This is a genomic window from Rubrivivax gelatinosus, from assembly GCF_016583785.1.
In the GTDB taxonomy this organism is placed as follows: Bacteria; Pseudomonadota; Gammaproteobacteria; order Burkholderiales; family Burkholderiaceae_C; genus Rubrivivax; species Rubrivivax gelatinosus_B.
Genome location: NZ_NRRU01000030.1, coordinates 1 through 51,840, shown reverse-complemented (window position 1 = coordinate 51,840; position 51,840 = coordinate 1). Strand labels below are relative to the sequence as shown.

Below are 51,840 nucleotides of genomic sequence, written 5' to 3'. Positions count from 1 at the left end.
CGCAGCACCCGCCCTGCCCGCCCGCGGCGGCCGGCACGGGGCGCGGCTTGAACCCGACGATGGACATCGAAGAAGCCAAGCGCCGCGCCCGCTCGGGGCCGCTGCTGCTGCTCGCGCGGCGCGCGGCGGCGCTGGTGGTCACCTTCGTCTCGACGATCACCGTGGCGCGGCTGCTGTCCCCGCACGAGTTCGGGCTGGCGACGATGTCGACGGTGATCCTGTCCTTCGCGGCGATCTTCCGCGACTTCGGCCTGACGAACGCGGTGCTGCGCAAGGGCGTGATCTCGCAGGCCGAGCTCTCGCTGATCTTCTGGTTCAACGCCGGCATGACGATCCTGCTGTCGCTGCTGATCGCGGCCACCGCGCCGCTGGCGGCGCGTTTCTTCGGCGAACCGGCGGTGCTGGGCGTGATCCTGGTGTCGCTGATCGCGTTCCTGCTCAGCGGGCTGTGCGCGCAGCATCAGGCGCTGGTCAACCGCGAACTGCGTTTCGCGGTGGTCGCGGTCGCCGACATCGTCGCCGTCGTCGCCGGCTTCGCGACCACGCTGGCGGTGGCGCTGGTCACGCGCGACGTCTGGGCCATCGTCTACGGCAACCTGGTGCAGACGGTGTGCAGCGCGGCGATCTACGTCGGCGCCAGCCGCTGGGTGCCGGGGCGGCCGCGCCGGCACGAGGAGCTGGGCGACCTGCTGCGCTTCGGCGCCAACTCGTCGGTCTACTCGATCTCGGTCTTCGTCTCGAACAACGCGGCGGCGGTGCTGATCGGCCACTACCTCGGCAGCAACACGCTGGGCCAGTACAACCGTGCGCAGGCGCTGTACTCGCTGCCGCACGCCAACCTGATCCAGCCGATCACGCAGGCGGTGATGCCGCTGCTGACGCGGCTGCGGCCGCACCCGCAGGAATACCGCGAGGCCTATCTCGGCCTGGTGCGCAAGCTCTGCGTCTTCCTGATGCCCTTGTCGGTGGTGCTCAGCTTCGCCGCGGTGCCGCTGGTCGAGACGCTGCTCGGCCCCGGCTGGCATACCGCCGGGCTGGTGTTCGCCGCACTCGCGCCGGCGATGTTCGCGGTGGGCTTTTCGTACGCCGTCGGCGACCTGTTCGTCACCCAGAACCGCTCGGCCGAACTGCGCCGGCAGGGGCTCGTCGACCTGGTGCTGCGCGTCAGCTGCATCGCCGTCGGCGTGCGCTACGGCGTCATCGGCGCGGCGCTGGGCTTCACCGTCTCGAGCGTGCTCGTCGGCGTGCTGCGCGTGTGGGTGGCGGGCCGCTCGGGGCCGGTCGGTACCGCCGACCAGTTCCGCGCCGCCACCGCCGGCCTGCCGCTGGCCGCCGGCAGCGGCCTGGGCTGCGGCGCCCTCTGGGCGCTGATGCCGACGCTGGACGGCGCCGTCGGCGCGGCGCTGCTGCTGTCGGTCGGCTCGCTGTCGGCGCTGCTCGCGGGGCTCGCCGTGCCCAGCTCGCGCCAGGCGCTGCACGAACTGGCCGAGCTGTTCGGCCTGGCCCGGCTGCTGGCCCGCGTGCGCCGGCGCCGCTGAGCGCGCCGGCCGCGCCACGATCAGGCCGCCAGGAACTCCTGCTGCAGCGCGGCGTCCAGCCGCCGCAGCCGGCTGATGCGGCGCACACCGTCCCAGGGGTGCCGCAGCAACTGCCCCGGCGACAGGTGCTGGCGCAGCCCCGCGCTGCCCGACGAAGCCTGGGCGTGGCCCACCCGGTACATCGCGCCGGGATACGGCAGCGGAATCAACGGGTCGCCCTGCTCGCGCAATATCTTCTTGATGAACTTGTGGCTGCCGTGAATGTGCCGGACAAAATGCCGTTCGTCGGCGCCGGCCCCCGGATAAAAATGGCGGGCGTGCACGATGAGCGAGGTGCCGCAGAGTTCGTCGAACTGCCGGCGTTTCATCACGATATCGGAGCCGTCATACAAATAACCGTCGGCGACGTACCAGCCGGCGGCATCCGGCGCGGCGGCGGCGGTTGCCGCCAGGCGCCGGCTGACGAAATCGTCGTAATCGACCACCATGACGTGGCCGCGGGGTTCGACGGTCTTCAGCCCGGCCCAGACCCGGCCGCCCTTGTCGTCGCGGATCGCGTTGTAGAGCTCCTCTTTCGGCCGGTCGGCGCCGGGCAGCACGGGGCACGGGAACTCGACCCGCAGCTCGGTGAAACGATCCGGCAGCGGCGGCAGCGCGGCACCCCGGTTGGCGACCACGACCGCGCGCCAGTCGGGATGGATCTGCGCCGCGATGGACGCGAACGTGGCCCGCAGGTAAGCGTTGACCTTGCCCCAGTCCGAAACCGAGTCCTGATGCCGGACCGGCACTACGAAGGTGAGCATGAAACCTCCCGCCGGATTTTGAATAGGCCGATCACCGAGATCGGCGGCCTACGATAGCGCGGCGCCGCCCATTCAGAATCAGCCGATCACCTTTCCTTGCAGGGGATACAGCCGGGGGCGGATTCGGCCGGCGGGGCCGTCAATGCTGCCGGGCAAAATAATGGCCAACGGCTCGACGACGCAAAACCGCGAGCATCCGTCGGCACGAATACCTGGCGCCGGCCTGAAGTCCTGCTGCTGCCGGCCACGCCCCTCAGGCAGCCGCAGCCGTGCCGGCGACCAGCGTGCTGCCGCTGCGCAGCATCTGCTCGAAGGCCGCACGCGGCACCGGCGGCGAGAAGAAGAAACCCTGCTGCAGCACGCAGCCGCGGCTGATCAGAAAACTCGACTGCGCCACGGTCTCGACGCCTTCGGCGACGACCTGCAGCCCCAGTTCGCTGCCCAGCGTGATGACGGCGGCGGCCAGCGCGCTGTCGCGGCCGCCGTGTTCGACGTCGGTGATGAAGCTGCGGTCTATCTTCAGCTCGCTCATCGGCAGCCGCTTCAGGTAGCCGAGCGAGGAGTAGCCGGTGCCGAAGTCATCCAGCGACAGACCGAAGCCTTTGGCGCGCAGCCGGCCCAGCACCTCGACGGCCGCGTCCACGTCCTGCATCAGCATGGTCTCGGTCAGCTCCAGCACCAGGCTGGCCGGGTGCAGCCGGTGGTGGCGCATCAGCTCCTCCAGCCGGTCCGGCAGCCGGCCGTCGGCCAGGGCGGACGCCGGCAGGTTGACCGACAGTGGCAGCGCGCGCAGCCCGGCGTCGGCCCAGCCGCGCAGGCTGCGACAGGCGGCGTCCAGCACCCAGTCGCTCAGCGGCGCGATCAGGCCGCTCTGCTCGGCCAGCTCGATGAAGCGTCCCGGCGGCAGCAGGCCGTGCACGGGGTGCTGCCAGCGCACCAGGGCTTCGGCGCCGACCAGCTGGGCGCTGCGTGCGTCCACCTTGGGCTGGTAGTGCAGGCACAGCTGGCCGGCCTGGATCGCCTGGCGCAGCTCGGCCGTGAGCACGACGTCGGCACGCACGCGGGCATTCAGCGCCTCGTCGAAGAACTTGTGCTGGCCACCGCCGGCGTCGCCGGCGGCGCGCGCCGCCTGTTCGGCGCAGCGGGCCAGGCCCAGCAGGTCCGGCGCGTCGCCGGGGAACATCGCGATGCCGATGCTCGCCGACAGCACCAGCACCTGCCCCTCGACGACGACCGGCTGCGCCACCGCCGCCAGCAGGCGCTGCGCGACCAGCGACGCACGCTCCTGGCCGCCCAGGTCGGACAACAGCATCGTGAAGGCGTTGTCGCCCTGGCGCGCCACCATGCCCGCCTCGTCGACCGGGTGGTGGATGGCGACCTGGTCGCCGCTGCGCAGGCAGGCGCGCAGGCGCTGCGCGATCGCGGCCAGCACCGCGTCGCCCTGGCCGCGGCCGTAGACCTCGTTGACGCCGTCCAGGCCATCGATCTCGGCGTGCAGCACCGCGCAGACGTCGCCGCCGCGGCGCGAACGCTCCAGCGCCGGTGCGGCCAGCGCGGCAAACAGGCGCCGGTTCGGCAGCCCGGTGACCTCGTCGTAATGCGCCAGCCGCAGCGCCCGCTGCTCGGCGGCGACACGCGAGTCCTCGAGCGCGGTGCGCGCGCTGAACTCCTGGCGCAGCACGTACTCGCGCCACCAGCCGATGCCGGCCGCCAGGATGAACAGCGTCAGCAGGTGATACGCGTCATAGGCCGCCTGTGGCCCCGACAGGCCGGCGTGCACCGCCAGCTCGAACAGGAAGGCGGCCAGGATCACCAGGCCCGAGACCAGCGCGTGGCGGAACTGCACGCCCAGCACGACGAAACAATAGAACTCGAGGAAGGTGAGGTTGAGCACGCCGACCCAGGACTGCAGCCCGGCGCCGCCTTCGGCGTCGATGCGCGTCAGGATATGGAACAGGCAGACGGCCACCGTGACGATGAAGCCCGCCATCACCGGCTGCCAGTGCCGGCGCGCACGCGGCAGCAGCGAATAGGCGAGCGCGCCCAGCAGCACCGGCACCGCCAGCGTCAGCCGCAGGTGGTTGGCCGTCGAGTGGCCGGCGATGGCGTGGTCGATCAGGAAGTCGCCGACGATCAGCAGCACGCCCAGCACCAGGCTCGCCTGGGCGTAGCGGAAGTAGAAGGCGACGTAATGCCGGATGAAACGCCGCTCGTAGCCGGCGTCGGCAAAACGCAGCAGCAGGCGCAGCGGCAGCACCGGGGCGGTGGCCGCGCCGCGCCGGTCCTCGGTTTCGGGTTCTGGCATGGCTGGACTGGAATCACGGCACTCGCGGGCGCGGCACCCGCGAACAGCCACTGGTCGCCATCATCTCGTCGCGCCGGCCATCGCCTTGAGCACCATCAATGGCGAATGCGGGCAAGCAGTGAACTACGACACGCCGGGGCCCGCCAGCTGGTGCCGCCGCCGACGCCAGCGCCTCAGGCGGGCCCGGTCTGCAGCTGCCTCACCGGCCGCACCTCGACGCTGCCGTGTTTCGCCGGCGGGATGCCGGCGGCGATCTGGATCGCCTCGTTCAGGTCCTTGGCGTCGACCAGGTAGAAGCCGGCCAGCATCTCGCGGGTCTCGGCGAACGGCCCGTCGAACAGTGTCAGCTCGCCGTTGCGCACGCGCACCGTGGTCGCGGTATGGGTGGCGTGCAGCGGCTCGGCGGCCAGCATGCGGCCGCTGTCCGCCAGCTGCCGGGCGTAGTCGGCGCACGCCGGGTCGGGGCAGGCGCTCCAGTGCTCGGCGTCCAGGTAGACCAGGCAGAGGTACTTCATCGCCCGGCCCTCACAGCGTCGCCGCCAGCGCCGCGAGCTGGTCGGTGGCGATGCCCCAGCCTTCGTGGAAGCCCATCTTCAGGTGCGTGTCGCGGTCTTCGGCGCTCCAGTGGCGCGCGACGGCGGTGTAGCGCGTGCGGCCGTCGCCCAGGTCGTCGAAGCTGAGGATCAGCGTCATGAAGGGTTTGGCCGCCGGCTCCCAGGCGCGCACGTAGGCGTCGGTGGCGACGATGCGGCGGTCGGGCACGACTTCCAGGTAGACGCCCGGGTTGGGCACCTCCTGGCCTTCGGGCCCGCGCATCACGACCAGGCTGGCGCCGCCGGGGCGCGGGTCAGTCTCGACATGGCTGACCGTCCACGGCGGCGGGCAGAACCAGCGCGGGATCAGCGCCGCGTCGGTCCAGCAGCGGAACAGCGCCGCCGGGCTGGCGGCGATGTCGCGCGTGATCACGAGGTCGCGTTCGGTGGCCGCGGCGGCGGCAGAGGGGTCGTTCATCGTTCGTCTCCTGTCGCGCGTTCAGCCCATCGGGATCGGCTCGCCGTTGACGGCCCAGCTGAGGCCGTGGCGGTCGGTCAGCATGCCGAAGCTGCGGGCCCAGAAGGCGGGCGCCAGCGGCATCGTGACGCTGCCGCCGTCGGCCAGCGCGGCGAAGGCCTTCTCGGCCTCGGCGACGCTGTCGTACTGCAGCGCCAGCATCACGCCCTTGACGCCGTCGAAAGGCATGTCGGGCGGCGCGTCGCCGGCCATCAGGCGCGCGCCGCCGGGCAGCAGCAGGCAGGCGTGCATGATCGCGTCGGCCGGCGGCGGCGCGAAACCGCAGCCTTCGGGCGGCGGCTGGTCGGCCGGCGGCGGCGGTATCTCGCCGTGCGTCAGCATCGCCTCGATCGTGCCGCCGAGCGCCTGGGCGTAGAAGGCGAAAACCTCGCGGGTGTTGCCTGGGAAGCTGAGGTAGGGCGTGAGGGTGGTGGCCATGAGTCTCCTGTCGCGTTCGGGGGTGTGGGTCCGGCGAGCCGGTCTTCACTGGTCGAACGGGCGGGGGCGGTTTCGACCGTCCCCAACACCTTGTTTCAACCGCCGAGGGCGGCCAGTTGTATTGCCAGGTGGCGGCGTTCGGGGGATTGGCGGGCCAAGGCGACGGCGGCGCGGTAGTGCTGGCGGGCTTCGTCGAGGTGGCCGGCGCGGCGGCAGAGGTCGGCCGCTGCGGCGGGTGCGGCGGGATAGCCGGCGAGCTGGGGCAGCAACGGGCGCAGCAGCGCCAGGCCGGCTTCGGGGCCGTCGCGCATCGCCACCGCGACGGCGCGGTTCAGCGCCACCACCGGCGTCGGCTCCAGCCGCAGCAGCACGTCGTACAGGCCGACGATCTGCGGCCAGTCGGTGGCTTCGGCGCTGCCGGCCTCGGCGTGCACCGCGGCGATCGCCGCCTGCAGTGCAAACGGGCCGAAGCCGCGCTGGCGCAGCGCCGCCTCGGCCAGCGTGCAGCCTTCGGCGATCAGCGCCGCGTCCCACCGGCGGCGGTCCTGCTGCTCCAGCGGCACCAGCGCGCCGTCGGCACCGCGGCGCGCGGCGCGGCGGGCGTCGCTCAGCAGCAGCAGCGCCAGCAGGCCACGCGCCTCGGCCGGCGGCTCGGGCTGCATCAGCTGCAGCAGCAGCCGCGCCAGGCGGATCGCTTCGTCGGCCAGGGCGCCGTCCAGCGCGGCGTGGCCTTCGTTGAACACCAGGTAGACGACCCGCAGCACGCTCGCCAGCCGCTGCGGCAGCTCGCTGGGGCCGGGCACCTCGTAGGGGATGCGTGCCGCGGCGATCTTGGCCTTGGCGCGCACGATGCGCTGCGCCAGCGTCGGCGTCGGCAACAGGAAGGCCGCGGCGATGGCCTCGGTGCCCAGGCCGCAGACCTCGCGCAGCGTCAGCGCGATGCGCGCCGCTTCCGACAGGCTGGGGTGGCAGCAGGTGAAGACCAGGCGCAGCCGGTCGTCGGGGATCTCGTGCTGCGCCTCGGCCAGCTGCTCGGGCCCGGGTGCGGGGTCGGCCAGGGTCTCGGCCAGCGTGTCGTCCCAGGCGGCGAAGCGGCGCTCGCGGCGCAGGCGGTCGATCGCACGGAAACGCCCGGCCGACACCAGCCAGGCCACCGGGTTGGCCGGCAGGCCCTGCGCCGGCCACTGCTCGGCGGCGGCCAGGAAGGCGTCGTGCAGCGCTTCTTCGGCCAGCTCGAAGCTGCCGAGCAGGCGCACCAGCGTCGAGAACACGCGGCGCGCGTGCTGGCGGTAGACGGTGTCGATCTCGGCCCGCATGCGCCTGAGCTTAGCCGCGCGCCAGTGCCCCGGCGCGCGGTGCCGGTGTTCAGCCGCCCGGCTCGCCCGCCGCGGCCTGCAGCAAGGCTTCGATGCGCTGGCGCGGATAAGGCGCGCTGCGTCGTTCGCCGTGCAGCTGGGCGTAGAAGTCGTTGACGGCCGCGGCCACCGGCGCGTGGCGGCGGATGATCTCGGCGGCGACCCCCGGCAGGCCCGGGACGAGCTGCTGCGGCGCCTGCCCCTGCGCGACGGCCTGCACCCGCTCCATGCAGTCCTGTGGCGTACTGGCCGCGGGCGACCAGGACTTGATCAGCCAGTTGACCCATTTGGCCAGCACGTAGGCGCGGTCGAGGCTGGCGTGCTGCTCCAGATAGTCCCGCTCGTCGGCCGAGAGCACGAAGCGGCCGGACGTCGCCAGGCCGAGGTCGGCGAAATACAGGCGCTCGCCGTCGGTCAGGACGTTGCGGTGGTGGGCGTCGCCATGCAGCAGCCCGAGCCGGTTCATCTTGGGCACGTCGACCGTCAGCCCGTGTTCGACCAGCGCACACGCCGCCTCCAGCGCCTGCGGCCCCGCGGCCCGCTGCTGCTCCAGCCAGTCCGACAGGTTCCAGGGCAGGTGTTCGAGGAAGATCACGATGCTGGCGCTGGCCTCGGCGAGCGCGCGCAGGCGCAGGTCCATCGCCTCGCAGCCTTCCCAGTAGGCGGCCATGTCGGCGATGTCCGCCGGATCGTCGAGCAAAGCCGCTGCCCCCGGCGCGGCCGCGCCGTCCAGCACGCGCCAGTGGTACATCAGCGGGAAACTCTCCAGCTGCCGCGACAGCACCCAGCCGGTCGTCATCACGTTGGCCGCCAGCTCGCGCCAGGCGCCGAAACCGACCGAGCCGACGTTGCGCTGGCAGAACGTGGGCAGGCCGAACAGGTTCGCAGTCGACATCCGGTTCTCCGGGCGGCGCTCCAGGTCGGTCAGCCGCACCCGCTTGGCGAACACCCGGCAACCTTCGATCTCGAACGCCAGCGTCGTGCCGCCGATGCCGGTGGCCAGCTGCTCGGCCTGGTCGACGACGCGGCCCAGCTGCCGGTCGCCGAGCAGCGCCAGTGCCGCCGAGATGCGTGCAAACCGCGCGATGCGCTCGTCGTGCGTCATGTAAACAGTACCCGGGCACCCGCGAGGGGGCGATGGGCCGCCAGCCTACCCGAGGTCCGCCGGCACCGGCCGGCGCGACCTAAGCGCCACACCGGCAAGGTGCTTGGCCGCCGGCGCACAGACAGCGTCACGCAGCACGCCCATACTCCGGCGAACGCCGGCCTTGTCGCCACCGTCGTGGCGCACCGTGCGGGAACGACGAACATGGCCCGAGACCCCAAGACTCCCCAGGACGACGGCACCCGCGCGGCGGCCGGGGACGTCGCCACCGCCGAGAGCGGCGCGCCAGCGGCGCGTTCGCCCGCAAGCCACGGCGTGGCGCCGCCCGCGCCGCCGCCGCGGGACGGCGAAGAAGCAGCCGCCGCGCCGGCCGATGCGGCCGTGGCGCCGGGCTTCGTGCGCCGGTTCCGCCGCGGGCGCTGGACGGTGACGGAGGCCCCGCGCTGAGAAGGCCTGTGCGGCGACGCTATCGTGGGTCGATTTGCCGATGATCCGACTGCAACTCTCCATCGAGCTGAACTACGAGGTCGCCGACCCGGCCGGCGCCGACATGGTGTTCAACATCCATGCGGCCCGGACGGCGTGCCAGACGGTCGAGTCCGAGCGCCTGGTGCTGAGCCAGCCGATCACGCCGGACGTCGCCACCGACCCCGCCACCGCCTCGCGCTTCATGCGCGTGCACGCCGAACCCGGCCCGCTGCACGTGAACTACGACGCCGTGGTCTGCATCCGGCACCACCTGGCCGAGCCCGACACGCTGCAGGAGGTGCCGGTGCGCTGCCTGCCGCTGGACGTGATGCCCTACGTCTACCCCAGCCGCTACTGCCAGTCCGACCGGCTGCTGCGGCTGGCGGCGGAAGAGTTCGGCGGCTTCTATCCCGGCTACAGCCGGGTGCTGGCCGTCCAGCACTGGGTGCAGAAGCAGATCAGCTTCCAGTCCAACACCAGCGACTCGACGACCTCGGCGGTGGACACGCTGATCGGCCGCGTCGGCGTCTGCCGCGACTTCGCGCACCTGATGATCGCGCTGTGCCGGGCGCTGAACATCCCGGCGCGTATCGTCTCGGGCACCGACTACGGCGCCGACCCGGCGCTGGGCCCGCCCGACTTCCACGCCTATGCCGAGGTCTACCTGGGCGAGCGCTGGTATCTGTTCGACCCGTCCGGCACCGCCGTGCCGATGGGCCTGGTACGGCTGGGCACCGGGCGCGACGCCGCCGACGTGGCTTTCGCGACGCTGTTCGGCCGCCTGACCGCGGCGCCGCCGCGCATCCTGGCCACGGCGCTGGAAGGCGACGGTGCCGAACTGCCGCGCCACTGCCGCGAGGCGCTGTCGACGGCCGCTGGCCCGGGGCTGGCGGCCGACGGCAGCGCGCCCTTTGGCGCCAGCGGCACGACGGCGCAGCCGATCCCGCTGCCGCCGCACTGAAGCGCGGCGCCGATACCGCCTCGGCCTAGCTCGGGCCCGGCGCGCCGGCATCCGCCGCCGGCGTGCCCAGCGCGAGCAGGACCTGCTGGTACAGGCGATCGGGCATCACCGGCTTGCCGATGAACCCGGTCATGCCGGCGTGCCGGCAGCGCTCCTGGTCCTCGACGAAGACGTTGGCGGTCATCGCGACGATAGGCGTGCTGCGGTGCAAGGGCAGCTGCCGGATGCGCCGGGTGGCGTCCAGGCCGTCCAGGCCGGGCATCTGCATGTCCATCAGGATCAGCCGGTAGCGCTGGCGGCTGGCCATGTCCACGGCCTCGACGCCGTCGCAGGCCAGGTCCACGACCAGGCCGGCTTCTTCGAGCATCAGGCTCGCGAACTCGCGGTTGATCGGTTCGTCCTCGGCCAGCAGCACCCGGGCGCCGCCGTGTTCGCGCCGCAACCGGTCTTCGGCCTGCAGCAGCGTCGCATCCGGCTCGGGTTCGACGGCCTCGCCGTGTCTGGCCAGGCGCACCTCGAACCAGAAGCTGCTGCCGCGCCCCGGCACCGACTCGGCGCCGGCGTCGCCGTCCATCAGCTGCGCGATGCGCCGGGTGATGGCCAGCCCCAGGCCGGTGCCGCCGTAGCGGCGCGAGGTGGTGTTGTCGGCCTGCTCGAAGCTGCCGAACAGGCGCCGCAGCGCATCCGGCGGGATGCCGACGCCGGTGTCGCGGACCTCGAAACGCAGCCACGCGTGCTGCGCGGCGTCTTCCCGCACCAGCACCTTGATGCTCACCTGTCCGGCATCGGTGAACTTGATCGCGTTGCTGACGTAGTTCGCCAGCGCCTGCTGCAGGCGGTTGGCGTCGCCGACCAGCCCGCACGGCGTGGCCGCCACCTCGCTCAGCAGCTCCAGCCCCTTGCCGCGGGCGCGTTCGGACAGCATCGAGACCACGTTGCCGACGACCGCATCGATGCGCAGCGGGGCCTCTTCCAGCTTCAGCTTGCCGGCCTCGATCTTCGACAGGTCGAGGATGTTGTCGACGATGCCCAGCAGGTGCTGGCCGGCGGAGGCGATCTTGTCGAGCTTGTCGCTGAGCTCGGGCGCGACGGACTTGCGCTGCAGCAGCGTGGTCAGGCCCAGGATCGCGTTGATCGGCGTGCGGATCTCGTGGCTCATGTTGGCCAGGAAGGTGCTCTTGGACAGCGTGGCGGCCTCGGCCGCTTCGAGCGCGCTGCGCAGCTCCTGCTCGATGCGCTTGCGCGCCGTCAGGTCGATGTGCGTGCCCACGACGCGCAGCGGGCGGCCCTGATCGTCGCGCTCGACGGCCTTGCCGCGGCTCAGCACCCACTTGTAGCTGCCGTCCTTGCAGCGCAGCCGGTACTCGAGTTCGTAGAAGCCGGGGTCTTGCAGCCTGTGTTCGATCTCCGCGAGCACGCCCTCGCGTTCGTCCGGGTGCAGCAGAGCGAAAAAGTGCGGACGTTTGTCGAGCTCGCCGGGCGCATACCCGAGCATCGAGGCGTAGGCCGGGTTTAGCCAGCAGCTGCCGTCGCGCAGGCTGCGGTCCCAGATGCCGTCGCGCGTGGCCTCGAGCGCGTACTGGAAACGCTGCTCGCTGCGCTGCACCCGGTCCATCGCCTGCGCCAGCGCCCGCGTGCGCTCCTCAACCAGTTCCTCCAGGTGCAGGCGGTGGCGTTCCAGTTCGGCTTCGGCCTGCTTGCGCGCCCGCAGGTCGATGTCCAGGCAGAACATCTCGGGGCCCTCGCGGCCCATCTGCAGGGCGTGGCTGGAGAACACCGGAACCGCGGACCCGTCCTTGGTGCGCAGCGTCAGTTCGCTGGCGGGGATCGCGCAGCCGTCCTGCATCCAGGCCCGTATCGCGGCGACCACGCCTTCGCGCATCGGGTCGGGGATGATCAGGTCCTCGAGCTGTCGGCCCAGGGCCTCTTCGGCGCGGTAACCGTAGAGCTGCTCGCTGGCCTGGTTCCAGAAGATCACGCGGCGCTGCGCGTCGTAGCCCTGCACGGCGATGCTGGGCGTGTGCTGCAGCAGCAGCCTGAAACGCTGCTCGCTGTCGCGCAGGTCCTGCTCCAGGCGCTTGCGCTCGGTGACGTCCTCGAACACGGTGACGAACTGAAGCCGCTCGGGCGAGAACACGCTGACCAGCAAGTGTTTGCCCAGCAGCTCGAAGAACAGGTCGAAGACCTGCGGCTTGCCGGTCAGCGCGACCTGGGCATACAGGTCCAGGAACGGCGCCTGCGCCACGCCGTAGGCCTGGCTGGCCAGCTGGCCGACGATGGCCCGGCGCCGCAGCCCCGTGTGGCGCTCGAACGCCGGGTTGGCGTCCAGGGTGCGGTAGTCCAGCGGCCGCCCCTGCTCGTCGAGCACCAGCTGGTGCACGGCCATGCCCTCGATCATCGACGCGTAGAGCGAGCGGTAGCGCTTCTCGCTGTCGCGCATCGCGTCCTGCGCCCGCATCGGCTCGGTGACGTCGCGCGCGACGCCGTAGAGGCCGACGATGTCGCCGCCGGCGTCGTGGATGGGATAGGCGCGGTGGTCGATCCAGCCCTTGCGGCCGTCGCGGGCGGGCGTCTGCTGCAGTTCGTGCGCCACCGGCCGCCCGGCGAGCACCTGCTGGTCCAGCCGGTAACAGCCGTCGGCAAAACCCTCGGCGAAGACCTCGTAGTCGGTGCGTCCCGCAAGCCCGGCCCGGCCCGCGGCCGGGTCGCACAGGTTCAGCGCGGCCCGGCTGGCAGCAGTGAAGACGTGGTGGCGGTCCTTGAAGTAGATGTAGTCGTCGGCGTTCTCGAGCATCGCGCGCAGGCCCACACCGGGCGCGGCGTCGTCCAGGGTGCGCGGCAGGCCTGCGGCATCAAGCAGCCGCAGCTCCAGCAGCAGTGCCGCGCCAGGCCCGGCGGGCGTCTTGCGGTACTCGCACAGCACGCAGCGGATGCGGCCGTCGGCATGACGCAGGCGCAGGTCGACGGCCTGTACAGCGGCCGTCGCGCACGGCGCCAGCACGGCGTCTGCCAGATCCTGGTCATGCGGGTGGAGGCGCTGCAGCAGGCCGACCGTGCCGGCAACGAAATCGGCGGCACTGAAACCCAGCAGCTCGCTCACGCCATCGCCGACCGACACGATCCGCGGCGCCGGGTTCAGCTCGATGCAAAAGCGGGCTTCCATGCGAAGGATGCTCGGTTCACGGCCTCCAGGGCCGCCGGTCACATGGCGACAGGCCCTGATTCATGATGCAAGCAAATCAAGCAGCTGTAGCAGGCTGGGCCATCAGATCTTGATGCAAAACAGTCACTGTCGGACATGGGAAAGCCCGATGCGGGCGACTCCCGCGCCGGCCTGCCGTCAGTAGCGCGTGTTGTCGGCCGCCGCCTGGGCCGGTACGCCGCCGAGCCAGCGCAGCAGCGTGCGGAACAGCCGCTGCGGGTCGACCGGCTTGGGCAGGTGGTCGTTCATGCCGGCCTCGATGCAGGCCGCCCGGTCTTCGGCAAAGGCATTGGCGGTCATCGCGACGATGGGAACGCCGTCGCCCAGGCGCTGGCGGATCTCGCGCGCGGCGGCCAGGCCGTCCAGCACCGGCATCTGCACGTCCATCAGGATCAGCGCGTAGTCGCCGGCCAGCGCCATGTCGACGGCCTGGCGGCCGTCGTCGGCGGTGTCCACCAGCAGCCCGGACTCGCGCAACAGCTCGACCACCACCTCCTGATTGACCGGGTTGTCCTCGGCCAGCAGGATGCGCCGGCCGCGGAAGCGCTCGGGCACCTGCCACGCCGCCTCCTGCGGCAGCAGCGGCCCCTCGTGCGCGGCCTGCGGGTGCAGCACGGCGTTCACGCAGTCCAGCAGCGTCGAGTCGGTGAAGGGCTTGAGCAGCACACCGCCGACCCCGGCCTCGCGCGCCTGGCTCCAGATCTGGCGGCTGTCCTGGCCGGTGATCAGCAACGACGGCGGCAGGCGCGTCTGCAGCAGGTCCCGGGCGCGGCGGACGAGTTCGATGCCGTCCATGCCCGGCAGGCTGCGCTCGACCATCAGCAGCTCGCAGGGCGCGGCGCCGGGATCCGGCAAGGCCAGGCAGGCCAGCGCCTCGTCGGCATCGGCCAGGCAGCTGACCACCAGGCCCAGCCGCTGCAGCCGGCCAGCGACGGCCGCGCGCGACTCGGCGTGGCCGTCGACCAGCAGCACCGACAGGCCCGCCAGGGGCCGGCCCACGGCCACGGCCGGCTGCCCGGCGGCGACGTCGAAGGCGGCGGTGAACCAGAAGGTGCTGCCTTCACCCTCGCGGCTGCTGAGCCCGGCCTCGCCGCCCATCAGCGTCGCGAAGCGGCGCGTCAGCGCCAGGCCCAGCCCGGTGCCGCCGTGGCGGCGCGTGGTCGAGTTGTCGCCCTGGTCGAAAGCCTCGAACAGCCGCGCCTGCTGTTCCTCGGCGATGCCGGGGCCCGTGTCCTGCACCTCGAAGCGCGCCAGCAGCCGGCCGGCGTCGCGCTGCACGACGCTGCCGCCGAGCCGCACCCAGCCGCTGGCGGTGAAACGCACCGCGTTCGCCAGCAGGTTGATCAGCACCTGCGACAGGCGGGTCGAGTCGCCGATCAGGCGCTCGGGCAGCTGGCCGGTGTCGACGATCAGCTCGAGCTGCTTGTCGGCCGCTTTCGCACGCACCATCGACAGCGAGCGCTCGATGACCTCGTCGAGCCGGAACTCGTGCCGCTCCAGGCTCATCTTGCCGGCCTCGATCTTGGACAGGTCGAGGATGTCGCTGATGACCTGCAGCAGGTGCTTGGCGGCGCCGTCGACCTTGAGCAGCCGCTTGCGCTGCAGCTCGTCGCCGGCATCGCGTGCGATCAGGTGCGTCAGGCCGATGATGGCGTTCATCGGCGTGCGGATCTCGTGGCTCATGTTGGCCAGGAAGGCGCTCTTGGCGCGCGTGGCGGCCTCGGCATCGGCGGCGCGCTGCACCAGCTGCTCGTTGAGGCGTTCGAGCTCGAGCTCGGCGTGTTTGACGTCGGAGATGTCGGCGACGATGACGTTGAAGCCGCGCACCCGGCCGTCGACCTGGTCGGGGATGTAGGACGCGAGCGTGTAGCCGGTGCTGCCGTCGGCCAGGCGCAGCGTGCGCTGGAAACGCTGTTCTTCGCCGGCCAGCGCGCCGCGGATGTAGCGCTCGTTGGCCTGGAACAGCTGCTCGCCCAGCAGATCCTGCATGCGGATGCCCAGCATCTGCTCGGGCGTGCGGCCGAACCACTTCAGATAGGCGGCGTTGGCGAAGCGGCAGCGCAGATCCGCGTCCCAGTAGCCGACCATGCCCGGCAGCGCGTCGGCGATGGCACGCACGAAACGTTCGCGGTCGGCCAGCGTGTCGCGCGCCGCGGCCAGATCGTGGGTGCGTTCCTCGACCAGGCGCTCCAGGTCCTCGGGGCAGCAAGCCGGCAGCGGCTGGGCGGCGGCCATCGCCGGCAGCCGGCGCCGCAGCAATTCGCCGCAGGCACAAATGAGCGCCGCATTCAGGATGAAGAACCAACCGGCCAGCGTGCCGCCATCGGCAAAGGCAGGCGGCGCATCGGCCGGCACGATGAAGCCGTAACGCATCGCGAACAGCGCGATCGCGGCCGCCACCAGCCCCGGCCCGGCGCCGCCGGCCATCGCGCCGAGCGTCACCGGCAGCAGCGGCAGCAGGTACGGCGCGCTGGCAAGAGCCGGCCGCGGCAGCAGCAGGCACAAGGCCAGGGTCGCCAGCATCAGCACGACGGTCAAGCCGTAGGCCAGCGGGCGCACACGCGCGACCATGGCCCAGGCCCGGGACAGCGCAGTCATGCGGCCGCGGCTCCAGGGCCGCGCCGATCAAGCCCGGGACGCGCCGGGAGTCGGCAGTCTGGAGGGGTCATGCACGTTCCACTGAATTCGGCCATGCATTCGATGTGCTGAATCTAGCAGCGTCGCGCGCGCAACGCCCGGGATCATTATCCGTTTGGCGACGACAGATCCGGGGCGAGGGTATGCACCGTGCGTTGCGGTCAAAGCGAGGCCAGAAAGGCCAGCAGCGCGCCCTGGTCGGCCGCCGTCATGCGCTCGAAACGCCGGCGCGACTGCCGGGCTTCGCCGTCGTGCCACAGCACGGCTTCGTGCAGGTTGCGGGCGCGGCCGTCGTGCAGATATTCGCTGTGGCCGTTGACGGTGGGCACGAGGCCTATGCCCCACAGCGGCGCGGTGCGCCAGTCGCGGCCGCCGGCGCGGAAGTCGGGCCGGCCGTCGGCCAGGCCGGGGCCCATGTCGTGCAGCAGCAGGTCGGTGTAGGCGGCAGCCGGCTCGGCCCCCGCCGGCTGCGGCAGCGCGGGCAGGTGGCAGGCGCTGCAGTTGGCCTGCTCGAAGAGGCGCCGGCCGCGTTCGACGGCCGGATCGCCGGCCTTGCGCGGTGCCGGCGGCGCCAGCCGGCTCATGTAGAAGGCGAGCGCCTGCACCTCGGCGGGCGCCAGGTCGACCTCTTCGTGGCGCGCCCGGGCGCGGCACGCGGTCTGCGCCGGCATGCAGTTGGCGGCCGGCAGCACGTCAGATGTCAGCCCCAGGTCGCCCAGCGCCGCCTGCAGCACCTGGGCCTGCACGCTGGCGGCGTTCGCCTTCCAGCCGAAGCGGCCGATGGCCGGGCGCTGCGTCACCGGGTCCCAGACGCGGTTCAGCCGGCCGCGGATGCCGTCGGGCCGGGGTGTGCGCGCCAGCGCCTGCAGCGCGGCGTCGGGCACCGCCTGCAGCAGGCCCAGCCCGTAGACGACCGAGCCGACACGCGGCGACAGCAGCACCGGCCGCAGCGCGCCGTAGCCGAGTTCGCGGAACTGCAGCTGCGGGCGGCGCAGCTGGCTGCGGCTGCCGTCGGCACCGACGTGCAGCACAGGCACCCAGCGCAGACGGGCCCGGCCTTCGCCGGGCACGCCGGGCACGCCTTCTTCGTTCAGCTGCTCGCCGTAGACCGGGTGCGGGCGCGGGCCGCCGTGCGCGCCGCGGCCAGGCACCGACAGGCGCACCAGCATGGACAGCATGCGCTCGTCGGGCCCGGCCGGCGCCTGGCCGCGGCCGTTGTCGGGGTGGCAGGCGATGCAGGACAGCCGGTTGTACAGCGGCCCCAGCCCGCGGCTGTCGCCCTCGTGGCGCGCGCCGGCGATCCAGGCGCGCTGGAACAGGTTGCGGCCTTCGAAGAAGGTCTCGAGCCCCGCCGCATCCAGGCCGGCGACGGGGTGGCTGAAGGCCTGGGCGCTGCTGTCGGCCACCGCCTGGCCCTGGGCGCCGGCCAGCGGCGCCAGCGCCGCCAGCAGCCAGGCACAGCGCCGCAGGCGGCGCGACGCGGACCGTGGGCTCACGCCAGCAGCGCCGCGGCTTGCCGGCGCCGCTGCGCCGCGGCTGCGCGCCAGCCCTGCTCCAGCGCCGAAGCCGGCACCGGGGCGCCGTGTTCGACGAAGTGCAGCTGCGCGGCCAGCGCGGGGTCGGCGGCCGCGGCGGCGTCGAGCGGCGGCGCCTCCAGCAGCGCCCGCGCGGCGGCCACGTCGCGCCCGGCCGCCTCGGCGGCGTGCAGCTGGCGCCAGAGAGCCGCGTGTTCGGCGTGGTCGACGACGAAGGCCTGCTCGAACAGCGCCGCCAGCAGCCCCAGCCGCGGCTGGGTGGCGGCGTTGTCGTAGCCGTAACCGCCACGCGCGGCAGCCTCGAAGGGGTTGAAGTAGTCCGCCGGCAGCCGCGCATAGACCGAAGGCCGCACCGGCAGCTTGCGGATGCCGGGGTCGGCCAGCAGCAGCTGCCCGGCGTCCGACAGCACATAGCGCACGAAGGCGAGCGCGCCGGCACGGTTGGGCGCGCGGCGCAGCAGCGCCACGTGCGCGGGGTTGACGCCGCCGTGCGCCGGGTAGGCGAAACGCAGCGGCGCACCGCGCGCCACGGCCGAGGCGGCGAAGAAGTCGATCGTCAGGCCGATCGCGGCCCGGCCGCTGGCGACCTCGTCGCCGATCAGCGTGCCGCCGACGTTCACCCAGCGTGCGTTGCCGGCGATGGCGCTCCACAGCGCCCAGCCGCGTTCCCAGCCGAAGGCCTGCAGCACGATGTCGACCAGCACCGGCGCGAAGCCGACACGCGACGGCACCGGCGCGGCGATGCGCCCGGCCCAGTGCGGCGCGGCCAGATCGGGCCAGTCGGCAGGCACGGCCAGGCCGAGATCGGCGAGCTGGCGCGGGGCGTAGACGAAACCGTAGCCGGCGATCTCGGTGGCCAGGAAATGGCCGTCGGGGTCGGAGATCGTGGTGCCGCCCAGGCGCTCGGGCAGGCCGGCGCGCGGCACGTCCTGCGCATCGAGCACCGCCAGCGCGCCGTCGCGTTTGAGCGCCTGGAAGGTGCGCGGCGACGCCGCCCAGACGAGGTCGACGCCGCGCCCCTCGGGCGACGCCAGATAGGCCGGCATCTCGTGCGGCAGGCGCCAGAGGACCTGCAGCCGGGCGCCGGGCTCGGCCTTCTCGAAGGCGGCCTCGAAACGCGAGATCGTCTCCTGCGGATACGCGGTCAGCACGACGACCGGTCGCCGGCTGCGGGCCTGGGCGGCCGGCAGCCCGGCCGCGGCCACGACGGCGGCACAGCCGGCCAGGAAGCGGCGACGGGTGGAGGAAGTTGTAGCCATGGGGTGCTCAGAATGCATAACGAAGATCCGTGCGCCAGCTGCGGCCGGCCGCCGGGAAGCCGGCGTCGAGCGCGTAGTTCTTGTCGCCGACGTTGTCGACGGCGGCCTCCAGCGTCAGCGCCGGCAGCGGCTTCCAGCTCGCCTTGAGCCCGAAGACGCTGAAGCCGCCGAGCGCGACGGTGTCGCTGACCCAGCGCCGGCTGTCGTACTCGGCCGTCGCCTGCCACGAGAGCTGCGCGCCGGTGCGGACCACGGCATAGGCGAAGAGCTTGCGGTCGGGCACGCCGACGAGGCGGGTGTCGGGGTTGCTGACGTTCTTCTGCTTCATCGCGGTGAAGTTGCCACCCAGGTCCAGCCAGGGCAGCACGCTGCCGCGCGCGCCGAGTTCGAGGCCGTAGACACGCGCCTCGCCGACGTTGCGCATCTGGCAGGGCGTGCTCGAGCTGCAGGAGCTGCCGCCGGCGACGAACACCGACTGGATCTTGTCGTCGATGCGGCTGCGGAAGACCGCAGCCTCGACGTCCAGCGCGGGCAACGCGGCCAGCGGCCGGCCCTGGTAGCCGGCCTCGAGGTTGAGCGCGGTCTCGGCGCCCAGGTCGGGGTTCTCGACGTAGTTGCCCAGGCGCTGCGAGTAGCGGTCCTTGAGCGTCGGCAGGCGCGTCTTGCGCGCCAGCGTCAGGTAGGTGCGGTCCAGCGGCGTCAGGTCGTGGAACAGGCCGGCCTGCAGGTTGGTGGCGCCGCTGCTCGACGGCAGCGCGTAGCGGCTGCTGGTGCTGTACACCTCGTCCGGACGCAGCTCGTGGTGCGCCGCGCCGACCGAGAGCTGCCACTGCGGCGCCAGCTCGACCAGGTCCTCGGCGCCGAACGAACGCAGCGTGTCCTCGTAGCGGGCGTTGAGCGTGCCGTTGGCGTCGAGCTCGCGGTGGCGGTCGGCTTTGTGCTGCAGCACCAGGCGCAGCAGATGCGCCTGCCAGCGCCGCGACTCGAGCTCGACGGCAGCGCCGGTGGTGCGGTCGTGGTAGATGCTGCGGCCGGTGGAGACGCTGCCGCGGCCGCTGGTGAGCAGCGTCGTGTAACTGGCGTCGGTGTAGCTGTCGACCTCGTTGTCGAAGGCGTCGTGATACAGGCGCAGCTTGAGCTTCTCGACGCCGCCGAGCGCGGTGCTGGAGACGAAGTACAGGCTCTCCTTGTCCCAGTACGGCCAGCGCCAGTAGCGCGCCGAAGCCGGGTCGGTGGACGGCGGCTGGCCTTTCTCGCCGTCCTGGCGGGTGTAGGACAGCGCGTACTCGTCGCCGCCGGCGGGCGTCAGGCCCAGCTTCAGCGACAGCTTGCTGTCGCGGCGGTCGGAGTTCTCGCGCAGGCCGCCGTCTTCGGTGGTGGTCGGCTTGAAGTCGGAGGACAGACGCATGCCGTCGGCCTCGCGGTAGGAGGCGCCGGCCTGCGCGTACCAGATGCCCTGGCGCGTGCCGACGTTGACGCCGGCCTTGCGCTCGCCGCCGGCACCGGCGCCGAGCTGGGCGTCGCCTTCGAAGGCCGAGACCGGCTTGCGCGTGACGAGGTTGACCGCGCCGCCGAGCGCGTTGGCGCCGTAGGCCACCGAGCTGTAGCCCTTGGCGACCTGGATCGCGGCGATGTCGCCGGTGCCGAAGCGGCCGAAGTCGACATAACCGTCATAAGGCACATACACCGGCACGCCGTCGATGAACAGCGGCACCTGGCGCGCGTCGAAGCCGCGCACGTAGACCATCTGCTCGTTGCGCAGGTTGTTCGACAGCGTGACGCCGGGCAGCAGCGCGACGGCGTCGCCGACGGTGTCGCGGCCGAACTGCTGCATCTGGCTGCGTGTCACGACCGAGCCGGCCTGGTCCTGCGGCATCTCGCCAACCTGGGCGCGCGCGCCGGTGACGGTGATGGTGCCGAGGTCGAAGACGGTGTCGTCGGCGCGTGTGGGCGGCGCCAGGACGGTGGCGCAAGCCAGCGCCAGCCAGGTGGGTGCGGTGTGAGGTTTCATCGCCGGGAGGGTTGGGTGACGGGACGGTGAAGCCTGATCGCAATATACGTTCCAACATAACGACATCCGTGCGCACAGGATTTCCTTGTCGCATAGACGACAAACCGGCAATGGCGCGCAACAGAGTGCGTCATATAGCTGACAACATGACGCCATGCCGGCACGGCGCACGCCGGCGGCTATCCTGTCGCGCAAGAGAATCGGCGCGGGAGCACAGGGATGGCGCACAAGCGGGACAAGACGCCGCGGCTGGGCGTGGGCGGCGAGCTGTGGATCACGGCCGACGGCCGCAACCTGGGCAGCCACGCACGCATGGGGCTGCTGCGCGCGGTCGTCGAGCAGGGCTCGATCACGCAGGCGGCCAAGGCCTTCGGCATCAGCTACAAGGCCGCCTGGGACGCCGTCGACACGATGAACCGGGTGGCCGGCGAGCCGCTGGTCGAGCGCCGGCCCGGTGGCCGCGGCGGCGGCTCGACCCGGCTGACCGAACGTGGCCAGCGCCTGCTCGAGCGCTACGCCCAGGTCGAGGCGGTGCACGAGCGTTTCGTCGAGATGCTCGCGCGCGAGGCCTTCGACCTGGAGCAGGACTTCTCGCTGCTGAAGGTGCTCAACGTGCGCACGACGGCGCGCAACCAGTTCCTCGGCACCGTGTCGGCGCTGCGCGCCGGCGCCGTCAACGACGAGATCGAGCTGACGCTGCCCGGCGGCATGCGCCTGGTGGCGATCGTCACGCGCGGCAGCACCGAGGCTCTGGGGCTGCACACACGGGCGCCAGTGGTGGCGATGGTGCAGGCGGGCAACGTCATCCTCGCCACCGGCATCGAGTCGATGCGTTTCTCGGCACGCAACCAGCTGCCGGGCACGGTGCTGACGCTCACGCCCGGCAGCGTCAACACCGAGGTGCTGCTGGAGGTCGACGGCGGTGGCCGCCTGGTGGCCGTCGTCACCCAGGCCAGCGCCGAAGCGCTGGCACTGGCGCCGGGGCTGCGGGTGACGGCCTTGATCAAGGCCTCGGACGTGCTGCTGGCGGTGACGGTCTGAGCCCGCCGCGGCCGGCGGCCGTCAGAAATCGTGCCGCAGGCCCAGCTCGAAGGCCGTCGAGCTCTGGCCGCCGAAGTAGTTCGGCGCCGTCGGCAGCGCGCTCGTCGCCGCGCCGCCGGCGATCGTGAACGTGGCGCCGCCCTGGTTCTTCAGCCGCGCGAGATGGGCGTAGAGCGCGCTGCGCCGGGACAGGTTGCAGACGTAGCCGGCGCCGGTCAGGCTGGCGTCGTTGGCGCTGAGCGCCGCGCTCGCGCCCTGCTGGTTGGCGCGCAGATGGCTCAGCTTGACGACGCCGGGGCCGGCCGGGATCACGGCCGCGACCAGCGTGTTCGTCGTGCGGTCGCTGCCGTACACCCAGCGCCGCTGGCCGGCGCTGGCGCGCACCCAGCCGAAGTCCCAGGACGCGCCCCAGGTCTGGTCCTTGAAGTCCTGGCCGCCGTTGGCGTTGCGGGTGCTGAACTGGGCGGCACCGAGGTTCAGCCGGCCGTCGGTCCAGCCCAGGCGCCAGCCGTCGCCGCGCGTCGAGCCGGTGCCGGCGCTGCCGCCTTCGCCGGCGCTGGCCATCAGCGCGCCGGAGAAGCCGGCCAGGCCGCTGGGCAGGAAGTACTCGACGACGTTGGCGACACGCAGCGTCGGGCTCTGCGCCAGCGCCGCGGCCGTGCTGCCGAAGGCCTGACCGATCGCGCGCGACTGCGTCGAGCGGAAGGTGTTGGCGCCGGCGATGCCCAGCGTGGCAAAGGGGTCGGCGGCGCTCCACACCAGGTGCGTTGGCACCCAGTCGCGGCCCAGGCGCAGCTCGCCCCCGTCCCGGTGCGCCAGGCTGAGGGTCGAGCGCCGGTCCCAGAACGGGGTGCTGGTGCCGCCGCTGTCGGCGAAGATCGTGCCGTCGAGATAGAAGCCGGCGCTGAGGCCGGCGCCCAGGTCTTCCTGGCCACGCAGCACCAGCTTGCTGGTGCTGTTGGCGCCGCTGACACTGGAACTGACGCTGCCGAGCGTGCCGTTCTTCACCTGACGCACGCCGACGTCGACAGTGCCGCCGAGGGTGATCGACGACTGGGCCAGTGCCGGCGCGGCACCCAGGCCGGCGGCGGCGACGATGGTGAGCAGGCGGATCGTCATCTTCGTCCTCGCTGTCTGCATGTCGGGAACGGACCGCGGCGCCGGCGCGCCGGTGCTTCAGCAGCTTAGCGGCATCACTCCGGCTGGAAACCGGCGCTGCGCAGCAGTTCGGCGCCCTGGGCGACGTCGCGCGCAATGAAACGCTTGAACTGGTCGGCGTTCTCGGTGACCGGGCTGATGCCCAGGTTCGCCCAGGCCCCGGTGCGCGCCAGCTCGGCGGTGGCGGCGTTGACCGCGCTGTTCAGCACCGTCACCCGGGCCGCCGGCGTGCCGCCGGGCGCCCAGACGCCGTACCACGAGGCATAGGCGAACTCGGGCAGCCCGGCTTCCTTGAAGGTCGGCACCTCGGGCGCCAGCGTGCTGCGCCGCACCGAGGTGATCGCGATCGGCCTGACCTTGCCCGCCTTGGCCATCGGCAGCAGCGAGATCATCGAGTCCAGCACCAGGTCGGTGTGGCCGCCGGCGACGTCCATCAGCGCCGGCTGCGTGCCCTTGTAGGGCACGAAACTCAGCTTCAGCCCGCCCTCGCGCGCCATCAGCAGCGTCGCCAGGTGGCTGGGGGCGCCGGCCGCGGGAATGCCGGCCGACCATTTGTCGGGCTGCTGGCGGATCGCGGCGAGCACGTCGGCCAGCCGGGTCTGCGTCTTGGACGGGGCGATCACGAGCATCAGCGGCGCCTCGCCGACGCGGGCCACCGGCACGAAGTCGGTCTGCGGGTCGTAGGGCGAGGCCTTCAGCACCTGCCGGGCGAGCACGTGAGTCGCCGCCGAGAACAGCAGCGTCTGGCCGTCGGCCGGCGCCGACTGCACCGCCCGGCCGCCGATGGTGCCGCTGCCGCCGGCCCGGTTCTCGACCAGCACGGTGACGCCGAGCTGCTTCTGCAGCTGCGTGCCCAGCAGCCGCGCCGCGGCGTCGACGCCGCCGCCGGCGGCAAAGGGCACGACGATGCGCAGCGGCTTGTCGCGTTCGGGGAACGTCGCCCCCTGGGCCAGCGCCGCCGCCATCGGTGCAGCCAGCAGCAAGGCCAGCGTGGTCTTCAGCCATCTCGTCATCTTGTCTCCTCGTGCTCGTCGCGGCGGGCTGGCCCACCGGGTGATCGGCCCGCCGTCCGGCTGGCCCCCAGGTGCTGGGAGCACCGACTCTAGGGAGCAGGCTCCCTTGCGCCTAGCCGAGGTTCGCAGCTTTCAGACTTGCCGAAAAAGGCAAGTCTCGAGCACCGTGCCGCGCCGCCGGCGCCCCTGCACCGGGCGTGACCGCCGCCGCGGGCGAGAATCGCCGCTCCGATGAACGCACCCCCGCTGCGCGTGCTCGCCGTCATCCCGCCGATGACGCAGCTGAACACGCCCTACCCCTCGACCGCCTACCTGACCGGCTTTCTGCGTTCGCGCGGCATCGCCGCGATGCAGACCGACCTCGCGCTGGCGCTGGTGCTGGAGCTGTTCACGCCGGCCGGGCTGGCTGCCGTGCGCGCCGCCGCCGCGGCGCTGCCGCCCGCGCGCCGCACGCCGCGGCTGGACGCCTTCGAGGCCCAGTTCGAGCGTTACGCCGCGACGATCACGCCGACGATCCGCTTCCTGCAAGGCGGCGACGCGACGCTGGCGCACCGCATCGCCGGCCGCGCCTTCCTGCCCGAAGGCGCACGTTTCTGCTCGCTCGACGTCTACGTCGACCCCGACGACCCCGAAGGCGGCGACCCGCTGGCCTGGGCCTTCGGCGCGCTGGGCACGCAGGACCGCGCGCGCCACCTGGCGACGCTGTACCTGGACGACCTGGCCGACGTGCTGCGCGACGCCGTCGACGCGCGTTTCGAGTTCGTGCGCTACGCCGAGCAGCTGGCGGCCAGCCAGCCGAGTTTCGAGCCGCTGGCGCAGGCGCTGGCGGCGCCGCCCAATCTCGTCGACGCGACGCTGGAGCGCCTGGCCCAGGCCGCGCTGGCCGAGCACCGGCCCGACGTCGTGCTGCTGAGCGTGCCCTTCCCCGGCTCGGTCTACGGCGCGCTGCGCATCGCCCAGGCGATGAAGGCGGTTCAGCCGGGGCTGCGCGTGGCGCTGGGCGGCGGCTTCGTCAACACCGAGCTGCGCGAGCTGTCGGATGCGCGCCTGTTCGACTTCGTCGACGCGGTGACGCTGGACGCCGGCGAGCGCCCGCTGCTGGCGCTGCTGGAGCACTGGGGCGGCAGACGCTCGCAGCAGCGCCTGGTGCGGACCTTCGTGCGCGACGAGGGCGGCACGGTGCGCTACATCGACATCGGCGAGGCCGACGTGCCGTTTGCCGAGGTCGGCACGCCGACCTGGGACGGGCTGCCGCTGGGCCGCTATCTGTCGCTGCTGGACATGCTCAACCCGATGCACCGGCTGTGGAGCGACGGGCGCTGGAACAAGCTGACGGTGGCCCACGGCTGCTACTGGAAGAAGTGCAGCTTCTGCGACACCAGTCTGGACTACATCTCGCGCTACGACGCCGCCGGCGCCGAGACCCTGGTCGACCGCATCGAGGCCATCGTCGCCGAGACCGGGCAGACGGGTTTCCACTTCGTCGACGAAGCCGCGCCGCCCAAGTCGCTGAAGGCGCTGGCCGCCGAGCTGCAGCGCCGCCAGCTGCCGATCTCGTGGTGGGGCAATGTGCGCTTCGAGAAGAGCTTCAGCCCCGAGCTCTGCCGCCAGCTCGCCGACAGCGGCTGCATCGCGATCAGCGGCGGGCTGGAGGTGGCGTCGGACCGGCTGCTGGGGCTGATGCAGAAGGGCGTGTCGGTCGAGCAGGTGGCGCGGGTCACGCGCGCCTTCAGCGACGCCGGCATCCTGGTGCACGCCTACCTGATGTACGGCTTCCCGACGCAGACCGTGCAGGACACGGTCGACGCGCTGGAGTACGTGCGCCAGCTCTTCGAGGCCGGCTGCATCCAGTCGGGTTTCTTCCACCGCTTCACCTGCACCGTGCATTCGCCGGTCGGGCGCGACCCGGCGGCCTACGGCGTGACGCTGCAGCCGCTGCCGCCGACGAGCTTCGCACGCAACGACGTCGGCTTCGTCGACCCCAGCGGCGTCGACCACGACGTGCTCGGCGTCGCGCTGAAGAAGGCGATCTACAACTACATGCACGGCATCGGCCTGGAGGCCGACGTGCGCAGCTGGTTCGACCAGCGCGTGCCCAAGCCGACGGTGGCACGCGGACGCATCGCGCGCGCGCTGGCGCGCGGCTGAAGCTGGCGGTCAAGGCCTTGCGGCCTTGCCTGTCCCGCCTCAGCGCATCTCGAAGAGTTCGCGGTGGAAGCGCCCGGCCGGCATGCCGGCGGCGGCCAGGTCGCGCTCCAGCGCCTCGCCGAAGGCGGCGGGGCCGCAGAACCAGAAGTCGGCATGCAGCCAGTCGGGCACCAGGCGGCGCAGCCGGGCGCCGTCGAGGCGGCCGTCGCGTGCGTCCTGCAGCACGTGCAGGCGCACGCCGGCGGCCTGGGCGTCGGCTTCGAGGCGGGCGATCACGCGCGCGTCCAGCGTCGTCGTCGGGTGGAACATGTCGATCGTGCGGCCGTCCGGCGCCTGCGCCAGCGCCTGCAGCCGGGCGACGAAAGGCGTGACGCCGATGCCGGCACCGATCCACACCTGGCGCCGCGCCTCGCCCTCGAAGCGGAAGCTGCCGTACGGGCCTTCGACGGCGACGGCGGCACCGGCCTTCAGCGTCTGCGGCAGCGTGCGCGTGTAGTCGCCCAGCGCCTTGATCAGGAAACGCAGCCGGCCGTCGCCGGCCCAGGCCGAGCTGATGGTGAACGGGTGCGCGCCTTCGTTCTCGTCGAAGGTGACGAAGGCGAACTGGCCGGCGGCGTGGCCGCGCCAGCCGGTGCCGAGCTGGACCGTCACCGCGGTGACCTGCGCGGCCTGCAGGAACTCGACCTGCTCGATGCGCCCCTCGACCCGGCGTGCGCGGCCGATGCGGCGCGCCAGGCTGATGAAGGCGGCCACGGTGCCCACGGCCAGCAAGGGCGCCAGCACCAGGCCCACCGGCTGCAGCCAGTATTCGGGCTTGCTCAGCACCACCGAGTGGAAGACGAGCACGAGGTAGACCAGCGCCATCGCGCGGTGGGTCTGGAAGAAGCGGCGGTACGGGAAACGTTTGATCAGCGCGATCGTGATCAGCGCCAGCATCACGTAGAAGGCGTACTCGCCGATCTCCTCGGCCGGATGGCGCATGCCCTGCAGCCAGGCGAGCCAGGCGTCGGCGGGCTCGGGCCGCGGGCCGCGCTGCGGGCGCTCCAGCCAGCCGGCCTGCACCAGCCACTTCGGGCCCTTGGCGAACAGCCAGTGGGCGACGGACAGCACCAGGCCGCTGACGCCCAGCCACTTGTGCAGCCGGTAGCCCTTGTCCAGGCCATGCAGGCGCTCTTCCAGCCAGGCCGGGCGCAGCGCCAGCAGCATGCCGACGCTCATCACCGCGATGCCCAGCACGCCGCTGTACTGCACCAGCAGGTTGCGCCAGGCGAACACGCCCTGGGCCGTGGGCAGCGCCGCGGCTTCGGCGAGCAGCCACAGGGCGCTGACGCCCAGCAGCAGCCCGGCGAAGGTGCGATGGATGGTTTTCATGGCGATCGTTCAGTGGATCTGATGACCTCACTGTGGATGCGCCAGGTGAAGGCCGTCTTAAGAACCCTGGCCGAGAGGTGGCGGTGAGGTCGTGGCCGCTGGATTTGTTTGCGGCCAGAATGCGATTCAGCAAGCGATTTGATTTGCACCCAACTACTTGACCAAGGCCAGCCGATAGACTGTAAGTCCAGCTTGACAGTGATTCCCACCCTGGCCAAGCAAACCGTGGCACGCAGGCGGCCACATCGCAGAAGGAAGGAAGTCATGAAGTACGGAAAGAGAGCAATCGCCGCGACGGCGCTGGCCGCCCAGGCAGTGCTCTACACCTCGCCTGCCGTTCCGGCCACGGCGCCGAAATACATCGCCGAGCGCTTCGACTGCTCCGCTGTCGCCGGCCTCAAGCTGGCGCCGGGTGCACTCACGGTGCTGCTGGTCGACGAGTCGGCACAGCCGGCCAAGGCCCGGCTGGAGACGATGCGTGCCCCGGCATGCCGCAGCGTCTACGCGGCGCAGCAGGTCGCCGACAACGGTGCCTGGCTGGACCGCGACTGGCTCGGTGACGTGATCTTCTCGGCCGTCGATGCACGCGCCGACAAGCCCGCGACCGACCTGGTGCAAAGCCGTTTGCGCGCGCCGCACTACGTCGTCACCGCGACGACGACGCTGGTCGACAAGACCGGGCCCGATGCGCTGACCTTCGCGCTGTCGCGCGAGATCGGCCACGGCGTCTACCGCCACGGCACGCGCACCTCGGCGCTGCGCCTGCTGTCCACGGGCCTGTACGCGACCAGCCTGCTGAGCTTCGGCATGCTGCCGACGCTGAGCGCCTCGGTCGTCGCCAGCGGCGCTGCCGCCGACACCGGCCTGGGCCTGGGCACCTGCGTGGTCGCCGGCCTGAACAAGCGCTTCGAGCTGCAAGCCGACGCTTTCGGCGTGCGCTCGCTCGAGACCCTGGGCGTGGCCAAGCCGCTGGCGCAGCGCGTCGCACTCGGCGTGCTGCGCAGCACGCCGGCCGAAGAAAGCCGCTGCATGGACGCGCAGAACGCGACCGCCGGCACCTTCGCGCGCAGCCAGGCCGTGCTGGCGCTCTGACACGCCGGCACCCGCCCAACGAAAGCCGCCCGGTCACACGGGCGGCTTTTTTTCGCGGCAAACAAAAAGGGGCGGCCCGCAGGCCGCCCCAATCCGTCCAGTCAGCTCTGCGGCGTCTGCCGGCTCAGTCAGCCTGCTTGCGCAGGAAGGCCGGGATCTCGATCTCGTCCATGCCGTTGCTGGCCAGCGCGTCGACCTTGGCCGCGGCCTGGCTGCGGCCGCTGCGCCAGACGCTGGGCGTGTTCAGGCCCTGGTAGTCGTGCGTCGGCGGCACGCTCGGCGCGCCGACGGCCTGCTGCGTCAGGATCGGCAGGTTGTCGGTGCCGGTGCGCAGCACCGGCTGTGCGGCCGGGGCCTGCTGCACGACGGCCAGCGGCGGCGCCGGGCGGCTTTCCTGGCGGCGCGCCGAGCTCAGGCCCGTGGCGATCACGGTCACGCGCAGCTGGTCGCCCAGGCTTTCGTCGTAGGCCGTGCCGTAGATGACGTGCGCGTCCTCCGCGGCGTAGCGGCGGATCGTGTTCATCGCGTTGCGGCTCTCGGCGAGCTTGAAGGTCGCCTTGCTCGCGGCGATCAGCACCAGCACGCCGCGTGCGCCCGACAGGTCGATGCCTTCGAGCAGCGGGCAGGCGACGGCGGCGTCGGCGGCCTTGGTCGCGCGGTCCGGGCCGCTGGCGGTGGCCGTGCCCATCATCGCCTTGCCGGGCTCGCTCATCACCGTCTTCACGTCCTCGAAGTCGACGTTGACGAGGCCGGGGATGTGGATGATGTCGCTGATGCCGCCGACGGCGTTCTTCAGCACGTCGTTGGCGTGCGCGAAGGCCTGGTCCTGGGTGACGTCGTCGCCCATCACGTCGAGCAGCTTCTCGTTGAGAACGACGATCAGGCTGTCGACGTTGGCCTCGAGCTCGCTGACGCCGTCGTCGGCCTGCTTGCCGCGGCGCTTGCCTTCGAACTCGAAGGGCTTGGTGACGACACCCACCGTCAGGATGCCCATGTCCTTGGCGATGCGGGCGATGACGGGCGCCGCGCCGGTGCCGGTGCCGCCGCCCATGCCGGCGGTGATGAACAGCATGTGCGCGCCGGCGATCGACTCGCGGATGCGGTCGACGGCCTCTTCGGCGGCTGAGCGGCCGACGTCGGGCTTGGCGCCCGCGCCCAGGCCGGTGCTGCCGAGCTGCACCAGCGTGCTCGCGCCGCTGCGGTGCAGGGCCTGCGAGTCGGTGTTGGCGCAGATGAAATCCACGCCCTGCACGCCCTGGGAAATCATGTGTTCGACGGCATTGCCGCCGCCGCCACCGACGCCGATCACCTTGATCTGCGTGCCTTGGTCGAATTCCTCGATCATTTCGATGGGCATGTGGAGCCTCCTATGAATGCAGTTGCCGGACGGTTGACTTGACGGAGTAACGGGCCTCGTTGCGGGCCTTGCTCAGAAATTCCCCAGGAACCAGTCCTTGGCGCGGCCCAGCAGCGTCGTCACCGACCCCGCCTGAGCCGCGGCCTTGTGACCGCGTTGCCTGGCAAGACGCGCCTCCTCGAGCAGCCCCATGACGGTGGCTGAACGCGGATTCGCGACCATGTCGCCGAGTGCGGCGTGGTACGTGGGCAGGCCACGCCGCACCGGCTTCAAAAAGATGTCTTCGCCGAGTTCGATCATCCCGGGCATCACCGACGAGCCGCCGGTGATGACGATCCCCGAGGACAGCAGCTCCTCGTAGCCGCTCTCGCGGATGACCTGGTGCACGAGGGTGAAGATCTCCTCGACACGCGGCTCGATGACGCCGGCCAGTGCCTGCTTGCTGAGCATGCGCGGCGAGCGGTCGCCCAGCCCCGGCACCTCGACCTGGTCGCCCGGGTCGGCCAGCAGTTGCTTGGCGACGCCGTGTTCGACCTTGATCTCCTCGGCGTCCTTGGTCGGCGTGCGCAGCGCCATCGCGATGTCGCTCGTGATCAGGTCGCCGGCGATCGGGATCACGGCGGTGTGGCGCACGCTGCCGTCGGTGTAGATCTGGACGTCGGTGGTGCCGGCGCCGATGTCGACGACGGCCACGCCGAGCGACTTCTCGTCCTCGGTCAGCACCGCGGCGGCGCTGGCGCTGGGGTTGAGCACCAGGCGCTCGACCTCCAGGCCGCAGCGGCGCACGCACTTCAGGATGTTCTCGGCGGCACTTTGAGCGCCGGTGACGATGTGGACCTTGACCTCGAGCCGCGAGCCGCTCATGCCGATCGGCTCCTTGACCTCGTGGCCGTCGATCACGAACTCCTGCGGCTCGACCAGCAGCAGGCGCTGGTCGTTGGGGATGTTGATCGCCTTGGCGGTCTCGACGACACGCGCCACGTCCACCGTCGTCACCTCGCGGTTGTCGCGCACGATGACCATGCCGGTGGAGTTCTGGCCGCGGATGTGGCTGCCAGTGATGCCGGTGTAGACGCGGTCGATCTTGCAGGCGGCCATCATCTCGGCCTCCTTCAGCGCCTGCTGGATGCTCTGCACGGTGGCGTCGATGTTGACGACGACGCCGCGCTTCAAGCCATGCGTCGTCGCGACGCCCAGCCCCGCGACGCGCAGCTCACCGTCGGGCAGCACCTCGGCGGCCACCACCATGACCTTGGCGGTGCCGATGTCCAGGCCGAAGACGAGATCCTTGTATTCCTTGGCCATGTGTTCCTTCAGTTGATCGTCTTCGTCGTGACGCCGCGCAGCCGCACCGCATAGCCGTCGGTGTGGCGCAGGTCGGCGTATTCCAGCGGCGCACGCCAGCGCGCCGTGACCTCGGGCAGCGTGCGCACGAAACGCGCCGCACGTTCGATCACCTCGTCCTCGCTGCCGCGGCCCAGTTCCAGCGTCGCGCCGTTGTCCAGCTCGACGCTCCAGGAGCCGCGGTGCGACAGATGCAGTTCCTCGACCGCGGCGTCCAGCGGCGCCAGCAGCGGCCCGAGCCGGCGGAACATCGCCAGCACGCCGGCGGCCTCGGCGTCGGGGCCCGAGAACACCGGCAGGCCTTCGTCCTCGACGTCGCCGACGTTGGCGTCGAAGATTTCGCCGAAGCTGTTGACGAGCCGGTCGTTGCCGTCCTCGCCCTGCCAGACGGCGGCGGCGCGGTGCTCTTCCAGCCGCACCGCCAGCCGGTCGGGCCAGACGCGGCGCACGACGGCGCTGCGCACCCAGGGCACGGCCTCGAAGGCATCGCGCCCCTGCTGCAGATCCAGGCTGAAGAAGTTGCCGCGCAGCCGCGGCATCGCGTTGGCGCGGATGGTGTTGACGCTGTTGCGCCCCATGTCGCCGTCGATCTCGACGCCGCGGATCGTGAACTGCGGCGCCCGCACCAGCCACATCACGCCGGCCGCCAGCAGCGCCGCGCCGGCGAGCACGAACACCCCGCTGGCGACGCCGTTCATCAGGCGCACGTCCATCGGTTGTTCGTCCAGCGGCAGGGTGGCGGCTCGCAGCATGGCGTCCTCAGGTCCCCGGGTGGTCGAGCGCGGCGCCCTCGAGCACGTGCACGCACAGCTGCTCGTAGCTCAGGCCGGCGACACGCGCAGCCAGCGGCACCAGCGAGTGGCTGGTCATGCCCGGGCTGGTGTTCATCTCCAGCAGGAAGGGCTTGCGGTCGCTGCGCCGGATCATCAGGTCGGCGCGGCCCCAGCCGCGGCAGCCCAGCAGCCGGTAGGCGGCCAGCGTCAGGCGCTGGATCTCGGCTTCCTCGGCCGGCGGCAGGCCGCTCGGGCAGTGGTAGCCGGTCTCCTCGGAGAAGTACTTGTGCTCGAAGTCGTAGTTGCCGTCGGGCGCCTCGATGCGGATCACCGGCAGCGCACGCGCCGCAGCACCTTCGCCCAGCACCGCGCAGGTGACTTCGACGCCGTCGATGAACTCCTCGCACAGCACGTCGCTGTCGTACTCGCCGGCCAGCGTCACCGCGTCCTGCATCTGCGAGTAGCCCAGCACCTTGGTGATGCCGATCGACGACCCTTCGCGCGGCGGCTTGACGATCAGCGGCAGGCCGATGCGGTCCGGCACGGTGATGATGTCCTCGCGCGCGCGCTGCCCCGGCGCCAGCCAGACCCAGCGCGGCGTCGGCAGCCCTTCGGCGGCCCAGATGCGCTTGGTCATCACCTTGTCCATCGCGATCGCGCTGGCCATCACGCCCGAGCCGGTGTACGGGATGCGCAGCAGCTCGAGCGCACCCTGCACCGTGCCGTCCTCGCCGTGGCGGCCGTGCAGCGCGATGAAGGCGCGTTCGTAGCCGGCGTGTTTCAGCTCGGCGAGTTCGCGCTCGGCCGGGTCGAAAGGCTGGGCGTCGACACCGGCCGAACGCAGCGCCTGCAGCACGCCGTTGCCCGACATCAGCGACACCTGCCGCTCAGCGCTGGATCCGCCCATCAGCACGGCGACCTTGCCCAGGGGGTTCATGCCACCACTCCTTGTTGCGTCAACTCCACGACCTTCTGCGGCACCCCGCCCATCGAACCCGCACCCATCGCGATGACGACGTCGCCGTCCTGCGCGAACTCGGCGATCGCCGCCGGCAGATCGCCGACGGCGTCGACGAACACCGGGTCGACCTTGCCGGCGACACGCAGCGAACGCGCCAGCGCGCGGCCGTCGGCGGCGACGATCGGCGGCTCGCCGGCGGCGTAGACCTCGGTCAGCAGCACCGCGTCGGCGCTGCCCATGACCTTGACGAAGTCCTCGAAGCAGTCGCGCGTGCGGGTGTAGCGGTGCGGCTGGAAGGCCAGCACCAGGCGCCGGCCGGGGAAGGCGCCACGCGCTGCGGCGATCACGGCCGCCATCTCGGCCGGGTGGTGGCCGTAGTCGTCGATCAGCGTGAAGGTGCCGCTGCCGCGCGCCGGCGCCACCGGCAGCTCGCCCCAGCGCTGGAAGCGGCGGCCGACGCCGGTGAAGCCGGCCAGCGCACGCACCGTCGGCTCGTCGGGCAGCTCGAGTTCCATCGCCACCGCGATCGCCGCCAGCGCGTTGCGCACGTTGTGCACGCCGGGCAGGTTCAGCGTGATCGCCAGGTCGGGCATGTCGACGCCGTTGCGGCGCTGGGCGACGAAACGCATCTGGCCGCCGGGCAGCGCCTCGACGTCGACGGCGCGCACCTGCACGTCCTCGCCCAGGCCGTAGCTGACCACCGGGCGCGAGAGCATCGGCAGGATCGCGCGCACGCCGGGGTCGTCGCCGCAGACGATGGCGGCGCCGTAGAAGGGCATGCGGTGGATGAAGTCGACGAAGGCCGAACGCAGCCGCGACAGGTCGTGGCCGTAGGTCTCCATGTGGTCGGCGTCGATGTTGGTGACGACGGCCATGATCGGCATCAGGTTCAGGAACGAGGCGTCGCTCTCGTCGGCCTCGACGACGATGTACTCGCCCGAACCCAGGCGCGAGTTGGCGCCGGCGCTCAGCAGCTTGCCGCCGATGACGAAGGTCGGGTCGCGGCCGGCTTCGGCGAGCACGCTGGCGACGAGCGAGGTCGTCGTCGTCTTGCCGTGCGTGCCGGCGATCGCGATGCCGCGGCGCAGCCGCATCAGCTCGGCCAGCATCACCGCACGCGGCACCACCGGGATGCGGCGCGCACGCGCCGTGATCACCTCGGGGTTGTCGCTCTTCACCGCGGTGGAGACGACGACGGCGTCGGCGCCCTCGATGTTGGCGGCGTCGTGGCCGATGGCGATGCGCAGGCCGAGCGCGGCCAAACGCTCGGTGGTGGCGCTGGCGGCCTGGTCGCTGCCGCTGACGCGGTAGCCCAGGTTGTGCAGGATCTCGGCGATGCCGCTCATGCCGGCGCCGCCGACGCCGACGAAGTGGATCTGCTTGACGGCGTGTTTCATCGCGGGGTCAGTTCTTCAATGAGGTCGGCGACACGCGCGGCCGCCTGCGGGCGGGCGAGGGCGCGGGCGCGGTCGGCCATCGCGGCGAGCGCGGCGCGGTCCAGCGTGCGCAGTTCGTCGGCCAGGCGTTCGGGGTTCAGTTCGGGCTGCGGCAGGTGCTTGGCAGCACCTTGCGCGGCCATCATCTCGGCGTTGTCGCGCTGGTGCGAGGTGGTGCTGACGATCAGCGGCACCAGGATCGCCGGCACGCCGGCGGCGCAGAGTTCGCTGACGGTGATCGCGCCGGCGCGGCACAGCATCAGGTCGCAGTCGGCCAGGCGGCGCGGCATGTCGTCGATGAAGGGCAGCACGTCGGCGGCGACGCCGGCGCTGGCGTAGGCCGCCTTCACCGCGTCCAGCTGGGCGACGCCGGTCTGGTGCGTGACCCACGGACGTTCGTGCGGCGCCAGCCGGGCCAGCGCCTGCGGCACGGTGTCGTTGAGCACCTTGGCGCCCAGGCTGCCGCCGACGACGAGCAGCTTCAGCGGCCCGCTGCGGCCGGCATAACGTTCGGCCGGCGCCGGCAGCGCCTCGATCTCGGCGCGCACCGGGTTGCCGGTGACGACGGCGTTTTTCGTCGCCTTCGCCGCAGCGCCGTCGAAGCCGAACGCGACGCGGTCGGCCACCGGCAGCAGCGAGCGGTTGGACAGCAGCATCGCGGCGTCGGCGTTGACCAGCACCAGCGGCCTGGACAGCAGCGAAGCCATCAGCCCGCCGGGGAAGCAGACGTAGCCGCCCATGCCGAGCACGGCGTCGGCACGGCGCCGGCGCAGGATGCCCAGGCAGTCGGCGAAGGCCTTCAGCAGGCGCAGGCCGCCGGTCAGCGCGCCCATCGCGCCCTTGCCGCGCAGGCCGGCGAAGCCGATCGCGTCGAGCGTGATGCCGGTCGGCGGCACCAGCTTGTTCTCCATGCCGCTGCGCGTGCCCAGCCAGCTGACGCTCCAGCCGCGGCGCTGCATCTCGCGTGCGACCGCGATGCCGGGGATCACGTGGCCGCCGGTGCCGGCGGCCATCACGACGAGGTGGCGGCCGCTCATGACCGGCCTCCGCGCATCAAGCTGCGATTCTCTATATCCACCCGCACCACGATCGCCAGCGCGATGAGGTTCATCAGGATCGCCGAGCCGCCGTAGCTCATCAGCGGCAGCGTCAGGCCCTTGGTCGGCAGCACGCCGAGGTTCACGCCCATGTTGATGAAGGCCTGGCCGCCCATCCAGATGCCCACGCCCTGCACCATCAGCCCGGCGAAGACGCGGTCCAGGGCGATCGCCTGGCGGCCGATGACGAAGATGCGCCGCGTCATCCAGAAGAACAGCGCGATGACCGCGGCGACGCCGACGAAACCCAGTTCCTCGCCGATCACCGCGAGCAGGAAGTCGGTGTGCGCCTCGGGCAGGTAGTGCAGCTTCTCGACGCTGGCGCCCAGCCCCTGGCCGAAGATCTCGCCGCGGCCGAAGGCGATCAGCGAGTGCGTCAGCTGGTAGGCCTTGCCCTGGGCATAGAGCGGGTCCCAGGGATTCAGGTAGGCGAGGATGCGGTCGCGCCGCAGGTCGTCGAAGGCGATGATGGTGGCGAAGGTGGCCACCAGCACCGCGGCGATCAGGAAGAACATGCGGCCGTTGACGCCGCCCAGGAACAGCAGCCCCATCGCCACCGTCGCGATGACGATGAAGGCGCCCATGTCGGGCTGGCGCAGCAGCAGCGCGCCGATGAAGGCCACCGCCACCACCATCGGCCAGACGGCGCGGAAGAAGTTCTCCTTCACGTCCATCTTGCGCACCATGTAGCTGGCGGCGTACATCGCGATCGTGATCTTGGCCAGCTCCGAGGGCTGGAAGTTCATGATGCCCAGCGGGATCCAGCGGCGCGAGTTGTTCACCACCTTGCCGACGAAGGGCAGCAGCACCAGCACCAGCAGCAGCAGCGAGACGACGAAGATCTTCTCGGCGTGTTTTTCCCAGAACGAGATCGGCACCTGGACGACCGCGAACGCGACCACCGCGCCCAGCACCAGCGAGAACACGTGCCGCGTCAGGAAGTAGGCCTGCGAGTAGTTGCTGAACTTCGGGTTGTCGGGCAGCGCGATCGAGGCCGAATAGACCATCACCAGCCCCAGGCACAGCAGCGTCGCGATGACGGCGACCAGGGTCTGGTCGAAGGCGCGCAGCGCGGCCGGGCGCGCGCCGGCGACGACGCGGTCGCGCACCGGCAGCGCGCCGACGCTCTCGCGCCGCGTCGCCCACCAGTTGCGGATCGCGCCGATGGCGTTCATGCCTGGCCCTTCTGCGCTGCCACGTCCTGCACCGCGGCGGCGAAGACCTCGGCGCGGTGGGCGTAGTTGCGGAACATGTCCAGGCTGGCGCAAGCCGGGCTCAGCAGCACGGCGTCGCCGGGCTGCGCCTGCTCGAAGCACCAGGCGACTGCGGCTTGCAGCGTGTCGTGGCGTGCCAGCACCGGGCCGTTCACGTGCGGCTCGATCGCGGCGGCGTCGCGGCCGATGGTCGCCACGGCACGCGCCCAGCGCGCCAGCGGCGCGGCCAGCGGCGCGAAGTCCTGGCCCTTGCCGTCGCCGCCGAGGATCACGACCAGCTTGGCCGGCGCCTTGTCGGCCCCCAGGCCGTCGAGCGCGGCGACGGTGGCGCCGACGTTGGTGCCCTTGCTGTCGTCGAAAGCCTCGACATCACCGACGGTGGCGATCCACTGCACGCGGTGCGGCTCGCCGGCGTAGTCGCGCAGGCCGTGCAGCATCGGCGCCAGCGGGCAGCCGATGGCGCTGGCCAGCGCCAGCGCGGCGAGTGCGTTGGCGGCGTTGTGGCGGCCGCGGATGCGCAGCGCGTCGGCCGGCATCAGGCGCTGCAGGTGGATCTCGTGTTCTTCGTCGCGGCGCAGCTTGACGGTCTCGTCGGCCGGCAGCGCCCGCACCAGCCAGGCCATGCCGTTCTCGACCACCAGGCCCCAGTCGCCCGGGCGGCGCGGTGCGTCCAGGCCGAAACGCTGCACGCTGCGACCCACCGGCTTGTTGCGGCCCTTGGCCGGCAGCGGCGCCGGCACCATCGCCTCGACGATGGCGTCGTCGCGGTTGATCACCATCACCGCGTCGCGGCCGAAGACACGCGTCTTGGCCTCGGTGTAGGCGGCCATCGAGCCGTGCCAGTCGAGGTGGTCCTGGGTGACGTTGAGCACGGTCGCGGCGGCCGGCTCGAAGCCGGTGACGCCGTCGAGCTGGAAGCTGGAGAGCTCGAGCACCCAGACCTCGGGCAGGTCCTCCAGCCGCGCGGCCAGCGTGTCCAGCATGGTCGGGCCGATGTTGCCGGCGAGCGCGACGCTGCGCCCGGCACGTTCGACCAGCAGGCCGGTGAGCGTCGTCGTCGTCGTCTTGCCGTTGGTGCCGGTGATCGCGATCACCTGCGGCGCGTAACCGCGTTCGGCCTTCAGCGCCGCCAGCGCTTCGGCGAAGACCTCGAGTTCGCCCTGCACCGGCACGCCGTCGGCACGCACGGCGGCGAGCACGGGCGCGATGCGCGCGTCGTGCGGCGACAGCCCCGGGCTCTTCAGCACCCGGTCGACACCTTCGAACGCGGCGGCATCGAGCGCGCCGCCGATCAACTCGGCGCCCGGGCAGTGGTCGCGCAGGCCGACGGCGTTGGGCGGCTGCTCGCGCGAATCCCAGACGCGCACGAAGGCACCGTGGCGCGAGGCCCAGGTCGCCATCGCCAGGCCGGAGTCACCCAGGCCGAGCACGAGCACGGTTTTTTCGGCGAAGCTGTTCATCGTGTTCACCGCAGCTTCAGGCTCGCCAGCCCGACCAGGCACAGCAGCATCGTGATGATCCAGAAGCGCACGACCACCTGGCTCTCGGTCCAGCCCTTCTTCTCGTAGTGGTGGTGCAGCGGCGCCATCAGGAAGATGCGCCGGCCTTCGCCGTAGCGCTTCTTCGTGTACTTGAACCAGGCGACCTGGGTCATCACCGACAGCGCCTCGGCGACGAAGACGCCGCCCATGATCCCGAGCAAGATCTCCTGGCGCGTGATGACGGCGATGGTGCCGAGCGCGCCGCCCAGCGACAGCGCGCCGACGTCGCCCATGAAGACCTGCGCCGGGTTCGCGTTGAACCACAGGAAGGCCAGGCCCGCGCCGGCGAGCGCGGCGCAGAACACCAGCAGTTCGCCCGCGCCCGGGATGTAGGGCAGCAGCAGGTAGCGCGAGAACACCGAGTTGCCGGTGACGTAGGCGAAGACACCGAGCGCCGAGCCGACCAGCACCACCGGCATGATGGCCAGCCCGTCCAGGCCGTCGGTGAAGTTGACCGCGTTGCTGGCGCCGACGATGACGAACCAGGTCAGCGCCATGAAGCCGAACACACCCAGCGGATAGCTGACGGTCTTGAAGAAGGGCACGATCAGGTCGGCCTTGGGCGGCAGCTCGTTCGAGAAGCCGCTCGTCACCCAGCGCAGGAACAGCTCGAGCACGCGCAGGTTGGAGGTCTCGGAGACGCTGAAGGCGAGGTAGATCGCGGCCACCAGCCCGATCAGCGTCTGCCAGAAGAACTTCTCGCGCGAGCGCATGCCTTCCGGGTCCTTGTTGACGACCTTGCGGTAGTCGTCGACCCAGCCGATGGCGCCGAAGCCGAAGGTCACCAGCATCACGACCCAGACGAAGCGGTTGCTCCAGTCGAACCACAGCAGCGTCGACACGCCGATGCCCAGCAGCACGAGCACGCCGCCCATCGTCGGCGTGCCGCGTTTGCCCAGGTGCGACTGGACACCGTATTCGCGGATCGGCTGGCCGATCTTCAGCTCGGTGAGGCGGCGGATGACCCAGGGGCCCAGCGCCAGGCCGATCAGCAGCGCCGTCATCGCCGCCAGCACCGCGCGGAAGGTCAGGTACTGGAAGACACGCAGGAACCCGAGCTCGTCGGGGAACAGCGCCAGCAGCCACTGGGTGAGCGCGAGCAGCATCAGCGCACCCCTTCCTTCAACGCGCGCACCACCTGCTCCATCCGCATGAACCGGGAACCCTTGACCAGCACCGAAGCAGCAGCCGGCGCCTCGGCGAGCGCCGCGACGATGGCCGCGGCATCCTTGAAATGACGATCGGCGCCGACCTGCGCCGACAGCGTGCCCGCAGTCCAGACGCAGTCGACGCCCTGGGCCCGCGCCGCGGCGCCGACCTCGGCGTGGAACTCGGCGCCGCGGTCGCCGACCTCGCCCATGTCGCCCAGCACCAGCCAGCGCGGGCCGGGCAGCGAGGCCAGCACCGCGATCGCGGCCAGCACCGAATCCGGGTTGGCGTTGTAGCTGTCGTCGACCAGCGTGATCTCGCCGCGCGGCGTCGCGACACGGGCCGCATGCGAGCGCCCGGCGACCGGCTGGAACGCGCCCAGGCCGGCGGCGATGGCGGCCGGCGCGACCCCGGCGGCCAGCGCACAGGCGGCGGCGGCGAGCGCGTTCTTGACGTTGTGGCGGCCGGCGGCGGCCAGCGTCGTTGCCACCGGGCCGGCCGGCGTCGTCATCCTCAGGTGCCAGCGGTCGCCGTGCCAGTCGGCGCTTGCCGTGAGGTCGGCGTCGCCGTCGAGCGCGAACGTGAGCGTGCGGCGCGCCGCGGCGAGTTCGCGCCACAGCGGCGTGTATTCGTCGTCGGCCGGGAACACGGCGACGCCGTCGGCCGGCAGCGCGGCAATGGCCTGGCCGTTCTCGCGCGCCACCGCCTCGACCGTGGCCATGAACTCCTGGTGTTCACGCTGGGCGTTGTTGACGAGCGCGATCGTCGGCCGGGCGATGGCCACCAGCTCGGCGATCTCGCCCGGGTGGTTCATGCCGAGTTCGACGACGCCGGCGGCGTGGTCGGGACGCAGTCCCAGCAGCGTCAGCGGCACGCCGATGTGGTTGTTCAGGTTGCCGCGGGTCGCGAACGCGGCGTCGCCGTGCGCGGCGCGCAGGATGGCCGCGAGCATCTGCGTGACCGTGGTCTTGCCGTTGCTGCCGGTGACCGCCACCAGCGGCAAGGTGAACCGCGCGCGCCAGCCGGCGGCCAGCTGCTGCAGCGCGGCCAGCGAGTCGGCGACCAGCAGCCCCGGCACCGCGTCGGACAGCCCGGTCTCGGCGATCGCGGCCACCGCCCCGGCGGCGCGGGCGCCGGCCAGGAAGTCGTGGCCGTCGAAACGTTCGCCGCGCAGCGCGACGAACAGGTCGCCCGGGCGCAGCGTGCGCGTGTCGCTGTGCACACGTGCGAACGCGGTCGACGCGTCGCCGACCAGCGTCGCGCCGGGCACGAGCGGCAGCGCTTGCGCCAGCGTCAGCATCATCCCTGGGCTCCCGGCCGGCGCGCGAGCGCGGCGCGCGCCTGGGTTTCGTCGGAGAAGGGGCGGCGCACGCCCTTGATCTCCTGGTAGTCCTCGTGGCCCTTGCCGGCCAGCAGCACGACGTCGCCGGCAGCGGCATTGGCGATCGCATAGGCGATCGCCTCGCCGCGGTCCTCGATGACGTCGACCTCGTCGTGGCCGGGCACGCCGGCCAGGATCTGCGACAGGATGAAGGCCGGCGACTCGTCGCGCGGGTTGTCGCTGGTGGCGACGACACGGTCGGCCAGGCGCGCGGCGATCGCACCCATCAGCGGGCGCTTGGTCGCGTCACGGTTGCCGCCGCAGCCGAACAGGCACCAGAGCTGGCCGCCGCGCGCCGCGGCCAGCGGGCGCAGCGCATGCAGCACCTTCTCCAGCGCGTCGGGCGTGTGGGCGTAGTCGACGACGACTTCCAGCGCCGGGTCGCCGACCCGCTGCAGCCGCCCGGGCACCGGCACCAGCGCCGGCACCACCGCGGCGGCGTCGGCCAGCGGCACGCCCAGCGCGCGCAGGCCACCCAGCACCGCCAGCAGGTTGTGCGCGTTGTATTCGCCGATCAGCGTGCTGCGCACCTCGGCCGTTGCGTCGCCTTCGTGCAGCGTGAAGGCCAGGCCGCCGTCGACGTAACGCAGCTCGCCGGCGCGCAGCCGCGCCGGCTGCGAGGTCGAATAGGTCCAGACGTCCAGCGCCAGGCCTTCGGCGGCCAGGCGCGCGCCCTGCTCGTCGTCGATGTTGATGACCGCGGCCTTCAGGCCCGGCCAGTCGAACAGGCGGCGCTTGGCTTCCCAGTAGGCGGCCATCGAGCCGTGGTAGTCGAGGTGGTCGCGGGTGAAGTTGGTGAACAGCGCGACGTCGACGTGGGCCGCGTCCAGCCGGTGCTCGACGATGCCGATCGACGAGGCTTCGAGCGCGCAGGCGGCGAAACCCTGGTCGACGAAGCGGCGGAAGGCGGCGTGCAGCGTCACCGGGTCGGGCGTGGTGAGGCCCGTGGCCTGTACGTGGCCGGGCTCGCCGACACCGAGCGTGCCCATCACGCCGCAACGCTGGCCGAGTGCGGTCAGGGCCTGCGCCGTCCACCAGGCGGTCGAGGTCTTGCCGTTGGTGCCGGTGGTCGCGACGACCTTCAGGCGCTGGCTCGGCTGTTCGAAGTAGGCGTGCGCGATGCCGGCGGTGGCCGCCTTCAGTTCGGGCAGCGTGGCCACACGCGCGTCCTCGAAGCCGAAGGCCTCGACGCCGTCGAGTTCGACCAGGCAGGTGGCGGCGCCGGCGTCCAGCGCCTGCTGCACGAAGCGGCGGCCGTCGTTGGCATAACCCGGCCAGGCGATGAAGGCGTCGCCGGGCTGCACCAGACGGCTGTCGGTGCGCAGCGTGCCGGTGACCCAGGACGAGAGCCAGCGTGCGGCGGCCTCGGGGGACTTCAGGCGCGTCAGCGGCATGCGCCCTCCCCCTGGTTGGCGGACGAGGAACGGAAGATCTGCATCAGAAGCTTTCTTGCTCGGCGGCGGCCGGGTCGGCGACGATCTGCGCCTGCACCGGGATGTCCGGCGGCACGCCCATCATGCGCAGCGTGTTCTGCACGACCTGGCTGAACACCGGGCCGGCGACGTCGCCGCCGAAGAACACGCCCTTGCTTGGTTCGTCGACCATCACCGCGACCACGATGCGCGGCGCGGAGATCGGCGCGATGCCGACGAACCAGGCCCTGTACTTGTTGCTGTAGCCCTTGCCTTCCTGCTTGCGCGCAGTGCCGGACTTGCCACCGGTCGAGTAGCCGATGGCGGCGGCCTTGGGCGCGGTGCCGCCGCGCTGCGTGACCAGGCCCAGCATCGCGCGCATCGTGTGCGCGGTCTCGGGCTTGAAGACCTGGACGCCGGCGGTCGGGCCTTCCTGGCGCAGGATGGAAACCGGCGCGATGTCGCCGTCGCGCGCGAACACGGTGTAGCCGCGGGCGATCTGCAGCAGGCTCGCCGACAGGCCGTAGCCGTAGCTCATCGTCGCCTGCTCGATCGGGCGCCAGGTCTTGTACGGGCGCAGCCGGCCGGTGACGGCGCCGGGGAAGTCGATCTGCGGCTTCTGCCCCAGGCCGATGGCCGAGAACACCTCCCACATCTCGCGCGGCTGCATCTGCATCGCCATCTTGACGGTGCCGACGTTGCTCGACTTCTGGATCACCTGGGCGACGGTGAGCGGGCCGTGCGGGTGCGAGTCGCGGATCGTCGAGCCGGTGATCGTGATCGTCCCGGGTGCGGTGTCGATGACGGTGGACGCCGTCACGCGGCCGGTCTCCATCGCCAGGCTGGCGACGAAGGGCTTCATCGTCGAGCCGGGCTCGAAGGTGTCGGTGAGCGCGCGGTTGCGCAGCTGCGCGCCGCTCAGGTTGCGCCGCTGCCCCGGGTCGTAGCTGGGGTAGTTGGCCAGCGCCAGCACCTCGCCGGTGAGCGCGTCCAGCACGACCACGCTGCCGGCCTTGGCCCCGTGCTGCGCGACCGCGTCGCGCACACGCTGGTAGGCGAAGAACTGGATCTTGGAGTCGACCGCCAGCGTGACGTCGCGGCCGTCGAGCGCCGCGGTCTGGTCGCCGATGTCCTCGACGACGCGGCCGAGGCGGTCGCGCACCACGGCGCGCAGGCCGTCGCGGCCCTGCAGCTCCTTGTCGAAACGCAGCTCGATGCCTTCCTGGCCGTGTTCCTCGACGTTGGTGAAGCCGACGACGTGCGCCGCCGACTCGCCCTCGGGGTAGCTGCGCTTGTACTCGCGCACCTGGTAGACGCCCTTCAAGCCCAGCGCCTTGACGCTGTCCCAGACGGCGTCGTCGGCCTGGCGGCGCAGCCAGACGAAGTTCGGGTTGCCGGCCAGCCGGGTGTCGAGCTCGGCCGTCGTCATGCCCAGCGTGCGCGCCAGCGTGCGCCGCTGCGTCGCGTCGGCCTGCAGATCCTTCGGGATCGCCCAGATCGACGGCGACGGCACGCTGGTGGCGAGCACGAGGCCGTTGCGGTCGAGCACGCGGCCGCGGCTGGCCTGCAGCGACAGCGTGTGCGCGTAGCGCTTCTCGCCCTGCTTCTGATAGAAGTCGTTGCCCAGCACCTGGACCCAGAGCGCGCGGCCGAGCAGCAGCGCGAACGAGGCCGCCACCAGCGCGACGACGAAACGCGAGCGCCACGGCGGCGTCTTGCTCGCCAGCAGCGGGCTGGTGGCGTAGTTGACGCTGCGCACGCTGGCGCCGTTGCCGGGCTTGCGGCGGCCGATCATCGCGAGGCTCCGGAAGCTGCGGCGTCGGCGACGTACTGCGTCACGGCCGGCGAGGCCGGGCGCATGTTCAGCTTCTCGCGCGCGACGCGTTCGACCCGCAGATTGGTCGCCTGCGCCTGGCGCTCGGCGTCCAGGCGCTTGAAGTCGGCGTCGAGCTGCAGCTGCTCGTTGCGCGCGCGGTCCAGCGCCGCAAACAGGCGCCGGCCTTCGTAGGAGCTGCGCACCAGCATGAAGGCGCTCGCCAGCAGCGCGGCGAGCAGCAGCAGGTTCAGCTTCATCATGCCGGCACCTCGGTGCGTTCGGCCACGCGCATCACCGCCGAGCGAGCGCGCGGGTTGGCGGCGACTTCGCGGTAGTCGGGCTTGATCCGCGCCAGCGCCTTCAGCCGCAGCGGCCGCGGCGGCGCCATCGGCGCGCGGCGGTCGAACTCGTCGCGGCTTTCGCGCGCGATGAAGGTCTTGACGATGCGGTCTTCGAGCGAATGGAAGCTGATGACGACCAGGCGTGCACCCGGCGCGAGCAGCGCGAGCGCGGCGTTCAGCCCCTGCTCGAGCGCCTCAAGCTCGGCGTTGACGCAAATCCGAAGAGCCTGAAAGGTGCGTGTTGCAGGGTCCTGGCCCGGCTCGCGGGTCTTGACTGCACGAGCCACGAGCGCGGAAAGCTCCCCGGTGGTTCGAAGCGCGTCCCCGCTCTGCCGGCGAGCAACAATCGCCTTTGCAATCGGTAGAGCAAACCGTTCTTCCCCATAGTCGCGGATCACCTGTGCAAGAAGGCGCTCGTCGGCGCGGGCCAGGAAGTCCGCGGCGGTTTCGCCGCGGGTCGTGTCCATGCGCATGTCCAGCGGCGCGTCGAAGCGGAAGCTGAAACCGCGCTCGGGGGTGTCGATCTGCGGCGAGCTCACGCCCAGGTCCAGCAGCACGCCGTCGACCTGGCCGACGCCGCGCGCCGCCAGCTCGTCGGCCATCTGGGCGAAGCTGGCGTGGCAGATCGAAAAACGGGGGTCGGCGATCGTGGCCGCCGCGGCGATGGCCTCGGGGTCGCGGTCGAAGGCGATGACGCGGCCCTGCGGCGACAGCGCCGCCAGCAGCGCGCGCGAATGGCCGCCGCGGCCGAAGGTGCCGTCGACGTAAACGCCGTCCGGCTGCGTCACGAGGGCCTCGACGGCCTCGGCGAGCAAGACGGTCGTGTGGGGGCGACCCGTCTGCGTCACGGCGGTCATCCTGCGACCTGGTTCTGCAGCTCTTCGGGCAGGCCGCTGGCGATGGTCAGCGCTTCGGCGGCCTCGTAGCGGGCCTTGTCCCACAATTCGAACTTGTCGCCGACGCCCATGAAAACGACCTCGCGCTCCAGCCCCGCCCAGGCCCGAAGTTCGGGCGGCAGCAGCACGCGCGAGGCGGCGTCGATCTCGACTTCGGTGGCCGAGCCGATGTACATGCGGCGCCAGCCTTCGTACTTCATCGGCAGGCGCACGAGTTCGGCTTCGAACGTGTCCCAGACCGGACGCGGATACAGCGTCAGGCAGCCCGAGGCGTTCTTCGCCACGACCATCTGGCCTTGCACGGTGGACATCAGCACGTCACGCCAACGCGCCGGGACGGTAATCCGCCCCTTCGCGTCCAGCGTCAGCACCGGACCACCACGGAAGGCAAAAGAAGGCACGAAACCCCACAGAAATCTACTTTCCTGCACTCTACCTGACGCTACAAGCCCGGGTCAATGGCGCGGAACGGTAAAAATTCAGTGGAATCAAGGACTTATCGGCGCTCTCGCAAGCACTTTTTGAGACAGAAAGTGCTTCAGAATGAAGGACTTGCGAGGGGCACTGAAAGTGCTTTGTGAGCGCGACCGCGCCACCGTGCGTTTTGCACAGCCGAAGTGGGGGGCGGTGCAGCTCCCACGTTTTGACACCGTGGCGGCGCATGACGGCGCCTGACCGCTCGCAGCCCGACATGACGGCCCGCGGCGCCTCGGCCGGCGCCGAGCAGGCCCGCCTGGGCCGGGGCCAAGGGACGCGCCGGATAGCGCCGACGGCATACTCGCGCCCCCACCAAGCCCCACGCCCGAGATGAGCTGGCAGAACAACGATCCGCTGTACCGGCTGCGCCATGCCCTCGTCGGGCTGACGATCGCGCTCGTGCTGTCGGTGCCGGCGGCGGCACTGGCCGGGCGCTGGATTGGCGACGCGATCGGCGACGACTACGCCTGGCGCGCCGGCGCCTACGCGCTGCTGCTGGCCTATGTCGTGACCGGCGCGGTGGTGCTGTTCGTGAAGGTCGCGCGCCACGAGACGCGGCCGGTGTCGGCCGCGCGCATTGCGCTGTGGTTCGCCAGCCTGTGGCTGTGGCCGGGCCTGCTGCTGCTGCGCCGCCGCGGCGGCGGCGACGTCAGCGGGACTGCTTGATCAGCCGCCCCGCGGCCGACTGCACCGGCCGCGCGTTCATCGGATACAGGCGGGAGAAGATGTCGATCTGATCCTGCGACACCGCCACCGGCTGACGCATCACGATCCAGAGCACGCCTTCGGTGCAGGGCGGCGTCGTCAGCGAGCCCATGTAGGTGTAGTAGCCGCGCTCGGTCGGCAGCAGCTGGTTCAGGTCGAGCGCGGTGTTCGCACGCGCTTCCTCGTTCTTCTCCAGCGGCAGGTTGTTCCAGACCGACTGCACCACCGGCTGCGCGCTGCCGCGCTCCAGCAGCACCGCGACCACGGCCAGCCGCCCTTCGGAGTCCTTGTGCACCAGGTGCGCAACCATCTCGCTCTGGCGGCCGTTGATGCGCTCCTCCGACGGCCGGTGGAAGTGGAACTGCACGAGTTCGTAGCGCCGCCCGCCGACGCCGATGAAGTTGCCCGGGCCGACGTTGACCTGCACCGTGTGGCCGTTGTCCAGCACGGCGAAACCGACCGCCTGGTAGTCGAACTGCACCGGCTCGAGGTCGACGGCGATGCCGCCGCGGATGTCGATCGGGCTCTGGCGCTTGCCGACCGCGCAGGTGCCGAACTCGGGCTTGAGCGCGCCCCAGCTGGACGGGCCGCCTTCGCCGACATAGCTCCAGTGAAGATCGTGCGCCGGCTCGGCGCGCGGCTCGGTGCGCGGCGCACGTGCCGGACGGCGCGGCGCGGCCTCGGCCGGCGCGGCGCGCGAGGTGATGCGCACGACGTTGCCAGTGGCTTCCGTATCCTTGGCGGCACCGAGCTTCTGCGCCAGGCGCTCGCGCACCCGGTCCAGTGGATCGGCCGGTTCTGCCGGCGCCGCGGCTTTCGCCGATGCCGCCGGTTTGTCCGCCGGTTTAGCCGCAGCGTCGCCATGGTCGGCGGCGTGGGCCTGGGACACGAAGACCAACGCGGCGGCCAGCGGCAGCGCCGACCAGGCACACCATGACAGGATGCCGGCACGGTGGCCGGCGGCAGTTCGGGAACGGTTCATCGCGGGGGTCTCCACCCCGGATATCGGCCGTCTCGGGGGCCGTCTTGAGCGCTGTCAGCCGCCGAGCCGCGGGCGCACCCAGGCCCAGGAGACGACGCCGATGCTCATCAGCCCGAAAGACGCCAGCGCCAGCGCCGCCGTCGAGTGCATCACCAGCGGCACGACGACACCGGCGACGACGCCGTTGGCGACGCTGCCGATGCAGGCCTGCACCGACGACGCCATGCCGCGGCGCTCGGGCACCAGGTCCAGCACCATCAGCGTGACCACCGGCACCATCAGCGCCCAGCCGAACGAGAAGATGCCGATCAGCGGCATCGCCCACCACAGCCGCGGCTCGAAGGCCAGATTCATGACGACGTTGACGAACGAGACCACGAGCATGATCGTGAAGCCGTGGCGGATCTGGCGCGTCGGCTTCAGGCGTCCGGCCGCACGCCCCGAGGCCCAGGCGCCGGCCATGATGCCGCCGATCGTGAACAGGAAGAACCAGAAGAAGTGTTCCGGCGGCAGCTTCAGGTGCTCGCCCAGGAACACCGGCGCCGCCAGCACGTACAGGAACATGCCGTTGAACGGCACGCCGCTGGCCAGCGTCAGCGCGATGAAACGCGGGCTGCGCACCATGCCCCAGTAGCCGCGCAGCAGGTGCATGGCGTGGAAGGACTGGCGCGCGTCGGCATGCAGCGTCTCGGGCAGCCAGCGCCAGTTGGCCGCCCACAGCGCGGCGCCGACGACGACCAGCAGCCAGAAGATCGCGTGCCAGTCGACGTGCACGAACAGCAGACCGCCGACCATGGGCGCCACCGCCGGCGCGACGCCGAAGTAGATCGTCACCTGCGACATCACGCGCTGCGCCTCGGCCGGCGGGAACATGTCGCGGATGATGGCGCGCGAGACGACGACGCCGGCCCCGGCCGACATGCCCTGCAGCGCGCGGAAGAACACCAGCCAGCCGATCGACGGCGACAGCGCGCAGCCGACCGACGCCAGCGTGAACACCGCGACCCCGGCGAGCACCACCGGCCGGCGGCCGAAGCTGTCGGCCAGGGCCCCGTGGAACAGGTTCATCAGCGCGAAGCCGAACAGATAGCTCGACAACGTCTGCTGCATCTGCACCGGCGTCGCGTCGAGCGAACGCGCGATGCCGGCGAAGGCCGGCAGATAGGTGTCGATCGAGAACGGCCCGAGCATGCCCAGGCAGGCGAGCAGCACGGCCAGCGTCCAGCGCGGGCCGCGCCAGAGCTGGGGCGCGTCGGGGTTCATCGGGCAGGCAAAGCGCGCGAGTCTAGCGAGGGCGCGCTACGCCCGCCGCGGCGGGGGGCATGCAGGCACCCCGGCGCCGGGCCGCGCGCGCTGAATAAAGTGTGAAGTGGGCCGATAGGCCGGATTCTGTGCACCGCCTCCCTTGCGGGACGCGGCGTGACCGCCATTCCTCTTGGCCGTGGATCGCTCCACGGCTCGGTGCCACCTACCCGCCGGCTCCGCAGGCGACATCATCGCCGGCCTATTCGGTGTTGCTGCGCGTAGAGATTGCCCGTTTCACCCGCCGCGGGACTACGTCCCACGCCGAGTGGCTATGCGGCACCGGGCTTTCGCCCGGGCCCGCTCGGCTTTCGCCTCCCGGGCTGCCGGCTGTCGCCGGCACCGCACAGAACACCCGCCGCAGGCTTTCGCCCCGCACCGACTCGTCTCTGTTGCTCTAATCCTCACCTCGCGGTGGACAGCCGTTAGCTGCTACGCTGCCTTGTGCAGTCCGGACCTTCCTCCCGTGCGGCGTTTCCGCTGATGCACCGGCGGCGGTCTGGCCCGCTTCACCGCCCCATTATCTCCGGAGAGCAAGAATGAGAGCCGACAACGTCCTGGCCACCATCGGCAACACGCCCCATGTGCGCATCAACCGCCTGTTCGGCGCGACGCACGAGGTGTGGGTCAAGTGCGAGCGCGCCAACCCGGGCGGCTCGATCAAGGACCGCATCGCGCTGGCGATGGTCGAGGATGCCGAACGTTCGGGTGCACTCAAGCCCGGCGGCACCATCGTCGAGCCGACCTCGGGCAACACCGGCATCGGCCTGGCGATGGTCGCCGCGGTCAAGGGCTACCAGCTGGTCCTGGTGATGCCCGACAGCATGAGCGTCGAGCGCCGCCGCCTGATGCTGGCCTACGGCGCGCGCTTCGAGCTGACGCCGCGCGAGAAGGGCATGAAGGGCTCGATCGCGCGCGCCCAGGAACTGCTGGCCGAGATCCCCGGCTCGTGGATGCCGCAGCAGTTCGAGAACCCGGCCAATATCGAGGTGCACGTGCGCACCACCGCCGAGGAGATCGCCCGCGACTTCCCCGAAGGCCTGGACGCGCTCATCACCGGCGTCGGCACCGGCGGCCACCTGAGCGGTTGCGCCCGGGTGCTGAAGGCGCGCTGGCCGCAGCTCAAGGTGTACGCGGTCGAGCCGACGGCCAGCCCCGTGATCAGCGGCGGCCAGCCCTCGCCGCACCCGATCCAGGGCATAGGCGCGGGCTTCGTGCCGAAGAACCTGGACACCGAGCTGCTGGACGGCGTGATCCTGGTCGAAGCCGAGGCCGCGCGCGAGATGGCGCGGCGCAGCGCACGCGAGGAAGGCCTGCTGGTCGGCATCTCCAGCGGTGCGACGCTGGCCGCGATCGCGCAGAAACTGCCCGAACTGCCGGCCGGCGCACGGGTGCTCGGCTTCAACTACGACACCGGCGAGCGCTACCTGTCGATCGAAGGTTTCCTGCCCGCCTGAAGCCGGCGATAGCCCGAAAGCAAGAAGCCCCCTCGCGGGGGCTTCTTCGTATCTAGATCTCGGAAGGCCGGGCTGCCGCGGCCTGGACCGGCGGCGCCGCCTGCAGCGGCTGCGCCGGTGCCGCGTCGACCGGCTGCGCGGCGGCCGGCACGAAGACGACGTCGGGTGCCGCCCAGTGGGCGATCGAGACGCCCACGGCCACCGCCGCGATCCAGCCGAGCACCCACCAGCGCATCTTCATGGTGACCAGTATGGGGCCGCCAGCGGCGCCGGGGCAAGGCGCTTACTGCGCCTGCTGCAGCGCGCGGATGCGCTCTTCGATCGGCGGGTGGCTGGAGAACAGCGCCATGAAGCCGCTCGGCTTGCCGGCGATGCCCATCGCCTGCACCTGCTGCGGCAGCTGTCCCGGCTCGATCCCGCCCAGGCGCGCCAGCGCGTTGATCATCGGCTGCTTGCGGCCCATCAGCTGGGCGGCGCCGGCGTCGGCGCGGAACTCGCGGGCCCGCGAGAACCAGGCGACGATGATCGCGGCCACCAGGCCCAGCGCGATGTCGAGCACGATGGTCGTGACGTAGTAACCCACGCCGACGCCGTCGCGGTCGTTCTTCAGGATCACCTTGTCGACGAAGTAGCCGATGACGCGCGACAGGAACACGACGAAGGTGTTCATCACGCCCTGGATCAGCGTCAGCGTCACCATGTCGCCGTTGGCCACGTGCGCGATCTCGTGGCCGATCACGGCCTCGGCCTCCTCGCGCGTCATGCTCTGCAGCAGCCCGGTGGACACCGCCACCAGCGCCGAGTTCTTGAACGCGCCGGTGGCGAAGGCGTTGGGCTCGCCTTCGTAGATCGCGACCTCGGGCGTGCGGATGCCGGCCTGCTGCGCGAAACGCTCGACGGTGCCGACGATCCAGCGGTGCGTCGGGTCGTTCGAGCCGTTGATGACCTGGGCGCCGGTGCTCATCTTGGCCATCGGCTTGCTGATCAGCAGCGAGATGAAGGCGCCGCCGAAACCGAAGATCGCGGCGAACGCGAGCAGCGAGCCGAGGTTCAGCCCGTTGGCGGTGAGGAATCGGTTGACGCCCAGCAAGCTCGCCGTGATGCCCAGCACCAGCATCACCGCCAGGTTGGTCAGGACGAAAAGCAGCACTCGTTTCATTGCAGTTGCGCCTGTTTGAAGGCGCCAGGGTAGTCAAACCAGGTCGGCATGTTAGGGCTCGCCCCGGCAGTTCAAGCCTTGCCCTCGGACGAGACAGGGCTTGCGGGCGCGCAAGTCACCCGCAGCCGTGACGGAAAGCCGCTTCAGCCGCCGGGCGGGCGCAGCCGCACCTTGTTCGGCTGGCCGGGCGGCAGCAGCTCGAAACGGTCGGCGTAGGGCGCGAAGAAACGGGTCGACGAGCCGCGCGGCCCGAGCAGGTCGGCGTCGCGCAGGCGCTCGGAGGCCAGGCGCAGCTCGACGGTCTCGCCGCGCACCAGTTCCGGCAGCGCGGCCAGGATCTGGCGGATCTCGTCGGGGTAGGCCGTGATCGGTGCCGGCGCGGCAGCCGGCGCCGGGCGCGCCGCCGCCTTCTTCGCGGCCGGTGCCTGCCGGCGGCTGGGCCGGGCTTCGGCCACCTCGGGGGGCGCCGGCGGCGGCGTGTCCACCGGGGCCGCAGCGGCTTCGGGTGCCGCTCGAAGCGGTGCCGGCGGCCACGCCGGCAGACGAGACC

The 51,840-nt window shown here is 71.5% G+C and carries 42 protein-coding genes, 1 other RNA gene and 1 pseudogene; 8 read left to right on the top strand and 36 right to left on the bottom strand.

All coding sequences use genetic code 11. The features are described from left to right. Positions 1-1,538: lipopolysaccharide biosynthesis protein (locus CKO43_RS09945; RefSeq protein ID WP_207184963.1), on the top strand; the 1,538-nt coding region annotated here is incomplete at its 5' end. 20 nt (positions 1,539-1,558) lie between these two features. Here the strand turns inward: CKO43_RS09945 and CKO43_RS09940 are convergent. The 7 genes from CKO43_RS09940 to CKO43_RS09910 all read right to left on the bottom strand — a co-directional run bounded on the left by CKO43_RS09940 (position 1,559) and on the right by CKO43_RS09910 (position 8,594). Continuing rightward, positions 1,559-2,341, bottom strand: a complete 783-nt coding sequence (locus CKO43_RS09940; RefSeq protein ID WP_200378538.1) for a galactosyl transferase — start codon at positions 2,339-2,341, stop codon at positions 1,559-1,561. Between the two features lie 253 nt (positions 2,342-2,594). Continuing rightward, a complete protein-coding gene (locus CKO43_RS09935; RefSeq protein ID WP_200378537.1) occupies positions 2,595-4,646 on the bottom strand; it encodes a putative bifunctional diguanylate cyclase/phosphodiesterase in 2,052 nt (683 codons plus the stop codon). A 173-nt stretch (positions 4,647-4,819) separates the two neighbouring features. Continuing rightward, a complete protein-coding gene (locus CKO43_RS09930) occupies positions 4,820-5,161 on the bottom strand; it encodes a YciI family protein (protein ID WP_200378536.1) in 342 nt (113 codons plus the stop codon). Positions 5,162-5,171: 10 nt separating this feature from the next. Beyond that, positions 5,172-5,657: an SRPBCC family protein gene (locus CKO43_RS09925; RefSeq protein WP_200378535.1), complete on the bottom strand. Its 486-nt coding sequence runs from the start codon at positions 5,655-5,657 to the stop codon at positions 5,172-5,174. Between the two features lie 21 nt (positions 5,658-5,678). Further along, positions 5,679-6,134 carry a VOC family protein gene (locus tag CKO43_RS09920; protein ID WP_200229435.1) on the bottom strand — a complete coding sequence of 152 codons (456 nt, stop codon included), beginning with the start codon at positions 6,132-6,134 and terminating at the stop codon, positions 5,679-5,681. A 95-nt stretch (positions 6,135-6,229) separates the two neighbouring features. Further along, the gene (locus tag CKO43_RS09915) at positions 6,230-7,450 is read right to left on the bottom strand and encodes an RNA polymerase sigma factor (protein ID WP_200378534.1); all 1,221 of its coding nucleotides are present in this window, start codon (positions 7,448-7,450) and stop codon (positions 6,230-6,232) included. Positions 7,451-7,499: 49 nt separating this feature from the next. Further along, positions 7,500-8,594 carry a BUD32 family EKC/KEOPS complex subunit gene (locus CKO43_RS09910; RefSeq protein WP_200378533.1) on the bottom strand — a complete coding sequence of 365 codons (1,095 nt, stop codon included), beginning with the start codon at positions 8,592-8,594 and terminating at the stop codon, positions 7,500-7,502. A gap of 204 nt (positions 8,595-8,798) precedes the next feature. On the opposite strand from CKO43_RS09910, the gene CKO43_RS09905 reads away from it, so the two are divergent. Beyond that, on the top strand, positions 8,799-9,041 hold the full coding sequence (locus CKO43_RS09905) for a hypothetical protein (protein ID WP_200378532.1): 243 nt from the start codon (positions 8,799-8,801) through the stop codon (positions 9,039-9,041). 40 nt (positions 9,042-9,081) lie between these two features. Further along, positions 9,082-10,023, top strand: a complete 942-nt coding sequence (locus CKO43_RS09900) for a transglutaminase-like domain-containing protein (RefSeq protein ID WP_200378531.1) — start codon at positions 9,082-9,084, stop codon at positions 10,021-10,023. Positions 10,024-10,048: 25 nt separating this feature from the next. Here CKO43_RS09900 and CKO43_RS09895 read toward each other — a convergent pair whose 3' ends face one another. From CKO43_RS09895 to CKO43_RS09875, 5 genes are all read right to left on the bottom strand, one after another. Further along, positions 10,049-13,186 (bottom strand): PAS domain S-box protein, encoded by a 3,138-nt coding sequence (locus CKO43_RS09895; protein ID WP_200378530.1) that lies wholly within the window; start codon positions 13,184-13,186, stop codon positions 10,049-10,051. Between the two features lie 177 nt (positions 13,187-13,363). Beyond that, positions 13,364-15,823, bottom strand: coding sequence for a response regulator (locus CKO43_RS09890; protein WP_200378529.1), 2,460 nt, complete (start codon positions 15,821-15,823; stop codon positions 13,364-13,366). A 200-nt stretch (positions 15,824-16,023) separates the two neighbouring features. Beyond that, complete coding sequence (locus CKO43_RS09885) at positions 16,024-17,358, bottom strand: di-heme oxidoreductase family protein (RefSeq protein ID WP_346728236.1); 1,335 nt, start codon at positions 17,356-17,358, stop codon at positions 16,024-16,026. Beyond that, positions 17,355-18,656 (bottom strand): ABC transporter substrate-binding protein, encoded by a 1,302-nt coding sequence (locus tag CKO43_RS09880; RefSeq protein WP_200378528.1) that lies wholly within the window; start codon positions 18,654-18,656, stop codon positions 17,355-17,357. Before CKO43_RS09880 ends, CKO43_RS09885 begins: the two co-directional genes overlap by 4 nt. 7 nt (positions 18,657-18,663) lie before the next feature. After that, on the bottom strand, positions 18,664-20,667 hold the full coding sequence (locus CKO43_RS09875; RefSeq protein ID WP_200378527.1) for a TonB-dependent receptor plug domain-containing protein: 2,004 nt from the start codon (positions 20,665-20,667) through the stop codon (positions 18,664-18,666). Positions 20,668-20,886: 219 nt separating this feature from the next. Between CKO43_RS09875 and CKO43_RS09870 the strand changes: the two genes are divergently transcribed. After that, a complete protein-coding gene (locus CKO43_RS09870; RefSeq protein ID WP_200378526.1) occupies positions 20,887-21,708 on the top strand; it encodes a TOBE domain-containing protein in 822 nt (273 codons plus the stop codon). Between the two features lie 21 nt (positions 21,709-21,729). On the opposite strand, the gene CKO43_RS09865 is transcribed toward CKO43_RS09870, so the two are convergent. Both CKO43_RS09865 and CKO43_RS09860 read right to left on the bottom strand, forming a co-directional pair. Beyond that, a complete protein-coding gene (locus CKO43_RS09865; protein ID WP_242481113.1) occupies positions 21,730-22,827 on the bottom strand; it encodes a porin in 1,098 nt (365 codons plus the stop codon). A 74-nt stretch (positions 22,828-22,901) separates the two neighbouring features. Continuing rightward, positions 22,902-23,879, bottom strand: coding sequence for a Bug family tripartite tricarboxylate transporter substrate binding protein (locus CKO43_RS09860; RefSeq protein ID WP_200378524.1), 978 nt, complete (start codon positions 23,877-23,879; stop codon positions 22,902-22,904). A gap of 231 nt (positions 23,880-24,110) precedes the next feature. Between CKO43_RS09860 and CKO43_RS09855 the strand changes: the two genes are divergently transcribed. Beyond that, positions 24,111-26,027 (top strand): B12-binding domain-containing radical SAM protein, encoded by a 1,917-nt coding sequence (locus CKO43_RS09855; RefSeq protein WP_200378523.1) that lies wholly within the window; start codon positions 24,111-24,113, stop codon positions 26,025-26,027. A 39-nt stretch (positions 26,028-26,066) separates the two neighbouring features. On the opposite strand, the gene CKO43_RS09850 is transcribed toward CKO43_RS09855, so the two are convergent. After that, positions 26,067-27,398, bottom strand: a complete 1,332-nt coding sequence (locus tag CKO43_RS09850) for a ferredoxin reductase family protein (RefSeq protein ID WP_200378522.1) — start codon at positions 27,396-27,398, stop codon at positions 26,067-26,069. Between the two features lie 264 nt (positions 27,399-27,662). Between CKO43_RS09850 and CKO43_RS09845 the strand changes: the two genes are divergently transcribed. Then, on the top strand, positions 27,663-28,490 hold the full coding sequence (locus tag CKO43_RS09845) for a M48 family metalloprotease (RefSeq protein ID WP_200378521.1): 828 nt from the start codon (positions 27,663-27,665) through the stop codon (positions 28,488-28,490). Positions 28,491-28,614: 124 nt separating this feature from the next. On the opposite strand, the gene ftsZ is transcribed toward CKO43_RS09845, so the two are convergent. The 15 genes from ftsZ to mraZ form a co-directional block, all read right to left on the bottom strand. Then, positions 28,615-29,847 carry a cell division protein FtsZ gene (gene ftsZ / locus CKO43_RS09840; protein WP_200229460.1) on the bottom strand — a complete coding sequence of 411 codons (1,233 nt, stop codon included), beginning with the start codon at positions 29,845-29,847 and terminating at the stop codon, positions 28,615-28,617. Positions 29,848-29,919: 72 nt separating this feature from the next. After that, positions 29,920-31,152 carry a cell division protein FtsA gene (gene ftsA, locus CKO43_RS09835; protein WP_200229461.1) on the bottom strand — a complete coding sequence of 411 codons (1,233 nt, stop codon included), beginning with the start codon at positions 31,150-31,152 and terminating at the stop codon, positions 29,920-29,922. Positions 31,153-31,160: 8 nt separating this feature from the next. Further along, on the bottom strand, positions 31,161-31,943 hold the full coding sequence (locus CKO43_RS09830; protein WP_200378520.1) for a cell division protein FtsQ/DivIB: 783 nt from the start codon (positions 31,941-31,943) through the stop codon (positions 31,161-31,163). A 7-nt stretch (positions 31,944-31,950) separates the two neighbouring features. Then, entirely contained in the window at positions 31,951-32,901 is a 951-nt protein-coding gene (locus CKO43_RS09825) for a D-alanine--D-alanine ligase (RefSeq protein WP_200229463.1), read from the bottom strand. Continuing rightward, positions 32,898-34,322, bottom strand: a complete 1,425-nt coding sequence (gene murC, locus CKO43_RS09820) for a UDP-N-acetylmuramate--L-alanine ligase (RefSeq protein WP_200378519.1) — start codon at positions 34,320-34,322, stop codon at positions 32,898-32,900. Before murC ends, CKO43_RS09825 begins: the two co-directional genes overlap by 4 nt. Beyond that, positions 34,319-35,398, bottom strand: a complete 1,080-nt coding sequence (gene murG, locus CKO43_RS09815; RefSeq protein ID WP_200378518.1) for an undecaprenyldiphospho-muramoylpentapeptide beta-N-acetylglucosaminyltransferase — start codon at positions 35,396-35,398, stop codon at positions 34,319-34,321. The genes murC and murG overlap by 4 nt, the downstream gene beginning before the upstream one ends. Next, entirely contained in the window at positions 35,395-36,633 is a 1,239-nt protein-coding gene (gene ftsW / locus CKO43_RS09810; RefSeq protein WP_200378517.1) for a putative lipid II flippase FtsW, read from the bottom strand. The genes murG and ftsW overlap by 4 nt, the downstream gene beginning before the upstream one ends. Beyond that, the gene (gene murD / locus CKO43_RS09805) at positions 36,630-38,132 is read right to left on the bottom strand and encodes a UDP-N-acetylmuramoyl-L-alanine--D-glutamate ligase (protein ID WP_200378516.1); all 1,503 of its coding nucleotides are present in this window, start codon (positions 38,130-38,132) and stop codon (positions 36,630-36,632) included. Before murD ends, ftsW begins: the two co-directional genes overlap by 4 nt. Before the next feature lie 5 nt (positions 38,133-38,137). After that, a complete protein-coding gene (gene mraY, locus CKO43_RS09800; protein ID WP_200229472.1) occupies positions 38,138-39,319 on the bottom strand; it encodes a phospho-N-acetylmuramoyl-pentapeptide-transferase in 1,182 nt (393 codons plus the stop codon). Continuing rightward, on the bottom strand, positions 39,319-40,665 hold the full coding sequence (locus CKO43_RS09795) for a UDP-N-acetylmuramoyl-tripeptide--D-alanyl-D-alanine ligase (RefSeq protein ID WP_200378515.1): 1,347 nt from the start codon (positions 40,663-40,665) through the stop codon (positions 39,319-39,321). The genes mraY and CKO43_RS09795 overlap by 1 nt, the downstream gene beginning before the upstream one ends. Then, positions 40,662-42,137, bottom strand: a complete 1,476-nt coding sequence (locus tag CKO43_RS09790) for a UDP-N-acetylmuramoyl-L-alanyl-D-glutamate--2,6-diaminopimelate ligase (RefSeq protein ID WP_200229476.1) — start codon at positions 42,135-42,137, stop codon at positions 40,662-40,664. Before CKO43_RS09790 ends, CKO43_RS09795 begins: the two co-directional genes overlap by 4 nt. A 43-nt stretch (positions 42,138-42,180) precedes the next feature. After that, entirely contained in the window at positions 42,181-43,950 is a 1,770-nt protein-coding gene (locus CKO43_RS09785) for a peptidoglycan D,D-transpeptidase FtsI family protein (protein WP_200378514.1), read from the bottom strand. Continuing rightward, positions 43,947-44,231, bottom strand: a complete 285-nt coding sequence (gene ftsL / locus CKO43_RS09780) for a cell division protein FtsL (RefSeq protein WP_200229481.1) — start codon at positions 44,229-44,231, stop codon at positions 43,947-43,949. Before ftsL ends, CKO43_RS09785 begins: the two co-directional genes overlap by 4 nt. Beyond that, entirely contained in the window at positions 44,228-45,169 is a 942-nt protein-coding gene (gene rsmH / locus CKO43_RS09775) for a 16S rRNA (cytosine(1402)-N(4))-methyltransferase RsmH (RefSeq protein ID WP_200229483.1), read from the bottom strand. The genes ftsL and rsmH overlap by 4 nt, the downstream gene beginning before the upstream one ends. Then, positions 45,166-45,609 (bottom strand): division/cell wall cluster transcriptional repressor MraZ, encoded by a 444-nt coding sequence (mraZ, locus tag CKO43_RS09770; RefSeq protein WP_200229485.1) that lies wholly within the window; start codon positions 45,607-45,609, stop codon positions 45,166-45,168. Before mraZ ends, rsmH begins: the two co-directional genes overlap by 4 nt. A gap of 406 nt (positions 45,610-46,015) precedes the next feature. Here mraZ and CKO43_RS09765 point away from each other — a divergent pair, with 406 nt between their 5' ends. Continuing rightward, a complete protein-coding gene (locus CKO43_RS09765) occupies positions 46,016-46,351 on the top strand; it encodes a hypothetical protein (RefSeq protein WP_200229486.1) in 336 nt (111 codons plus the stop codon). On the opposite strand, the gene CKO43_RS09760 is transcribed toward CKO43_RS09765, so the two are convergent. From CKO43_RS09760 to rnpB, 3 genes are all read right to left on the bottom strand, one after another. Then, positions 46,335-47,372 (bottom strand): carbonic anhydrase, encoded by a 1,038-nt coding sequence (locus tag CKO43_RS09760; protein ID WP_207184962.1) that lies wholly within the window; start codon positions 47,370-47,372, stop codon positions 46,335-46,337. The genes CKO43_RS09765 and CKO43_RS09760 overlap by 17 nt on opposite strands. A gap of 54 nt (positions 47,373-47,426) precedes the next feature. After that, positions 47,427-48,635, bottom strand: a complete 1,209-nt coding sequence (locus tag CKO43_RS09755; protein WP_200229487.1) for a multidrug effflux MFS transporter — start codon at positions 48,633-48,635, stop codon at positions 47,427-47,429. A gap of 99 nt (positions 48,636-48,734) precedes the next feature. Beyond that, positions 48,735-49,185, bottom strand: an RNA gene (gene rnpB, locus CKO43_RS09750) — RNase P RNA component class A. A 28-nt stretch (positions 49,186-49,213) separates the two neighbouring features. On the opposite strand from rnpB, the gene cysK reads away from it, so the two are divergent. Continuing rightward, the gene (gene cysK / locus CKO43_RS09745) at positions 49,214-50,131 is read left to right on the top strand and encodes a cysteine synthase A (RefSeq protein ID WP_200378513.1); all 918 of its coding nucleotides are present in this window, start codon (positions 49,214-49,216) and stop codon (positions 50,129-50,131) included. 52 nt (positions 50,132-50,183) lie between these two features. Here cysK and CKO43_RS09740 read toward each other — a convergent pair whose 3' ends face one another. The 3 genes and pseudogenes from CKO43_RS09740 to CKO43_RS09730 all read right to left on the bottom strand — a co-directional run. Next, positions 50,184-50,372: a hypothetical protein gene (locus CKO43_RS09740; RefSeq protein ID WP_200378512.1), complete on the bottom strand. Its 189-nt coding sequence runs from the start codon at positions 50,370-50,372 to the stop codon at positions 50,184-50,186. Positions 50,373-50,414: 42 nt separating this feature from the next. Next, positions 50,415-51,290 (bottom strand): protease HtpX, encoded by an 876-nt coding sequence (gene htpX, locus CKO43_RS09735; protein ID WP_200229490.1) that lies wholly within the window; start codon positions 51,288-51,290, stop codon positions 50,415-50,417. A 143-nt stretch (positions 51,291-51,433) separates the two neighbouring features. Further along, a pseudogene (locus CKO43_RS09730) lies at positions 51,434-51,840 on the bottom strand (hypothetical protein); the annotation flags it as partial.

Excerpts from the sequence above, each read along its gene's own strand:
- ftsL (WP_200229481.1), bottom strand. The coding sequence starts at position 44,231 with ATGATGAAGCTGAACCTGCTGCTGCTCGCCGCGCTGCTGGCGAGCGCC.
- CKO43_RS09865 (WP_242481113.1), bottom strand. The coding sequence starts at position 22,827 with ATGACGATCCGCCTGCTCACCATCGTCGCCGCCGCCGGCCTGGGTGCC.
- ftsZ (WP_200229460.1), bottom strand. The coding sequence starts at position 29,847 with ATGCCCATCGAAATGATCGAGGAATTCGACCAAGGCACGCAGATCAAG.
- CKO43_RS09935 (WP_200378537.1), bottom strand. The coding sequence starts at position 4,646 with ATGCCAGAACCCGAAACCGAGGACCGGCGCGGCGCGGCCACCGCCCCG.
- CKO43_RS09855 (WP_200378523.1), top strand. The coding sequence starts at position 24,111 with ATGAACGCACCCCCGCTGCGCGTGCTCGCCGTCATCCCGCCGATGACG.
- rsmH (WP_200229483.1), bottom strand. The coding sequence starts at position 45,169 with ATGACCGCCGTGACGCAGACGGGTCGCCCCCACACGACCGTCTTGCTC.
- mraY (WP_200229472.1), bottom strand. The coding sequence starts at position 39,319 with ATGCTGCTCGCGCTCACCCAGTGGCTGCTGGCGCTGTTCCCCGACGAG.
- CKO43_RS09870 (WP_200378526.1), top strand. The coding sequence starts at position 20,887 with ATGGCGCACAAGCGGGACAAGACGCCGCGGCTGGGCGTGGGCGGCGAG.
- CKO43_RS09905 (WP_200378532.1), top strand. The coding sequence starts at position 8,799 with ATGGCCCGAGACCCCAAGACTCCCCAGGACGACGGCACCCGCGCGGCG.
- CKO43_RS09940 (WP_200378538.1), bottom strand. The coding sequence starts at position 2,341 with ATGCTCACCTTCGTAGTGCCGGTCCGGCATCAGGACTCGGTTTCGGAC.
- murC (WP_200378519.1), bottom strand. The coding sequence starts at position 34,322 with ATGAAACACGCCGTCAAGCAGATCCACTTCGTCGGCGTCGGCGGCGCC.
- CKO43_RS09910 (WP_200378533.1), bottom strand. The coding sequence starts at position 8,594 with ATGACGCACGACGAGCGCATCGCGCGGTTTGCACGCATCTCGGCGGCA.
- CKO43_RS09785 (WP_200378514.1), bottom strand. The coding sequence starts at position 43,950 with ATGATCGGCCGCCGCAAGCCCGGCAACGGCGCCAGCGTGCGCAGCGTC.
- CKO43_RS09795 (WP_200378515.1), bottom strand. The coding sequence starts at position 40,665 with ATGATGCTGACGCTGGCGCAAGCGCTGCCGCTCGTGCCCGGCGCGACG.
- CKO43_RS09925 (WP_200378535.1), bottom strand. The coding sequence starts at position 5,657 with ATGAACGACCCCTCTGCCGCCGCCGCGGCCACCGAACGCGACCTCGTG.
- ftsA (WP_200229461.1), bottom strand. The coding sequence starts at position 31,152 with ATGGCCAAGGAATACAAGGATCTCGTCTTCGGCCTGGACATCGGCACC.
- CKO43_RS09845 (WP_200378521.1), top strand. The coding sequence starts at position 27,663 with ATGAAGTACGGAAAGAGAGCAATCGCCGCGACGGCGCTGGCCGCCCAG.
- CKO43_RS09830 (WP_200378520.1), bottom strand. The coding sequence starts at position 31,943 with ATGCTGCGAGCCGCCACCCTGCCGCTGGACGAACAACCGATGGACGTG.
- CKO43_RS09860 (WP_200378524.1), bottom strand. The coding sequence starts at position 23,879 with ATGACGAGATGGCTGAAGACCACGCTGGCCTTGCTGCTGGCTGCACCG.
- CKO43_RS09825 (WP_200229463.1), bottom strand. The coding sequence starts at position 32,901 with ATGAACCCCCTGGGCAAGGTCGCCGTGCTGATGGGCGGATCCAGCGCT.
- CKO43_RS09890 (WP_200378529.1), bottom strand. The coding sequence starts at position 15,823 with ATGACTGCGCTGTCCCGGGCCTGGGCCATGGTCGCGCGTGTGCGCCCG.
- murD (WP_200378516.1), bottom strand. The coding sequence starts at position 38,132 with ATGAACAGCTTCGCCGAAAAAACCGTGCTCGTGCTCGGCCTGGGTGAC.
- CKO43_RS09755 (WP_200229487.1), bottom strand. The coding sequence starts at position 48,635 with ATGAACCCCGACGCGCCCCAGCTCTGGCGCGGCCCGCGCTGGACGCTG.
- ftsW (WP_200378517.1), bottom strand. The coding sequence starts at position 36,633 with ATGAACGCCATCGGCGCGATCCGCAACTGGTGGGCGACGCGGCGCGAG.
- CKO43_RS09900 (WP_200378531.1), top strand. The coding sequence starts at position 9,082 with ATGATCCGACTGCAACTCTCCATCGAGCTGAACTACGAGGTCGCCGAC.
- CKO43_RS09875 (WP_200378527.1), bottom strand. The coding sequence starts at position 20,667 with ATGAAACCTCACACCGCACCCACCTGGCTGGCGCTGGCTTGCGCCACC.
- CKO43_RS09895 (WP_200378530.1), bottom strand. The coding sequence starts at position 13,186 with ATGGAAGCCCGCTTTTGCATCGAGCTGAACCCGGCGCCGCGGATCGTG.
- CKO43_RS09880 (WP_200378528.1), bottom strand. The coding sequence starts at position 18,656 with ATGGCTACAACTTCCTCCACCCGTCGCCGCTTCCTGGCCGGCTGTGCC.
- CKO43_RS09760 (WP_207184962.1), bottom strand. The coding sequence starts at position 47,372 with ATGAACCGTTCCCGAACTGCCGCCGGCCACCGTGCCGGCATCCTGTCA.
- CKO43_RS09850 (WP_200378522.1), bottom strand. The coding sequence starts at position 27,398 with ATGAAAACCATCCATCGCACCTTCGCCGGGCTGCTGCTGGGCGTCAGC.
- CKO43_RS09765 (WP_200229486.1), top strand. The coding sequence starts at position 46,016 with ATGAGCTGGCAGAACAACGATCCGCTGTACCGGCTGCGCCATGCCCTC.
- CKO43_RS09740 (WP_200378512.1), bottom strand. The coding sequence starts at position 50,372 with ATGAAGATGCGCTGGTGGGTGCTCGGCTGGATCGCGGCGGTGGCCGTG.
- CKO43_RS09930 (WP_200378536.1), bottom strand. The coding sequence starts at position 5,161 with ATGAAGTACCTCTGCCTGGTCTACCTGGACGCCGAGCACTGGAGCGCC.
- CKO43_RS09920 (WP_200229435.1), bottom strand. The coding sequence starts at position 6,134 with ATGGCCACCACCCTCACGCCCTACCTCAGCTTCCCAGGCAACACCCGC.
- CKO43_RS09790 (WP_200229476.1), bottom strand. The coding sequence starts at position 42,137 with ATGCCGCTGACGCGCCTGAAGTCCCCCGAGGCCGCCGCACGCTGGCTC.
- cysK (WP_200378513.1), top strand. The coding sequence starts at position 49,214 with ATGAGAGCCGACAACGTCCTGGCCACCATCGGCAACACGCCCCATGTG.
- htpX (WP_200229490.1), bottom strand. The coding sequence starts at position 51,290 with ATGAAACGAGTGCTGCTTTTCGTCCTGACCAACCTGGCGGTGATGCTG.
- CKO43_RS09915 (WP_200378534.1), bottom strand. The coding sequence starts at position 7,450 with ATGCGGGCCGAGATCGACACCGTCTACCGCCAGCACGCGCGCCGCGTG.
- murG (WP_200378518.1), bottom strand. The coding sequence starts at position 35,398 with ATGAGCGGCCGCCACCTCGTCGTGATGGCCGCCGGCACCGGCGGCCAC.